Genomic DNA, 57,671 nt, shown 5'->3' on the forward strand with positions numbered 1-57,671 from the left:
GCGCTGCACCCGGTGCTGCGCCGCCGCCCGCTGTTCGCGATGCTCAAGGGCCGCTCCAACTACCTGTGCCTGCACCGGGCCAACGAGGGCACCCCGAGCGACGAGGGCGAGGGCCTGTTCGACGCGGCCGAGGCGCTCGGCGGGCCCGCCAGCAAGCTCGGGCAGGACGTGCTGCGGCTGCGCGAGTGGGCCGACGAGACCGACACCGGGGACCGGGACGACCTCAGCCCCGGCGTCTCCGACAAGGCCTGGGCCCAGCTGGCGGTCACCTCCAAGGAGTGCCTGGGCGCCACCCGCTGCGCGTACGGGCAGGAGTGCTTCGCCGAGAAGGCCCGGGAGCGGGCCAAGCTCGCCGACGTCGTGGTCACCAACCACGCGATGCTCGCGATCGACGCGATCGAGGGCGCGCCGGTGCTGCCCGAGCACGGGCTGCTGATCGTCGACGAGGCGCACGAGCTGGTCAACCGGGTCACCGGCGCGGCCACCGCCGAGCTGACCGTCGGCGCGGTCAACCGGGCGGTCAAGCGCGCCGCCCGGCTCGCCAACGAGAAGGCCGTGGACGCCTTGCAGGCCGCCGCCGAGAACTACCACGGCCTGATGGAGACCGCCCAGCCCGGCCGGGTCGAGGAACTGCCCGAGTACCTGGCGTACGCGGTCACCTCGATCCGGGACGCGGCCCGCCAGGTGATCAGCTCGCTCGGCGAGACCCGTGACAAGGGGCTCAGCGACGAGGACGCCGTCCGCAAGCAGGCGATGGCCTCCGCCGAGTCGCTGCACGAGACCGCCGAGCGGCTGCTGGAGGACTCCGAGTACGACGTGGTCTGGATCGAGCGCAGCGACCGCTTCGGCATGGGCACCGGCTCGCTGCGGGTCGCGCCGCTCAGCGTCTCCGGGCTGCTGCGCGAGGGCCTCTACAAGGAGCGCTCGGTGGTGCTCACCTCGGCCACCCTCAAGCTCGGCGGGGACTTCAACGGCGTCGCCGCCTCCGTCGGCCTGCCCTCGGACTCCCGGCTGCCGGACCAGCGCACCCCCGGGGACAATCCTTCGGCCGGTTCCGGTTCCGGTTCCGGTTCCGGTTCCGGGCTCGGCGAGGACGCGGTGCCGCACTGGCGCGGCATCGACGTCGGCTCGCCGTTCAAGTACCCCAAGCAGGGCATCCTGTACGTCGCCCGGCACCTCGCAGACCCCGGCCGCGATCCCGAACGGCCGGACATGCTGGACGAGTTGGCCGAGCTGATCGGCGCGGCCGGCGGGCGCACGCTGGGCCTGTTCTCCTCGATGCGCGGCGCCCAGACGGCCGCCGAGGCGCTGCGGGAGCGGCTGGACAACCGGATCCTGCTCCAGGGGGAGGACACCCTGGGCGAGTTGATCCGGGAGTTCGCCTCGGACGCGTCCACCTGTCTGTTCGGCACGCTCTCGCTCTGGCAGGGCGTGGACGTGCCCGGCTCGGCCTGCCAGCTGGTCGTGATGGACCGCATCCCGTTCCCCCGGCCGGACGACCCGCTGATGAGCGCCCGCCAGAAGGACGTCGAACAGCGCGGCGGGAACGGCTTCATGGCCGTCGCGGCGACGCACGCGGCGCTGCTGATGGCGCAGGGCGCCGGCCGGCTGGTGCGCGCGGCCGACGACCGGGGCGTGGTCGCGGTGCTCGACCCGCGGGTGGAGACCAAGCGGTACGGGAGCTTCTTCCGCTCCTCGATGCCGGAGTTCTGGTACACCACGGACCGCAACCAGGTGCGCCGCTCGCTGGCGGCGATCGACGCCTCGGCGCCGCCGGTCAAGCCGGTGGTGAAGCGGGGCTGAGCGGTGCGGTGATCCGGGGCTGGGTGGTGCCCCGGGGATCCGGGCTGAGCGGCGCCCCGGGGTTCCGTCCGGCCCGCCCCGCCCCGCCCCCGGGGCCGAGGCGGGGCCCGGAAGCCCCCGGAGACGCCGGAGGGGCTCCCCGCGACCGCGCGGTGGAGCCCCTTCCCGCCGGGTGCGCGCGAGGCGTCAGAGGCGGCGCAGGACCGCGACGACCTTGCCCAGGATGGTGGCGTTGTCGCCGTTGATCGGCTCGTACGCCGGGTTGTGCGGCATCAGCCAGATCCGGCCGTCCTCGCGCTTGAGCCGCTTGACCGTGGCCTCGCCGTCGATCATCGCGGCCACGATGTCGCCGTTCTCGGCGACCGGCTGCCGGCGCACGGTGACCCAGTCGCCGTCGCAGATGGCCGCCTCGATCATCGAGTCGCCGCGCACGGTGAGCGCGAACAGCTCGCCCTCGCCGACCAGCTGGCGGGGCAGCGGGAAGACGTCCTCGACCGTCTGCTCGGCCAGGATCGGGCCGCCGGCGGCGATCCGGCCGACCAGCGGCACGTACGAGGTGGACGGCCGGCCGGCCGTCTCGGCGGTGTTCGGGCGGGCCACCTCGACGCCGCGGACCTCGTAGGCGCGCGGGCGGTGCGGGTCGCGGCGCAGGAAGCCCTTGCGCTCCAGGGCCATCAGCTGGTGGGCGACCGAGGAGGTGCTGGACAGGCCGACGGCCTGGCCGATCTCGCGCATGGACGGCGGGTAGCCGCGGCGCTGGACGGAATCCCGGATGACCTCGATCACGCGGCGCTGGCGCTCGGTGAGACCGGCCTCGTCGGTGCGGATGCCGGGGGGGCGGCCGGGCAGCGCGCGGGTGGGCGCCTGGTGGGCGTCGTCGAGCGCGGGGGAGTGTTCGATCGGCTGGTCGGGAACGCGGCCCGTACTGGAAAGGGCCGGGCCGGAGAGGCGCTGGTCTTCGCTACGGTCCATGCTGATGTCCACGCTCTGCTGATTCGTGGTGCGCTGCCCCACCTTGAACTGGGAGTGTTCCTGCACCGGGATGGTGTTGCTTTCGATGGTGTTCACGGCGGCCCCTCTCGACGGCTGTCCTCTCCCCTTTTCCAGCCCAACGCCCCTCCTATCGAAAGGTTGCGCCAAACACACGTTCGAGTGAATTATTCGAGAGTTGGCTGACTCGATCAAGGCTTTGCTGTACATCGAGCTTGTGCATCGAGTAAATGTTCGAGCGGATCTCGACCTCGGCAGTCTAATCGGTGCCGACACGCCAGGGGTGTCGCTTCCCCCGGAGACCTACATCTAGTGGCTACAGTCCTCTCCGTGCCCAGTACTAGTGGTTACGGCGCATGATCAGCTTGCCGAGGCCGGGGTCGCATCGCATAGACTCAACAGGTCCGCACGTCCTGCCAGGGAGGGATCCTCAGGTGCACTGCCCCTTCTGCCGGCACTCCGACAGCCGTGTTGTCGACAGCCGGACCAATGAGGACGGCAGCTCGATCCGCCGTCGTCGGCAGTGCCCGGACTGCGGCCGCCGCTTCACCACCGTGGAGACGGCCGCACTGATGGTCATCAAGCGCAGCGGGGTCACCGAGCCCTTCTCCCGGGAGAAGGTCATCACCGGCGTCCGCAAGGCCTGTCAGGGCCGCCCGGTCACCGAGGACGCCCTCGCCCAGCTCGGCCAGCGGGTCGAGGAGTGCGTGCGCGCCACCGGCAACGCCGAGCTGACCACCCACGACGTCGGGCTGGCCATACTCGGCCCGCTCAAGGAACTCGACGTGGTCGCCTTCCTACGCTTCGCCAGCGTGTACCAGGCCTACGACGGACTGGAAGACTTCGAGGCCGCCATCGCGGAACTCCGCGCGGAACGGCCCGTCCCCGAGGCGGACGGCGCCTGCGTGCCCGTCGCCGCCGCCGCGCCCTAGGAGGCGCCGGCACCCGGCCCCCTGGCGGGCCTTGCTGCACCACGGGTCCCACGGGGCCCACGCCTGCCCGAAAAAAGGGCACAGAACACAACAAACCGTGCGCAAGCAGGCGAGGTCTCAGCCTGCCCGCACACCGGAAGAACGAACCAGCGGTGCCCGGACTTTTCAGGGCACTTCGGGCGTTTGCCCAGGAGGAGGAAGAAGTGACAGACACCACGAGCGGTTCCGCACGCGGGTCGAAGTCCGACAAGACCACGGCCAAGGGCGGCGGCAAGGCCCCCAAGGGCGGTCTGCCGATCGGGCGCATCTACACCACTCCTGGCGTGCACCCGTACGACGAGGTCCGCTGGGAGCGCCGCGACGTCGTCATGACCAACTGGCGCGACGGGTCCATCAACTTCGAGCAGCGCGGCGTCGAGTTCCCCGACTTCTGGTCGGTCAACGCCGTCAACATCGTCACGTCCAAGTACTTCCGCGGCGCCGTCGGCACTCCCCAGCGCGAGTGGAGCCTCAAGCAGATCATCGACCGCGTGGTGCTCACCTACCGCGCCGCCGGCGAGAAACACGGCTACTTCGCCACCAAGGACGACGCCGAGATCTTCGAGCACGAGCTGACGCACGCCCTCCTCCACCAGGTGTTCAGCTTCAACTCGCCGGTCTGGTTCAACGTCGGCACCAAGCAGCCCCAGCAGGTCAGCGCCTGCTTCATCCTGTCCGTCGACGACTCCATGGAGTCGATCCTCGACTGGTACAAGGAAGAGGGCATGATCTTCAAGGGCGGCTCCGGCGCCGGCCTCAACCTCTCCCGCATCCGCTCCTCGAAGGAACTGCTGTCCTCCGGCGGCAACGCCTCCGGCCCGGTCTCCTTCATGCGCGGCGCCGACGCCTCCGCCGGCACCATCAAGTCCGGTGGCGCCACCCGCCGCGCGGCGAAGATGGTCGTGCTCGACGTCGACCACCCCGACGTCGAGGCCTTCATCGAGACCAAGGTGAAGGAGGAGGAGAAGATCCGCGCCCTGCGCGACGCCGGCTTCGACATGGACCTCGGCGGCGACGACATCACCTCCGTCCAGTACCAGAACGCCAACAACTCCGTCCGCGTCTCCGACGAATTCATGACCGCCGTCGAGAACGGCACCGAATTCGGCCTGCGCGCCCGGATGACCGGCGAGGTCATCGAGACCGTCGACGCCAAGAAGCTGTTCCGCAAGATGGCCGAGGCCGCCTGGGCCTGCGCCGACCCCGGGATCCAGTACGACTCCACCATCAACCACTGGCACACCTGCCCGGAGTCCGGCCGCATCAACGCGTCCAACCCCTGCTCCGAGTACATGCACCTGGACAACTCCAGCTGCAACCTCGCCTCGCTGAACCTGATGAAGTTCCTGCGCGACGACGACTCCTTCGACGCGGAGACCTTCGCCAAGGTCGTCGAGCTGGTCATCACCGCGATGGACATCTCCATCTGCTTCGCCGACTTCCCCACCGAGAAGATCGGCGAGACCACCCGCGCCTACCGCCAGCTCGGCATCGGCTACGCCAACCTCGGCGCCCTGCTGATGGCCACCGGCCACGCCTACGACAGCGAGGGCGGCCGCGCCCTGGCCGGCGCCATCACCTCGCTGATGACCGGCACCGCCTACCGCCGCGGCGCCGAACTCGCCGGCGTCGTCGGCCCGTACGACGGCTACGCCCGCAACGCCGCCCCGCACCAGCTGGTCATGAAGCAGCACGCGGACGCCTCGCTCGCCGCCGTCTCGCGCGACGACCTGGACGCCCCGGTCTGGGCCGTGGCCAACGACACCTGGCAGGACGTCCTGCGGATCGGCGCGCAGAACGGTTTCCGCAACGCCCAGGCCTCGGTGCTCGCCCCCACCGGCACCATCGGCCTGATGATGGACTGCGACACCACCGGCGTCGAGCCGGACCTGGCGCTCGTCAAGTTCAAGAAGCTCGTCGGCGGCGGCTCGATGCAGATCGTCAACGGCACCGTCCCGCGCGCCCTCAAGCGCCTCGGCTACCAGGACGAGCAGATCGAGGCGGTCGTCGCCCACATCGCCGAGCACGGCAACGTGGTGGACGCCCCGGGCCTCAAGGCCGAGCACTACGAGGTCTTCGACTGCGCGATGGGCGAGCGGGTCATCTCGGCCATGGGCCACGTCCGGATGATGGCCGCGATCCAGCCCTGGATCTCCGGCGCGATCTCCAAGACCGTGAACATGCCCGAGTCCGCCACCGTCGAGGAGATCGAGGAGATCTACTTCGAGGCGTGGAAGATGGGCGTCAAGGCGCTCGCCATCTACCGCGACAACTGCAAGGTCGGCCAGCCGCTTTCGGCGAAGAAGAAGGACTCCGAGCCCAAGCTTGAGGTGGCCGCCCCGGCCGCCGCGGTCGAGAAGGTCGTCGAGTACCGCCCGGTCCGCAAGCGCCTGCCCAAGGGCCGTCCGGGCATCACCACCTCCTTCACGGTCGGTGGCGCCGAGGGCTACATGACCGCCAACTCCTACCCGGACGACGGCCTCGGCGAGGTCTTCCTCAAGATGTCCAAGCAGGGCTCGACCCTCGCGGGCATGATGGACGCCTTCTCCATCGCCGTCTCGGTCGGCCTGCAGTACGGCGTGCCGCTGGAGACCTACGTCTCGAAGTTCACCAACATGCGCTTCGAGCCGGCCGGTCTGACCGACGACCCGGACGTGCGGATGGCGCAGTCGATCGTCGACTACATCTTCCGCCGCCTGGCGCTCGACTTCCTGCCGTTCGAGACCCGCTCGGCGCTCGGAATCCACTCCGTCGAGGAGCGCCAGCGCCACCTGGACACGGGCTCCTACGAGCCGCTGGAGGCCGAGGAGCTCGACACCGAGTCGCTCGCCCAGTCCGCCCCGGTGGTCGCCACCCCGGCCCCCGCCGTCGAGGCGCCCAAGGCCCCCAAGGCCTCCCCGGCGCAGGCCCACAACTCCACGGAGCTGATCGAGATCCAGCTCGGCCTCAACGCCGACGCCCCGCTCTGCTTCTCCTGCGGCACCAAGATGCGCCGCGCCGGCAGCTGCTACCTCTGCGAGGGCTGCGGCTCCACCAGCGGCTGCAGCTGAAACTGGGCGGAATTGCATCGAGTGCAACACTCGGCAGTTCTGACCTGATAAACGAGTACTGAGGGAGGGGCGCAGGCTCCTGACCTGCGCCCCTCCCTCAGGGCGTCCTCGGAGGTCGTCCGTTCTCGCCAGCAACCTGGCGCCGTACAGCACAGTTCCGAAGATCTTCCGGTGGTGAGAGCTACTGGAAAGACGAACGCCCGGCCCACGTGTAGGGCCGGGCGCTCGGTGCAGTCAGGACGTGGTGTCCTGCTCGCGTCAGAACCTGCATCACACCACGTTCCGAGCTGCAGCGCAAAACAGCTCGGAGGGAGGTGAATCGTATGGCAACGAACCCGAAGCAGACCGGGAAGAAGGCGGCCTCGGCCGCTGGCAGGGTCCTGTCGGACCCCAAGGCGACGAAGGCCGAGAAGGCCGCTGCGGGCAGCGCCCTCTCGCAGGCGCCGTCCGGTAAGGGCAAGAAGAAGTAGCACCTCGCCGCCCTGGGCTTCGGCCCAGGGCGGCTTGCCCATGCTTGGCGACGCACGCAGTGCGTCGTGGTTCCGTAACCGATTCAACGATGTTGCGTTGGATACAACGTGACCAAAGCGGCTGAACTCGCCGGATCGGCGCGATTGATGCTCGTGGACGGCGTCAGGTTCCTTGACCCCGCTCCCGCAGTCTTCGAAGCGATGCTTGAGGGATGGACCACGCAGCAGCGGGCGCGGTTTCTCAAGGCGGACACGATCAGGGCGAGGATCGATCTGGTGCGCCGGTTCGCCGACTTCACCAACCAGTACCCCTGGCAGTGGCAGGCTGCAGAGGCCGAGGAGTTCATTACACACCTTCGATCGGGGCGTCGTCCGGTGATGGTCTCGACGGCGCGGGGTTACCAGAACGCACTGCGGCTGTTCATGGACTACGTGACGGATGCGCGCTATTCGTGGCCAGCGGTCTGCCACGAACGGTTCGGAGAGGCGCCGGCCCAGATCCTGCACGAGTGGAACACCGTGGCCCACACATCGGAGTACGAAGGGCGACCAGGCCGCAGGCCGCTGACGTATGACGAGGTGCAGTCGCTGCTCGACGCGGCTGACGGAATGGTCGAGGAGATCAGAGCGCGTCGCCGGAAGGGCGCTTCAGCTGCCTTCCGTGACGCAGTTCTGCTGAAGACGGTCTATGCATTCGGGCTCCGACGCAGGGAGGCGTGGGGGCTGGATGTCGTGGATCTGCGGAGGAACCCGCGGGCTGCCGACTACGGGAACTGCGGGGCCCTGTTCGTTCGATTCGGCAAGTCATCACGTGGCGGGCAGCCCAAGCGCAGAACGGTGCTGACCGTGCCAGAGATGGACTGGATCGTTCCGGTGATTCAGCAGTGGGTATCGGAGGTCCGACCGCTCTTTGGGGCTGGGAGCCATCCTGCGCTGTGGGTGACCGAACGCCTCGGCCGCCTGTCCTGGCGTGCTATCAACGAAGCCTTCGAGGAAGCTCGTAACGCTGCCGGACTGCCGGAAGAGCTGGATCTGCACTGTCTTCGGCACTCCTACGTGACGCACCTGGTCGAGTTCGGCTACCCAGAGAAGTTCGTCCAGGACCAGGTGGGTCACTCCTATGCCTCGACGACTGCCCTCTACACAGGAGTGTCGGACGAGTACCGCAATCGGCTGGTGCAACAGTCACTGCGTCAGCGACACGCAGATCTATGGGAGCCGCAGCAGTGATCAAGAAAATGGGGTATCACTGGCACCTGCGCCAAGTGATGGCTACGCGTGGGATGTTCCAGACCAGTGAGTTGGTGCCGCTGCTTGCCGACCGCGGGGTTCACCTGTCCCGAGAGCAGGTCTATCGCCTGGTCACGCAACCCCCGCAGCGAATGTCGATGGACACCCTTGCCGCGTTGTGCGACATCCTGGACTGTGGGGTCCAGGAGTTGATCGAAGTGTCCGTAGTTGAGCAGGCTGTTCGCAAGACCGCCACTGGATCAGCAGTCAATGCGGGAACGCCCCCACAGATCCGACGAGCCACGATCCGCTGGCCGGACCTCACGTGAAGCGTCCCCAGCGGCTCGCAGGGATCGTTGATCTTCTAGCGCCGCAGTTGCCTTCGATGCCTAGGGCAGACCTTCAGGACATCGTCGACCGAGCCGCGCCACAGAAGGCGCTCTATTGGTTGTGTGAGCACATGGAGAGCCATCCGGATGCCTTGACGAGTGGTAGTCCAGCTCTGCCCGCAGCCATGTTCCGGCTCCTCGAAGGGTTGGAGGCTGCTGGATGTACGCAGGTGACGGTGCCATCCTGTGGAGGCTGCGGGAAGCGTCGCTCCCTGCCACGCACCGATTCACGCGGTGCCCGCATCTGCCAGACGTGTGCAGCTTGGAGATCAGCTCGCCCCTGCTGTAGATGTCGTAAGACAGCACCAGTTGCTACTCAAGAAGCCGAGGGTGCGGTCTGCCGGGACTGCTATCGCGCTGACCCCGTTCGACACGAAGTCTGTGTTGTATGCGGCCAGCTCCGCCTTATTGCAACACGCGGACCGAACGGGGAGCCACAGTGCTCCAATTGCTACATCCGTCCGGCGAGGCGTTGTATCCGTTGCGGTGAGGTACGGCCGACCAAAGCAATGGCTGACGCTGGCCCTGTATGTGCGAGCTGTTACACGCACCCTAGGCGGGAGTGTGGTGCCTGCGGTCAAGTTCGCCGTATCAAGAGCCGTGCCCGAGATTCACAGCCGGATCTGTGCGCCAACTGCGACCCAGGGCCAGTGGCGACCTGCCGGCGCTGTGGACGCGAGCGGCCCTGCCTCCACGTCAAAGCGGGCGAACCAGTCTGCCGCACGTGTCGTGATCGCCCGGGTGTCATCTGTGTGCGATGTGAACGCTCGCGGAGAGTTACGGCGCGCTGGCCCATGGGACCGGTATGCGGGAGTTGCTACAAGTACGTCTGCGCTAACCCCGCCGAATGTGCGGCGTGTCAGAAGTGCCGCCCGCTGATTGGGAACGATGAGCGAGGACGGCGAATCTGCGGACCATGTGCCGGGGTTGACTTGATCTACGCTTGCTCCAGCTGTGGTGAAGCAGGTGACATCTACAGGTACGGTGAATGCTCTCGGTGTGTCCTGCAAGTCACGCTGAACGACCAGTTCGGTTCGTCGGAGGAGGGTTCGCCCCTGGCGCCTCTGATCGTCGCGCTGACTGCGGCCGCAACGCCCCGATCTGTGCTGCTGTGGATGCGCAAGGAGACCAGCGGGGCGGCGCTACTTCGAGATCTGATCGCGGCGGGCTACCCCATCACCCACGAACTTCTCGACACGTTCCCAGGCCGACAAGCAGCAGTCCATCTTCGACACTTGTTGGTTCACGTCGGAGTCCTGCCGAAGCGGGACGAGTACGTGGCAGGTTTGGAAGTCTGGCTGAGGCACTTTCTAATGAAGGTTCCAGCCCGGCATCGAACCGTCCTGCAACCGTATGCTCAGTGGGTAGTCCTCCGACGGGTGCGGTACCAAGCCCGTACGCGAGGGAATAGCAGATCTAGCATCAACTATGCCCGTGCGCAGGTATCGGTAACGCTCGACTTCCTGGAGTGGATCGCGGCCGAGCAACTCACGCTGGTGAGTGCTGCTCAGGCCGATGTGGACCGCTGGCTGGCTTCAGGGGCCACCACACGGCGGCGGCTGCGTGATTTCCTTCGGTGGGCTCGTCGTTGCCACCTCGTCGGGGACCTGCAGGTGCCTTGGCAGCCAGACGGCGAACCCGCCAACTTCCTTGATGAGGACGAGCACCTGTCCCTGCTGCACCGATGCATCAACGATCCCGCCCTACCACTGGATGTACGGGTGGCTGGTGCGCTGATCCTGCTCTACGGGATGCCTGCTACCAGGGTCGTGCGGCTTACCCACGAGGACATTTTGCCGCGCAAGGATTCGGTCTACATCCGGCTGGGTGATGACCCTGTTGTGATGCCTCCCGCCCTTGCCCAACTGTTGGAGCAGCAAACGCGGGTCGCCGTACCGTCTGTTGTCGAACGCGGGATGGGATGCCGAGAAAGTTGGCTGTTCCCGGGAAAACTGATGGGTCAGCCTCTGAGTGGGGCCAAGCTCTCCCAAAAACTGCTGAGGCACGGCGTCGATGTCCGCTCTGCCCGCAACTCTGCACTGATGGCGCTGGCCGCAGACCTACCTGCGTCGATCCTGAGCAAGGTTCTCGGAATCCACATCAACACCGCTGTGGACTGGGTCTCCTACGTCAAACGGGATTGGTCCTCCTACCTCGAAGCTCGGAGGGCTCCTGAGCTGAACCCGTGACAGTGAACTGAGTCCTCGCTGCCTATCGAGCTCCTTGACCGAGAGGACTGGCGTGAGACAGCCTGCCTTGGTCTCGCTGCGAAGGACGGCCGATTGCAATGGCTCGTTGGCTCAGGAACGCCCCTAACTGGGCCTGCAGGTGTTCGCAGGAAGCGTGGGGGTTGCCCCTGACCTTGTGGTGATCAATGAGATTCGGCCGACGGCCCCTCCTGAGGCTGCCGGCCGAGTGACAGGAGGTGGGTCGCTGCCGGCGACCCACCTCGCGACGGGATGGCGCTACCTGCTACTGGGCACGAGCGCCCGGACCAGAGCCAGCAGTTGCTTGCTGCTGTCTAGCGCAAACGTCCTGGTGGAGGTCGAGGGGATCAGCATCGCGAGGAAAAGCATGACGCCGACCACCAGCACCGCAATGGTCACCGGAATCGCGAGTGCGAGCCGCGCCCACACGCTGATGGGGACTGTCACCGGCGCCTCCTGGTGGGGGAGGCGCTTACGGATTGCTCTTTACCAGCAACCCAGTTGTGAGTTATCGTCAGGGCCAAGCGTACCTTCCCTAGTCATCGCGGGCGAAGGGCGAGACGGCTCCCGCTGGCACGGGGGCCGTCGGCATATTGGTCGACGGCCGGTCTGCCTCGGTGAGAACGAGGCTAGAGCACCCATGGTTGCCGTTCGCGCAAGGGGCCTTACGTGCAGCAGCCCGAATTTGACAACCCAATCACGAAGTTGGCGTGGTCTCGGTTTGGACGGCAGGGCATCGTCTGGCGTCAGAACGTCGCCTTGAGCTGCGGTGTCATACCCGGTGAGGGCGGCCCTGAGGCCCCGCGCGGCCAGTCTCCGCAGAGGGTCGGATGACTGGAACACCTCTGTCCGGCCACCAGAGTTGTCAGTTAGCGTTGACGGTTATGGGGGATCGAGACCGCTGGAGTGGCCCGTCGTACTTCGACGGCTGTACCGAGTCCTACGGTGACGGACTGGAGTTGGGGCCAGCTACTCGGGTGCTGCGCGAGGCGGTTCAGCGGCTGCGGGAGCTTGTCCCCCGGGATCGGGGGCGTCCGGTCGATGAAGTCTTGGACGCACTGGCGCGGCTGTCTGCGATTGAGCAGGCATTGACCGCGGAACGCACTCTCCTTCTGGCGGAGGCCAGCTACCTAGGTGCGACCTGGCAGCAGATGGCGAAGATCTGCGGGGTTACCAAGCAGTCTCTGCACAAGCGTTATGCGGACGCCGCGCGACGCGTCATGACGATCTGCTCCGATCCGCACCCGGAGAAGCCCCTTCGGTTGATCATGGAGCTTCATCAAGGCACGTTCCATCGTCTGCTGAGACTTGGCGTGCTGATCACTGAGCCAGCCCGTCACGGCGAACACTGGCGGCCTGGCTTCCGGCGCCATGTTCATGCTACTGCCCTCGCAGGTCAGCAGGCGGCCCGAGAAGCTGAGGTGGCACATTCATTGCCCGCCACCATCCCTGCTCAGAGGGCCCTGATGCCGGCTAAGCACTCCTCCGGACGTCCGCGCGCTGACTCCGGTGGCTAAGGAACGGCGGGATCTGGGAATCCGCGCTGACTCGGCGGTGCATGCTGCCTGTTCCTTAGATGGCACTGCCGACCTGCCGGTCGTCTCTGTGGCCCCTGCCTGAGAAATGCTTGGCTGGCCGGCTGGTCTTTGGTTTGTGTGTTGGTGACCGCTGTGACTGGGACTGCTGTCGGTGCGGTTGTATTGGCGCGCCCTGTTGTCGCGGGCTGGAGGGAGACTGGTCGCAAGTGAAGCAGACCGTCGCCCAGTTCACGCCTCGCCCGGATAGCATCTCGTGCCTGGGACCTTCATCTGACAAAGGGGAACGGTGGACCTTCGCGACAGGCTCACCAAAGCTAAAGACCTGCTGATAGCGGGAGAAGACGAATCAGAGGTGCCCGACGTCATCGGGTACCAGGACGTTCAGCACCAGTGGGAACGGGGCTATCGCGAGACGCTGGAACGGGCCGTCGAGAGCGGCGCCTGCGGCCCGGACAGCACCAGCATCATCGACTTCCCTAAGACCGATCTGACCGTTCGCCCGCTAGCCCGATTCTCCACCCGAGACCGACTTATCTACGATGCTCTTGTCTTCACCATCGCCGATCAGATCGACCGTCAGCTTCACCCTAGCGTCTCCAGCTATCGATGGAACCACTTCAAGGGCGAGCCCATCCGATGGTGGTCCAGCTGGACGTCCTATCGGCAAAAGTCTCTGAGGGCGATCCGGTCTGACGCTTCACTCAGAGTCGCCTACCTAGACATCGCGGCCTTCTACGAGCACATCGATGTGGCCATCCTCGGAGACGATTTGGAGGCCCTCGGTGGCGATCGCAGGCCTGCCGGCCACATCATCGATTTCCTCACCCGATTTCAGACCATCAACCACGCTTGGGGCCTGCCCCAAGGACCGGATGCTTCCGGCATACTTGCCAATCTCTACCTTGCCCCCGTCGATTCCTATCTGAACCAGAACGGCGCCCGCTTCCTGCGCTACTCCGATGACATCAAGGTCTTCCACCCCGACTGGAGCGAGCTGCGTGATCTCTTTCTTGGCGTGAACAGTCAACTGCGCTCTAGGAGGCTCGCTGTCTCCTCCAGTAAGACCGTCATCCTCGACCCTCAGGACGCCCGGGAGCGTGAAACCGACATCCGGCATGACTCGCTGGCTCGTGCCATCAGGTATGGGCGCCCACGGGCCCGGGAAGATCTCGTGGCCTACTTCGAGAAGATTGCCAAGGAGGGAGATTTCAACGGCAACCAGGTTCGCTTCGTCCTAGGCCAGCTCCGCAATATCAAAGATGATCGCGCCGTGGGCTGGTGCCTGGAGAATCTCACCCGTCTCCCGCACGCCATCACGAACGTGTTCAAGTATCTTGACGGGGCCAAGAGCAGAACCCCCGAGGTTGAAAGCTCCCTGATCCGGTTCCTGCAGTCCAGCCACAGCGCTTCTCACCCCCTGATAGAACAGCGTGTCCTGCGTTACTTCATTGCCATGGGCAGCAAGGATGAACGAGTTAAAGAAGCCGCATGGACCGTTCTCGGGGACCGCAACCGGGTCGACTACGCCCGCGAGTTCGCCGCTCGCTACATCGGACAGCACGCATCCGTTGCCGAGGCCCAGATGCTCCGCCACCGTTTCGAGGGAGAGACCAGCGCTGCCGCCCGGCGTGCCGTACTTGTCGCACTGTATGAGGCCGGCTACCTCACTACCCGCTACCGCAACGAAATCAAAGCCTCCGTCCCCGGCATGGAATGGATCTGCAACTTCCTTGCCGTTGAGCCTCGCATACGCCCACCCCGGATTGGACCCTATGTCTACTTCTGACACACAGTTCGAAAGTATCAAGTCGAAGCTAGAGCGCATCCAGAGCAACTGCCTCTATACCGCCCAGGGCTACTTTGAAGCGGCCAAGAGCGCCGAGAAGTGGGGGCGGCTGATGGTGTTCATCCCCGCCTGCGTGACCGCGATATCCGGCTTCCTGGTCGCGGTCAAGGTTGGTCCTGAAGCGTTCTTCAGTGGGCTCGGTGCCGTCGCCGGAGCCGTCGCGGCCACCGCGGCCTTCCTTGGCTCGCCGAAGGCGGCCGCTGACCATCTCGCGTCTGCTCGCGCCTACACCGCGCTCAAGCATCGGGCGGACGCTGAGATCAGCCTCATGACCGAAGCCTCCAACTTGGCGGCTCTCGAAGCGAGAACCCGGGAACTGAGCACCGACTACATACGCATCACGTCCACTGACACCCCAATGGCCAACAAGTTCTACGAGAAGGCCCGCCAGCGGATACAGCAGGGCTCGGTCGGGTAGCAGTGGTCGGGTCCGACCAAGCGGCAGGTAGTGGCGAGATTGATCTCGCCCGTGGAACCCGGCGCGGATTCGGCGCTGTGTCTTGGAGATCGGGTGCACCGTAGAACAGCAGGAGGTCCTTCGGGCGGCCTACCTCTCTGCGCTCGACCGCGAAGGTAGACCCGGGCTGGAGTCACCGGCCTTGCTACGGAGGACCACCGATGCGGTGACTCGCGGACTGCTGGGTGCTGAGCTGAGGCTGCATGCCTTCCCCGATCGAGCCCTTGATGCTGGGGAATAGCGCACGCCGAGAATAGGTACTCTCCGCCAGTACCGCCGGTACTGACCCCGCGCGGGTGAGCCACCGCTGAGGCGGGGCGAGGACTTCACGTCCTCGCCCCGCCTCTTCTCGTTGTTCCGGGCACTTCTCGGGTGTCGATGTCACGGATGGGGGCGGTGGGCGGTCGGTAGGGGTGACGGTGTTCGGCGGGAGGAGTGGTGTGGTGATGGGGACGGTGCTGGTGACCGGGGCGACGGGGGTCCTGGGGCGGGAGGTGGTGCGGCTGCTGGTCGCGCGCGGGGTGGCGGTGCGGGGGTTGAGCCGACGGGTGCGGAGCGGGGGCGCGGGGGTCGAGTGGGTGGTCGGGGACCTGCTGACCGGGGAGGGGATCGCCGGGGCGGTGGCGGGGGTCGAGGTGGTGGTGGACTGCGCGACCACGGTGGGGCGCAAGGACGTGGCCGCGGTCCGGACGCTGGTGGCGGAGGCAGGGAGGGCGGGGGTGCGGCACCTGCTGTACGTGTCGATCGTCGGGGTCGACCGGGTGCCGATCCCGTACTACCGGGCGAAGCTCGCCTGTGAGCGGGTGGTGCGGGAGTCGGGGCTGGGGTGGACGGTGCTGCGGGCGACGCAGTTCCACGACCTGTTGCTGAGGATCTTCGACGTGTCGGCGCGGCTGCCGGTGTTCCCGGTGCCGGGCGGGGCGCGGGTCCAGCCGGTGGACGTGCGGGAGGTGGCCGCGCGGGTGGCGGAGCTGGCGGGGGAGGGGCCGGCCGGGTACGCGCCGGAGGTGGGCGGGCCGCGGGTGCGGCCGTACCGGGAGCTGGCCGAGGCGTACCTGCGGGCGTCGGGTCGGCGGCGGGTGCTGCTGCCGGTGCGGGTGCCGGGGGCCTCGGGGCGGGCGCTGCGGGCGGGCGGGAACCTCACACCGGAGCGGGCGGTGGGCCGGGGGACCTTCGAGGAGGTGCTGGCGGAGCGGTTCGGCGACCGCTGATGTCAACCAGGGTTGACATCGCCGCAACTGTCAACCACAGTTGACAGCATGAGTGAGAGCGGAGAACTCGCGGCCGCGGCGAGCAGCCGTGACCCCGCGGTAGGGCTCCGGGCGGTCCGCGCGCTGCGCGACCTGGCGGACCGCCTGGAAGGCCTACAGGTGGGCAACGCCCGGTCGCAGGGCTGGTCCTGGCAGGACATCGCGGTTTGCCTCGGGGTCACCAGGCAGGCGGTGCACAAGAAGTACGCCCGGCGCGGGCCCGGCAAGGACCAGGACGGAGGCTGAACGATGTTCGAGCGTTTCACCGACCCGGCGCGGCAGGTGGTGGCCGGGGCCCAGCAGGAGGCCGGGGAGCTGCGGCACGGCCACATCGGGACGGAGCACCTGCTGCTGGCGATCCTGGCCCGGCCGGACGACCCGGCCGCCGGCGTCCTGATCGGGCTGGGGCTGGACCACGAGGCCGCCCGGCGGGCCGTGGTCCGGCTGCTCGGGCCGGGGGACGACGCGCAGGCGCTGGCCTCGATCGGGGTGGACCTGGAGGCCGTCCGGGCCGCGGTCGAATCGGCCTTCGGCGAGGGCGCGCTGGACGCGCCGGCCGAGGAGGAGCCGAAGCGGCGGGGCTGGTTCAGGCTGGATTCGAGGGCGGGCCGGAGTCCGTTCAGTGCCCGGGCGAAGAAGGCGCTGGAGCTCTCGCTGCGCGAATCGCTGCGGCTGAAGTCCGGTCAGATCGCGGTCGGGCACCTGCTGCTGGGGGTCCTCCGGGAGGGGGACGGCTTCGGCGCCCGGGTGATCGTCGATCACGGGCTGGATCCGCAGGCCGTCCGGCGGGCCGTCGAGGGGGTGCTGGCGTGAACCGGCGGGTTCGGCGGTGCGCCGGCCGGACGGCCGAGCGGCCGGGGGTGACCGGCCGGGGGTGACCGGGGCCGCCTGAGCTACTTGCTGCCGGGCGGAGGGTGGGCGGAGGTCGCGGTCGGGGTGTCGGCGGATGAAGGTCGACGTGGACCTTGGCGGCGGCTGGCGGCTGCGTTAACGTCATCGGATCGGTTCGTCCGTCGCCCGCTCGCGATCTCTGCACGCCCGTCTCCGGTACAGCGCGATGTCGTTCAGCCCACCGTCGGCAGCACGCCCTGGCGAGGAGGACCGCATTGACCCTCAACCCGACCGCGCCGTCCAGGAGTTCCGGTCACCGCGGTTCCGGCCGCCGCTTGGCCGTCGTACCCGCCCTGCTCGCGGCGCTGGCCCTGACCGCGGCCTGTTCCAACAGCTCCGGCGGTTCGGGCGGCGGGGGTGACGCGGCGGTCCCGTCGCTGTCCGGCGACTGCGCCAAGTACCAGCCGTACGCCGGGCATTCGGGCACCACGGTGACGATGTTCGCCTCGATCCTCAGCCCGGAGTCGGACAACCTGGAGAAGTCCTGGGCCGAGTTCGCCAAGTGCACCGGCATCAAGATCAGTTACGAGGGCTCGAACGACTTCGAGTCCCAGCTGCCGGTCCGGGTGGCCGGCGGCAACGCCCCGGACTTCGCGATCATCCCGCAGCCGGGCCTGCTGGCGCAGATGGTGAAGAGCGGCAAGGTGGTCAAGCCGCCCGCCCAGACGGTCACCAACGAGGACCGGTGGAGTCCGATCTGGAAGACCTACGGCTCGGTCAACGGCACCTTCTACGCGGCGCCGATGAGCGCCAACATGAAGTCGCTGGTCTGGTACTCGCCGAAGGCCTTCAAGGCGGGCGGCTACGAGGTGCCGAAGACCTGGGCGGACCTGATGGCGCTCAGCGACCGGATCGCCAAGTCCGGCGGCGCCAAGCCCTGGTGCGGCGGCATCGCCTCGGGCACGGCCACCGGCTGGCCGGCCACCGACTGGCTGGAGGAGGTGGTGCTCGGCACGTACGGCGGTGACGTGTACGACCAGTGGGTCGGCCACCAGGTGAAGTTCTCCGACGAGAAGATCACCACGGCGATGAAGACCGTCGCCGGCTGGATGCAGAACCCGGCCTGGGTCAACGGCGGTTACGGCGACGTCAAGTCGATCGCCACCACCACCTTCCAGGACGCGGGCGCGCCGGTCCTCACCGGCAAGTGCGCCATGCTCCAGCAGGCGTCGTTCTACGAGGCGCAGTGGCCCAAGGGCACCAAGGTCGGCCCGGACGGCGACGTGTTCGCCTTCCACCTGCCCGCGGTGAACCCGGCGATCCCCAACCCGGTCGAGGGCGGCGGCGAGTTCCTGGCCGCCTTCTCCGGCCGGCCCGAGGTGCAGGCGGTGCAGAACTACCTGTCCAGCTCGGACTGGGCGAGCAGCCGGGTGAAGACCGCGACGGGCTGGGTCTCGGCCAACCAGGGCGTGGACAAGAGCCTGTACACCGACCCGATCGACCGGCTGTCGGCGGACGCGCTGACCGACCCCGCGGCGACCTTCCGCTTCGACGGCTCCGACCTGATGCCGGCCGCCATCGGGTCCGGGCAGGAGTGGAAGTCGCTGACCGCCTGGTTCGCCGAGGGGCAGTCGATCCAGAAGACCGCCGCCGACATCGACGCCGCCTGGCCGCAGTAGGCGTACGCCCGCAGCGGGCGCCTGGCTGTAGCGGGCGCCCGGCCGCGGTAGGCGTACGCCCGCAGAGGGCGCCGAGCCGGACTCGTGCCGGGCCCGGCCGGGCGCCGTTCAGGACCACCTGTCGAGGGCGGTGCGGGGCCACCCACCCGCACCGCCCGCCCCTTCCCACCAGAACAGGAGGGACGCACCGTCATGTCCGTACCCGGAACGCCTTCACCGGTCACCGCGCTCGCCACCGGCTCCTGGGGTGACGCGGCGGTCAAGTTCGGCAACAGCCTCGGCGCCGTCGCGGGCTTCCTCGGCATCCTGCTGCTGGTCTTCTTCGCGGCGGGCCGGGCCCGGGGCCGGCTCTCCCGCCCGCTGTCGGTGGTGGTGTTCCTCGGCCCGGCCGCGGTGCTGCTGCTGGTGGGCCTGGTCGTGCCGCTGATCCGCACGGTCTATCTGAGCCTGCAGAACGCCGACGGCAGCGGGTTCGTCGGCGGCGAGAACTTCGGCTGGGCGTTCACCACCGACTCGGTGCAGAAGGTGCTGGTCAACACGCTGCTCTGGCTGGTGGTCGCGCCGTTGGCGGCGACCGGCCTGGGCCTGGTGCTGGCGCTGCTGGTGGACCGGATGCGCGGCCAGGCGGTGTACAAGTCGCTGATCTTCATGCCGATGGCGATCTCGCTGGTCGGCGCCTCGATCATCTTCAAGTTCGTCTACGAGTCGCGCGGACCGGGCCAGTCGCAGATCGGCCTGCTGAGCCAACTCGCCATCGCGGTGGGCTGGGACGACCCGCCGAACTGGATGCTCTCGCAGCCGCTGAACACCTTCCTGCTGATGGCGGTGATGGTCTGGGTGCAGACGGGCTTCGCGCTGGTGGTGCTGTCGGCGGCGATCAAGGCGATCCCCGACGAGGTGACCGAGGCGGCCCGGCTGGACGGCGCGCAGGGGGTGCGGTTGTTCTGGTACGTCACGGTGCCGATGATCCGCACCACGGTGGTGGTGGTGCTGACCACCATCATGATCATCACGCTGAAGGCCTTCGACATCGTCCGCACCATGACCGGCGGAAACTTCGGCACCCAGGTGCTGGCCAACGAGATGTACTCGCAGTCCTTCGTGCAGTTCGACACCGGGCGGGGCAGCGCCCTCGCGGTGATCCTCTTCCTCGCCGTGCTGCCGTTGGTGGCCTACAACATCGTCCAGCTGCGGAAGGAGCGTGGGGTCCGATGAGCGCACCGTACGACAGGCCGGCCCGCGCGATGAGCGCGCCGCACGGCAGCCCGGTCCGGAAGGCCTTCAGTAGCCCGCTGGCCTCGGTCTTCGTGATCGCGGTGACCGTCCTGTGGACGATCCCGACGGTGGGCCTGCTGGTGACCTCGCTGCGCCCCAAGCAGGACGTGACGGCGAACGGCTGGTGGAACGCCTTCCTCCACCCGGACCTGGGCCTGGGCAACTACCACACGGTGCTGTTCGAGGGCGGCTCCGGCGTCTCCACCGGGCTGATGCCGTTCCTGGTGAACTCGCTGGCGATCAGCGTCCCGGCCACCCTGTTCCCGCTGGTGCTGGCGGCGATGGCGGCGTACGGGCTGGCCTGGGTGCGGTTCCGGGGGAGCGACACGGTGTTCTTCGGGGTGTTCGCGCTCCAGGTGGTGCCGATCCAGATGGCGCTGATCCCGCTGCTGCGGCTCTTCTCCGGCGGCGCGCACCTGGGTTCGCTGGCGTTGATCCCGGCGGTGGACCTGAAGGGCAGCTACGCGCCGGTGTGGCTGGCGCACACCATGTTCGCGCTGCCGCTGGCGGTGTTCCTGCTGCACAACTTCATCGCCCAGCTGCCGCGGGACCTGATGGAGGCGGCGGTGGTGGACGGGGCCTCGCACTTCAAGATCTTCCGTTCGATCGTGCTGCCGCTGTGCACCCCGGCGCTGGCCTCGTTCGCGATCTTCCAGTTCCTGTGGGTCTGGAACGACCTGCTGGTCGCGCTGACCTTCGCGGGCGGCACGCCGGAGGTGGCGCCGATGACGGTCCGGCTGGCGCAGCTGTCCGGGTCCTTCGGCGGGCGGTGGGAGCTGCTGACGGCCGGGGCGTTCCTGTCGATCATCGTCCCGCTGATCGTCTTCTTCAGCTTGCAGCGGTACTTCGTCCGGGGCCTGCTGGCGGGGTCGGTGAAGGGGTAGCGGCGGGGTGGTGGAGGGGCCCGCAGGAGGGCTGTGGGAGGGCTTGTGGGAGGGCCGCGAGGGGGCCGCGGGAGCGGTGGCGGGAAGGCGGGCCGAGATTTCTGAACTTGTTCAGAACTGATTTTTGAACCTGTTCAGAATGGTCTACAGTCGGCTGCAGCCGCGGCGCCGAGCGCGCCCGACGGCGGACTGCCCCAAGGGCGGCTTCCGCATGCCCGCCGACCACCGAGGGGGACTCATGTCCGGCCCTTCCACGCCCGCCCCGGCCGACCTGCCACCCGAGCCCGCACCCGCGACCCCGCCCAGCCCCCCTTGGGGGTCCGGCGTGTCCGCGCCGCCGCACCACGGGTGGCTGCGCCCCAGCGCCCCCGAGCGCAGGGCGGCCGCCACGCCCCGGGTCCTCCTCCTGGCCCTGCTCACCGGCCTGCTGACGGCCTGGCTGCTGTTCGACGGCGTGGGCGTCAACCTGCTGATCTGCGCCGGGGCCACCGCTGCCGCGGCCGGTCTCGCCGCCCGGTCGGCGGGCCGCCGGATCCGGCCCTGGACGGTGGTGTGGAGCCTGCTCGCCGTCGCCCTGCTCGCCGTCCCGGCGCTCTGGGAGGCGGGCTGGCCGGTGACGCTGTCCATCGGGTGCGCGCTCGGCCTGGCCTCGCTCGCGCTGCACGGCGGCCGCCGCTGGGCGGGCGTCCTGCTCCCCCTGCCGGCCGTCCTCTGGCAGCTGCCGCCCGGCGCGCTCTGGCTGAGGGACGGGCTGCGCGGCCGGAGCCTGCCCCACCGGGGCCGGATCGTCCCGGTGCTCAAGGCGCTCGTGGTCGCCGCCGTCCTGCTGACCGTCTTCGGCCTGCTGTTCGCCGGTGCGGACGCCGCCATGGCGGACCTGCTGGGCAGCCTCAGCCCCAGCCTCGACCTCGGCGGGCTCCCGCTGCGCGCGGTGCTGTTCGTGCTGGGGGCGTCCACCGCTCTGGGCTTCGCCCACATCGCGGCCGGGCCCCGCCGCTGGGACCGTACGGTCGTCCGGCCGGGCCGCGCCCGCCGCCGGCTGGAGTGGGCGCTGCCGCTGGTCGCGCTCAACCTGATGTTCGGGGCCTTCGCGGTGATCCAGGCCCTGGTGGTGCTCGGTGGCGCCGACGCCGTCCTGCGCAACACCGGGATGAGCCGCTCCGAGTACGCCCGGCAGGGCTTCTGGCAGCTGAGCGTGATCACCGCGCTCACCCTGGTCGTGGTGGCGGTCGCCAAGCGCTGGGCCCCGCGCAGCACGCCCGCCGACCGCCGGGTGGCGCGGATCCTGCTCGGTGCGCTCTGCGTGCTCGCCCTGGTCGTGGTCGCCTCGGCGCTCGGCCGGATGTGGTTCTACGTCGACGCCTCCGGGCTGACCAGGCTGCGGCTCTGGGTGCTGGTGGTCGAGGGCTGGCTCGGCGTCGTCCTGCTGCTGCTGATCACCGCCGGGTTGACCCGCTCGGCGGGCTGGCTGCCCCGCGTCGTCGTCCTCAGCGGCATGCTCACGGCGGCGGTGTACGGGCTGATGGGCCCGGACGCGATCATCGCCGAGCAGAACGTGGCCCGCTTCGAGCGGACCTCCCGGATCGACCTGCGCAACGTCCGCGACCTCTCGCCGGACGCCGCCCCCGCCCTGGACCGGCTCCCCGCCGCCCAGCGGACCTGCGCGCTGCAGCTGATCCGCGCCGGGCTGGAGGAGCACCCCGGGCAGCCCTGGTACGCGACCAGTGCCTCCGCCGCCCGGGCCCGGGAGATCCTGGCGCAACGGCCGCTGGTGGACCAGTTGGAGGAGGGGCGCACCTCCTGCGAGCGGGCCGGGATGAGGTACCAGGACCTCTGGCCCTGACGCCCGGGCCTGTCCCGGGGGGCGTTCGTTCGGGACGGGGCCGGTGTGCGGCCGGGGAAACGCGGCAGGGAAACGCGGCAGGGAAATGCGGGAGGGAAATGCGGGAGGGAAGCGCGGCCGGGAAGTGCAGCCGGGAAAAGCGGCCGGGCCGGCCAGGAGCGTGTTGCTCCCGGCCGGCCCGGTGTGGTGCGGTGTGCGCCCTGGTCGGGCTCAGTGCATCGCGACGCCGGAGGCCCCGCTCGGCAGGTCGCTGGCCTTGGCCTTGATCACGAAGACCGAGACCACCAGCGCCAGCCCGGCGAGCGCGGCGCCCACGATGAAGCCGTGCGAAATCCCCTGGGTGAGGACCGAGTTGGCGGCGTCGGTGCCCTTCGGGAACTCGTGGTGCTGCTGGAGGTAGGCCAGCTGGTCCGGAGTGGCCGACTGGAGGAACTTCGGCTGCTGGAGCTTGCCCTCGGCGGTGGCGTAGTGCGCGAAGACCGTGGTCAGGATCGACAGGCCGAGCGAACCGCCGATCTGCTGCATGGAGTTCAGCAGGCCGGATGCGGCACCGGTCTCCTGGCCGGGGACGCCCGCGACCGCGAGCAGCATCACCGGGACGAAGATCAGGCCCATGCCGAAGCCGAAGATGACCGTGGGGCCGAGCACCCCGTCCAGGTAGCCGCTGTCCTTGCTCATCTGGGTCAGCCAGGTGAGGCCGACGGTGACCAGCAGGGCGCCGCCCGCCATGAACGGCTTCGGGCCGTACTTGGCCTGGAGGCTGGAGGCGAGCTGCGCGGCGATGATGATCGACACGCTGATCGGGAGGAAGGACACGCCGGCCTTCAGCGGGCTGTAGCCGAGCGGGCCCTGCACGAAGAGCGTGATGTAGAAGAAGATGCCGAACATGGCCGCGGCCAGGCAGAGCATCATCACCAGGCCGCCGGTGCGGTTGCGGTTGGCGAGCAGGTGCAGCGGGGTGATCGGCTGGTCGGTGCGGTTCTCGATCACGACGAACGCGGCGAGCAGCAGCACGCCGCCCGCGAAGGAACCGAGCGTGATGCTGTCCGACCAGCCGTCCGAGGCGGCCCGGATGAACCCGTAGACCAGGCCGACCAGGCCGAGCGTCGAGGTGAGTGCGCCCGGCAGGTCGAAGCGGCCCGGGTGGCGCTCGGACTCGGCGATGTAGCGCGGTGCGGCGAGCGCGATCAGCGCCGCGATCGGCACGTTGACGAAGAAGACCCAGCGCCAGTCCAGGTACTCGGTGAGCAGACCGCCGGCCAGTAGGCCGATCGCGGCACCGGACCCGGCCACCGCCGAGAAGACGCCGAACGCCTTGTTGCGTTCCGGCCCTTCCTCGAAGTTGGTGGCGATCAGGGCGAATGCCGTCGGTGAGCAGATCGCGCCGCCGATGCCCTGCAGCGCGCGGGCGGCCAGCAGCATCCCGCCGTCCTGGGCGAATCCGCCCAGCAGGGAGGCGAATCCGAACAGCAGGGTTCCGAAGATGAACACCCGGCGGCGGCCGAGGATGTCGCCCGCGCGCCCGCCGAGCAGCAGCAGCCCGCCGAAGGTCAGCGTGTAGGCGTTGATGACCCACGACAGGTTGGTGGTCGAGAAGTTCAGCGCGTCCCTGATCTGCGGCAACGCGATGTTCACGATGGTGGCGTCGAGCACCACCATCAACTGCGTGGCCGCGATGACGGTCAGGGTGATGCCCTTGCCCCGGCCCTGACCACTGCTCTGTGGTGGTGAGTTCTTGCTGATCGTGTCGGAGATAGCCACGATTGTGCCCCCTGCTGGCTATGTGCCTGGCTGCGTGCTTCGTACGCTGCGGACCGACTGGTCCGGCGTGAGCCCACGGTCTGGCGCGGGCTAGGAAGGAACGGGATCGTTCACTAATGTGGACGATATCCTGGGCCTGATTGTGAACGCAAGCGTTCCCTAAGGATGGTGGCGATGGATCGGTTGGTGCGGCGCCTGACGGCGGACCGGGCGACCGGTCGGGCGGGCGCCCGACCGCTTGAGACGGCGGACGCGCCCCCGTCACCCGCGGCGCGACCGGGGGCGGTGCCCGAGCCAGCGGCTCACTGTGCGATGCGGGTCGCCCGCGAGGCCCTCACGCGGCCGGTGCGGCGCCGGGGGAAGGAGTTGGAGAACGCGATCTTCGAGGCCACGATCGACCAGCTCACCTCCGGCGGATACGCGCGGCTGACGATGGAAGGCGTCGCGGGCGCGGCGCGGACCGGGAAGGCCGCGCTCTACCGGCGCTGGGCGTCCAAGGACGAACTGGTCATCGACGCCCTGGACGCCACTCTCCCACGCCCCTACGACACCCCCGACCTCGGGTCCGCGGATCTCGAATTGCGGCAGCTCATCGAGCTGTTCATGGGTGCGATGAACTCCCCGACGGGCGCCGCGATCCAGGCGTTGATGGGCGAGATCGACCATGAACGGGCCGAGGTGTTCAAGGACTTCATCGGCCAGCGGGTGATCGAGCCGACCAAGGAGACCATCCTGGCCATCCTGCGCCGCGGCGCCGACCGCGGCGACGTCCGGCCCGGCGCGGCCACCGCGCTGGTCGCGGACGTCGTCCCGGCGATGCTGCTCTACCAGGTGAAGATCTGCGGCCGGGAGAACATGGGGCCGGACTTCGGGGCCCGGCTGCTGGACGAGGTGCTGCGTCCGCTGATCCGCGCCTGAGGGCGTCCGTGGCTGTGGCTGTGGCTCCGGCTGCGGCTCCGGCTGTGGCCGCGGCTTCGCGGGCGGGGCTGTCGGCGGCCGGCCCGGGCGGCCGAGCGGCGGGGCTTAGGCTGGATGCTGCCCAGCTGAACGGGCTGCCCCTCCGCCGAACGGAACTCGCGATGCCCATCGTCCCGCCGACGCACTCCGTCGAGCGCTCGCTCCGCCGGGCCGGCGCCAAGATCGTCGTCGGCCTGGACGAGGTCGGGCGCGGCGCCTGGGCCGGCCCGGTCACCGTGGGCGCGGCCGTCACCGGTCTGCGCAAGGCCCCGGAGGGGCTGACCGACTCCAAGCTGCTCACCGAACTGCGCCGCCGCGCGCTCGCCCCGGTCCTCGCCGACTGGGTCACCGCCTACGCGCTCGGCCATGCCTCGCCGCAGGAGTGCGACGAACTCGGCATGACGGCGGCGCTGCGGCTGGCCGCCGTCCGCGCGCTGGAGGCGCTGCCGGTCGAGCCCGACGCGGTGATCCTGGACGGCAAGCACGACTACCTGGGCGGCCCCTGGCGGGTGCGCACGGTGATCAAGGGCGACCAGTCCTGCATCTGCGTCTCCGCCGCCTCGGTGCTCGCCAAGGTCCACCGCGACGGGCTGATGGCCGAACTGGGCGAGGAATGCCCGGAATACGGCTTCGCGGACAACGCCGGTTACCCGTCCCCGGTGCACCGCGCCGCGCTGGAGGAGTTCGGCCCCACCGGGCATCACCGACTCTCCTGGGCATACCTGGACGCGCTGCCGAAGTGGCGGCACCTGAAGCGCGTCCGGGACGTCGCGGGTGCGGCCGAAGGCTCCGCCGACGAACAGTTGACGCTCGGTTTCTGACGGTCCGTCTGGAATTGCCTGGGTGGAGCGGTGGGTGTGCGGTGCCCAATGGGTGGGGTGCGCGTGCGTGTTCGAGCGGCATTTGATAGATATCCGGGTATGCCTGTCTTCCCCGAGGAGTCGGAGATTCACGAGAGCCTCCCGGGCCCCGGCGTTCCCTTCCCCCGCGAGTCGGACGCACAAGCCCTCCGCGCGCCTGCCAACGGCGGCGCTTCTTCCACCGCACCCACCACCGTCGCCGCCGTTCCGGTGCCCGGCCCCCGTCCGGGACCGCCGCGCCCGGCGCCCCCGCGCGCCGACCGCTCCGGTCCGCCGCGACTGATCCCCAAGCCCTCGTCGGCGCAGCGCCGTTCGGGCGGCACCGAACCGCAGGTCGAGATCCAGCGCGTCGCCGCCACCCCGGCGCAGGCGCTGGAACGCGCGGACGGCGCGGTCGACCGACTGCTGGACGCCGGCCGCAATCCGGGCGACATCCTGGTGCTGACGGTCGGCGAGGCGCACCCCTGGCAGCAGCACGAACTCTCCTTCGGCGAGGAGCGCTACTGGGCGCAGCTCGCCGAGGGCGGGGACGTGTTCTACGCGGACGTCGCGCTGACCCGCCCGGTGCGCCGGGAGGTGGTCGTCCTGGTGGTCAACGGCGGGACGGCCGTCCGGGCCGCCGAGGCCCACGCCAAGGCGATCGGCCACACGACCGCGCTGCTCGTGGTCTGCGGTGACGCCGGCCCGGTCGCCGCCGGGGCGGCCGGAACCGCGCCCGGTCGTTCGACCGGCGCCTGACCACGACCGAGCCACCCCGGGCCCGGTGCCGTACGGTGCCGGGCCCGGGTCCGTCGTGCCCCGGTGGCGGCGAGGGCGTACGTACGGTCCGGGTCCGGGGCGCGGGCCGATCCGTGGCTGGTCCTGGTGCCTGGTCCGGGTGTCGGCTGTCGGGCCTTCGGGTCGGCCCCGGCCGTGGCGTCGTCCGTGACCGTCGTCTGTGGCCGTGGCCCGTGGGTGTCGGTGGGACCAGCGGGGTCAGCGGGTGCCGGTGCGCCGGGCGGGCTGGACGGCGGCGACCCGCGCCGGGGGCCACGGGTGCTCGGACTGCCGGGCGTGCTGGGCCCGTTCGGCCGCCTGCTGCCGGGCGCGTTGGCCGCGCGGGGCGTCCAGCGCCGAGCGCGGCGGCAGTTCCGTGACGGTGTGCACCACCCTGTCCGCCCACGAGCCCGCGTGCGGATCGCGTCCGCTCCGGCCGTCCCCGAGGACGTGCCAGCCCGCCGGGGTGAGCCCGATGTACGAGCCGCAGCGCAGGCCGTGCAGGCCGGCCGCGTCCCGCAGCGCCCACATCCAGGCGCCGTCCTGCTCCGTCCAGCCGGGCGCGCCCTCGCGGCAGCGCAACACCACGGCCGTACGGGTCGGTTCGGCCAGCCGCAGGTCGTGCGGGGTGATCTGGCGCAGGTGCGTGAGCAGGGCGTTGCGGTGCTGCCAGCCGTCGGTGTCGTGTGGCCAGGGCGTGAACGAGGCCGAGGCGGACACGTGGTGCAGCGCGTTGAGGACGGCGATCACGACCGTGCCCGGCTGGGGCAGGTGGCGCTGGTGCAGTTCCACGACGAACTCGCGCGGGTCGCGCAGCAACGGGATCCCCGAGGCGGTCCAGGTCTCCAGGTCCAGCAGCCGTCTGGGCGCCGAACTCCGGGCGAGGGGATGCTGACCTCGGCCGATACCGTTGATCACGATCCTCCTTCCTGACCCACTGGCACGCGGGTACGTGGGTACGCCGAAGGCCGGGTCCAGCGGACAGGGTTTCGGGTACGCGCCAATTCTCGCGGTATCCGGGGTGGAGCGGCAACGATGAAACGATGAACGCCACCCGAAAGCCCACGTTCCGCCGGATATGTTCCACCGCGTTCCGAGCGTTGTTCGGGCGGCGTCGGACCTTGATCCAGACCGTGTGCGGGGTCCGGTGAACGGCTCTCGGCACGGTGACCACTCCTTTCCCCGCTCCGGCGTCCCGCGTGTTCGCGCGTGGGCTGCTTTCTCCCTTCGTTAGGCCATTCGAGTGATTGGTGGAGTGGCGGCCCGCTGCCGCCCGGTCACCCCTGCACGGCCAGCACCAGGGGCAACACCGCGCTCGCCCCGGCACGGCGCAGCAGCCTGGCGGCGACGGTGACCGTCCAGCCCGAGTCGACGAGGTCGTCCACCAGCAGCACCGGGCCGCCGGCCTCGGCCACCGCCTGCGCCACCTCCGGCGGCAGCGTCAGCGCGCCGGCCAGCGAGTGCAGTCGCTGGGCGCTGTTGCTGCGCGCGCCGTGCGGGGGGCGACCGTCGGCGTACTCGATTCGGCCGAGCAGCGGCAGTCGGCCGATCTCGGCGATCCGTGCACCGAGGCTGCCCACCAGCTGGGGGCGGGTGGAGGAGGCCATGACCACCACGCCGACCGGCCGCTCCAGCCGGGCGCCGTCCGCCGTCGCGGGCCCGGCCCAGCCGCCGGGGCCGCGGGCCCAGTCGGCGAGCACCGCGACCAGCGCGTCCACGGCCTCGCCTGGGACCGGTACGTCCGGGGCCTGGTCGGCCAGCAGGGTGCGCAGCCGGGTGCCCCAGCCGATGTCGGACAGTCGGCCGAGCGCCCGCCCGTTCTCGGCCTGCTCGCCCGCCGGGATCCGGCCCTTGAGGGGCACGCCGAGGGAGTCCATCCCGGTGGGCCAGAGCCGGCGCGGCTCGAAGCTGATGCCCGGGCGGCCGAGGGCGGCCCGGGCCGCGTCCAGCGCCTCGGCGGAGACCTCGGCGGTGTGCAGCGGCCCCGCGCAGTTGTCGCACCGGCCGCACGGACGGGCCTGCTCGTCGTCCAGCTGGCGGCGCAGGAACTCCATCCGGCAGCCGGTGGTCGCCGCGTACTCGCGCATCGCCCGCTGTTCGGCCTCGCGGGAGGCCGCGACCTTGGCGTACCGGGCGGTGTCGTACGCCCAGCTCTGCCCGGTGGCCGTCCAGCCGCCCTTGACCCGGCGGACGGCGCCGTCCACGTCGAGCACCTTGAGCATGGTCTCCAGCCGGGTGCGGCGCAGGTCCACCCGCGGCTCCAGTGCGGCGGTGGACAGCGGCCGGCCGGCCTCGGCCAGCGCGTCGATGGTGCGGCGCACCTGTTCCTCCGGCGGGAAGGCCAGCGAGGCGAAGTAGCGCCAGATCGCCTCGTCCTCGCGCCCGGGCAGCAGCAGCACCTCGGCCCGGTCGACGCCGCGCCCGGCCCGGCCGACCTGCTGGTAGTAGGCGATCGGCGAGCTGGGCGAGCCGAGGTGCACCACGAAGCCCAGGTCGGGCTTGTCGAAGCCCATGCCCAGCGCGGAGGTGGCGACCAGTGCCTTGACCCGGTTGGCCAGCAGGTCGGCCTCGGCGGTGCGGCGCTCGGCGTCCTCGGTGCGGCCGGAGTAGGAGGCCACCGGGAAGCCCCGCTCGCGCAGGAAGGCCGTCACCTCCTCGGTGGCGGCCACCGTCAGGGTGTAGACGATGCCCGAGCCCGGCAGCCGGTCGAGGTGGTCGGCGAGCCAGGCCAGGCGGTGCGCCGGGTCGGGCAGGGGCAGCACGCCCAGGGTGAGGCTCTCCCGGTCGAGGGGCCCGCGCAGCACCAGGGCGTGCTCGTCGGTGCTGCCGGTGCCGAGCTGCTCGGCGACGTCCGCGGTGACCCGGGCGTTGGCGGTGGCGGTGGTGGCCAGCACCGGGACGCCGGGCGGGAGCTCGGCGAGCATCGTGCGCAGTCGGCGGTAGTCGGGGCGGAAGTCGTGGCCCCAGTCCGAGATGCAGTGGGCCTCGTCGACCACGAGGAGGCCGGTGGAGGCGGCGAGCTTGGGCAGCACCTGGTCGCGGAAGTCGGGGTTGTTCAGCCGCTCGGGGCTGACCAGCAGGACGTCGACCTTCCCGGCGGAGACCTCGGCCTGGATCTCGTCCCACTCGTCGGTGTTGGCCGAGTTGATGGTCCGGGCGTGGATGCCGGCCCGGGCCGCCGACTCGACCTGGTTGCGCATCAGGGCGAGCAGCGGGGAGACGATCACCGTCGGCCCGGCGCCCCGGGCCCGGAGCAGGGCGGTGGAGATGAAGTAGACCGCGGACTTCCCCCAGCCGGTGCGCTGCACGACCAGGGCGCGGCGGTGGTCGACCACGAGGGCCTCGATGGCCGTCCACTGGTCCTCGCGCAGGGCGGCCCCGGGCCCGGCGAGCTCGCGCAGGACGGCCTCGGCCCGCGCCCGGACCTCGGCGCGGTCGGCGGTGGCGGTGGTGTGGTTCTCGGACTGCTGCATGGCGTCCATGTAACCCCGAGCCGCTGACATGGGGCGAATGCCGGGGCTGCGGAGAGGTGGAGGCCGGATGTATTTCATCAGCTCCTCAGCTGAACGGCCGCCGACTAATCACCCGGGGGAGTGGGCTCGGTGTGCTCCGAATGAGGGAAGCGGAAAACGAGGGCCGAGTTATCCACAGGAAAAGAGAAAAATCCGGTGCGTCTCTCGGATTGCGTCACGCTTCCGGTCATGAACGCCGCGAACAACCGGAGCGTCATGAACAACGGGAGCGTCATGAACAACGAGCGCGTCACCCTGTCCCTCGGCCCGTCCTCCGGCCACCGTCCGGTCACCATGCACGGCCCGGCCGACATGGCCGAGCTGCTGCCCTACCTCCTGGGGTTCTACCCCGACGACAGCATCGTCGCGGTCGGCCTCCAGGGCCCCGACCTGCACCAGGGCGGAGTGATCCGGGCGGACGTCCCGGAGTCGCCCGAGCAGTGGCCGGCTGCGGCGGAGGAGACGGCCGCCCTGCTGGTCGCGCTCTCCGAGCGGCACGGCGAGCGGCCGGTCCAGGTGCTCCTCTACCTCTGCCAGGATCCGATCACGGCGCACGCCCCTCCGGTGGTGGACGGCCTGCGGCCCCTGGCGGGCGACCTCCGCGCGGCCTTCGGACGCAGGGGGGTGGCCGTCAAGGAGTCGCTCTGCGTCTCGGACGGCCGCTGGTGGTCCTTCCTCTGCCGCCGCGTCGGGTGCTGCGATCCGGCGGGCAACCCGATCCGCCGTGCCCCCGGCCCGGGCCCGGCGGCCGCCGCCGCGGCGTTCGCCGGCCTCGCGCCGCGCGGTAGCCGGAAGGCGATCATCGGCGGGCTGGCCCCGATCGGCCCGCCGGGGGCGGACGCCCAGCGCGCGGCGCTCGCCCGGGCCGAGGCGGCCGAGGCGGCCGAGGCCGCCAACGGTGCTGACGGCGATGGGGGCTCCGGGGGTGCGTCCGTCCAGGAGCAGGGCGCCTGCCTGCTCGACCAGGCCTTCGCCGAGTTCGCGGCCGGGGCCCGGGAGCTCGACGAGGAGCGGGCGGCCCGGCTGCTGGTCGCCCTGCGGGACCGCCTCACCCGGGATCGCGGAGTCGAGTACACCCGGCCCGCCGAGCTCGCGCCCGCCGAGCGGCTCTGGCGCTTCCTCGCCCGGCGCGCCGTGCCGCCCTACGAGGGCTGCGCGGTGGCCCCGCTCACCCTGCTGGCCTGGGCCTCCTGGGTGGCGGGGGACACCGCGACGGCCCGCGTCGTGCTGGGCCACGTCCTCCGCCTCGACCCGTCCTACCTGCTGGCCGAGCTGCTGTACGAGTCGTTGAACGACGGTATGACGCCCGACGCGCTGCTCGCGGCGGTCGAGGCGCAGCGTCGGCGGCGCGAGGCGGCTGGGCCCGTGTCGGTGCCCGGCGGTGAACCGGGGTCGGCGCCCACCGAGGGCCCGGGTGGTGACCAGGCGGGCCGCGGTGGGCCGTCGGGGCTGCCCGGGCCGGCGGGGGCCTCACGCCGCCGGCGGCCCGCTCGCCGGAAGACCTCGAAGGCGGCTCAGGCCACAGCGGCGGCGGCCGAGCACGGCCCCGTCGGCCCGGTCGGCCCCGCCGAGCCGACGCCGCGTCCGGACGGTCCGGGCCCGCTCGCCCTGCTGCCGGTGCCCGGGTGCGCTCCGGTGCCCCGGCAGCGGTCCGCCCGGGGCCTGCGGCTCGGCCGGGCAGCGGTGTCCCGGGCCGCCGCCGCACCGTCGGCCGCCGGGCGCCACCGGTGCCGGGGCGTCCGTCGGGCGGCGAGGGGAGCCCACCATGCGCGCTGACCTCGCCGGGCGTCCGCCAGGGGCCGTCCGGAACCTCGCCGCCCGGCCCGGGCGGGCTTCGCTAGGCCTCGCCGTGCGCCAGCTTGATCAGACGGTCGAGCACCTTGCCACCGCTCGCCCGAAGGCCGTCGTGCTCCCACTCGTTGGTGATCCAGGTCCGCAGACCGCGCACCGCGCGGGCGGTCGCCAGCGAGTCGGCGGTGTCCACGTACATGTCGTCGTGGTAGACCGCCGCCACGACGGGGACGGTGTTGGCGGCCAGCCGCGCCGGGTCGTACAGGTCGGGCCAGTCGGTGCGGGCGGCCAGCAGGTCCGCGGTCTCCTTCAGCGGGCGCAGCGCCGGGTCGGTGTCGAACATCCAGGGGTAGATCATCTCCCCGGTGAACAGCACCGGTGCGCCGGAGTCCAGCGCCGCCCGGGCGTCGAACTGCGGGAACTCCTTGCGGACCCGCTCGGCCGACCAGGCGGTGCCGCCCTGGTCCACCGAGCGCTGGCCGTAGATCGACTCGTGCAGCACGGCGTACAGCGGGCCCTCCGCGAAGGAGAGCTTGGCCTGGACACCGGCCAGGAAGGTGTCGGACAGCTCGGGGCCGGCCGCGCCGTCCACCCAGGCCTCCTCCAGCAGGTAGTGCAGGGTGCCGTAGCCGCTGCCGCCGCCGAGCATCAGCCCGAGGGCCTGGAACGCCTCGACGGTCAGCAGGCCGCCGTCGGGCAGCGTCGCGGGGGCGGCGGCGAGGTGCGCGGCGATCCGCCGTACCGCCTCGACGTCCTGCGGGAACCTGGCGTAGTGGTCCTCGTTCTTGTGGACCACCCGCGGGTAGGCGGCGCGGTAGACGTCGTCCGCCGAACTGCCGAGGCCGGACAGACCGCCGGTGATGAAGGCCTCGGCCAGGCCCTCGGGGGCGAAGGAGAGGTAGGTGAGGGTGCAGAAGCCGCCGAAGCTCTGGCCGAGCACGCTCCAGCGCCGGTCCGCGCCGAGCAGCTGGTGGCGGATCAGCTCGGCGTCCCGCACGATCGAGTCCGCGCGGAAGTGCGCCAGGTAGTCCGCCTGCTCCTGGGCACCGCCGCGCCGGGCGAGGGTCTGCCGGGTCGCGGGCGAGGAGCGACCGGTGCCGCGCTGGTCGAGCAGGAGCACCCGGTAGTCGTCGAGGGCGCGTTCCAGCCAGGCGTCGCGGCCGAGCGGGCGGGCGGCCTTGCCGCCGGGCCCGCCTTGGAGGAAGACCAGCCAGGGCAGGTCGGCCTGCTCGCGGCCGGCGGCCACCACCTCGCGGGCGTACACCTCGATCTGCTCGCCCTGCGGGTCGGCGTGGTCGAGGGGGGCCTGGAAGACGTGGTCGGTCGTAACAATCCCGGGCAGCCGGCTGACGGTGGACATGCAACTCCTCGGTCTCTGCTGGTCACAGCGGTCAGGTCGCGGCTCACGGGGTCACCGGGTGCGGGTGCCGCGACCCCCGCACCGTATCCTGACCGCGGTCGGGCACCGGTTCGACGGCCACCGCCCACTCGGCCAGGCATACGATGCCGGGCCGGGGCGGGTTGCACGGCAGGCCGCGGACCCGGGCGCAGCCGCTACCACCCGACGGCGAGACCGCGCCGCCCTGGTGGCAGCCCGGTGGCGGCCCGACCGTGACGGCTCGACGGCTGCGGCACGACCGCCCGGCGGGCCGGGCTCGACGGGCCGCACCCGTCGCCGGGCGTGACCTGGAGGCGGTGCGCGGCGTTCACCCCGGGGGCCCGGCGACCGGCTGACGGCCGTCCGGCGGCAGGTCCCGGGCGGACCGCCCGCCGAGCGGGGCGGCCACGGCGCCGGGGTGCCGGAGCGTGCGGGGCCCGCTCGGGTCACCTGGCCCGGCCGCCGCCGCGGCCCACGGGCCGGGCGCCACCGGCGGTCCGGGCCGCCGGACCTGACGACGTACCGGGCACCGCGGCGGGCCCGAGGCGAAGGCGCGGAGCGCCGGTACCGGCCCGGTACCGCGCACCGCATGGCACGGCCCGGCACCGGGTACGGCCAGACACGGCACACCCGCCGGCGGGGCACCCCGCCGGCCCGGCACCATCAGCACGCGATCGCGCGTGCTCGCGGCCCACCGGCCTGACCAGGCCACCGGACCGCCGAGGGGAGGAGAGTCCGGTGACCGCCATGAGGCCACCACAGGCCATGCCGGCCGAAAGCGTGGTCGGCGCGCCGAGACCGGTCGGCCGTCCCGACCAGGTCCAGACGGCCGGACCGGCGGGGGCACCCGTCGGTCCGAGTCGGCTCGCGGCCCCGCCAAGGCCACAGCCCCCCGCCGTCCACCACGCGGTGCTCTGCGTCAACGCCCCCGCGATGGCCGCCTCCGGACCGGACGGCCAGCTGCGCGGCCACGGCCTGCACGGCTTCTACCGCAACGGCGTCCGGGTGCTCGCCCGGATGGAGCTGCGTCTGGGCGGCATGGAGCCGCTGCCGCTCCAGGGCGCCCTGACCAGCACCGCGCAGGCCCGCTTCCTCGGCGCCGTCCGGCTCCCCGGCGACCTCGACCCGGACCCGGCGCTCACCGTCGAGCGGCTGCGCCACGCGGACGGAGTGGAGACCGTCATCGTGCGCAACACCGGCGGCCGTCCCGCCCGGCTCCCGATGGAGATCGCCCTCGGCACCGACCTCGGCCCGGTCGCCGAGATCGCCGCCGGGCACCGCCCGGCCGACCTGCCGGGCCAGGTGCAGTCCGCCGGGCTGCGCTGGGCCGGTCCGGCGCACAGCGCGGTGGTCAGCGCCAAGCCCTCCCCGCACGCGGTGCTGGCCGGGGCCGGGGTGCTCCGGTGGGACTTGGAGGTGCAACCCGGCGCCCGCTGGTCGGTCGAGCTGCGCGCCGAACTGGAGAGCACCGCCCCCGGCCCGCGGCCGCCCGGCGGGCGGGGCACGGGCGTGCCGCTGCCCTGGGCCGAACCGGAGGTCCGCAGCGACGACGCCCGCGCCGCCCTGCTGGTCACCCGCTCCCTGGACGCCCTCGGCGGGCTGCTGTTCGCCGACCCTGACCGGCCCACCGACCTCTACCCGGCCTCCGGCGCGCCCTGGCGCTTCGGCCTCGCCCCGGCCGACGCGCTCTGGGCCGCCCGGCTGACCCTGCCGCTCGGCACCCGGCTCGCCGCCGGCACCCTCCGGGCGCTGGCCCGCCGTCAGCAGCCCGCCGCCGCCCCGGGCCGCACCGAAGGCCTGCTGCCCGGCGCCCTCCGGCACGGCGGCCCCGAGCTGCCGCCCACCTGCACCGCCACCGAGGCCACCCTGCTGTTCGTCACCGTGCTGGCCGAGGCCTGGCGCTGGGGCCTGCCCCGTGCGGAGACCGCCGACCTGCTCCCGGCCGCCGAGCGGGCCCTGGCCGCCCTCCGCGAGGACCTGGTCGACGGCTTCGTCACCGACCTCAGCCGCCCGGCGGAGGACCGCGCCGCCCACCCGGTGGCCGCCCGGGCCGAGGTCCAGGCGCAGGCCCACCGCGCCGCCCTGCACGGCGCCGAACTGCTGGAGGCCTTCGGCCGCCCCGGCGCCGAGGAGTGGCGTCGCTGGGCCGCCGAACTGCGCGGGCGCTTCCGCGAGCGGTTCTGGATCGACGACCTCTCCGGCGGCCGCCCCGCCGCCGCGCTGGCGCCGGGCGGCCAGCCGCTGCCGGCCGTCGCCTCCTGCCTGGTGCACCTGCTGGACACCGGGCTCGCCGCCGACGGCGGCCGGCACGAGAGCCTGCTGGACCGGGAACAGACCCGACTGCTGGCCCAGCGCCTGGCCGCGCCGGAGCTGGACAGCGGCTGGGGCCTGCGCACGCTCAGCGCCAAGTCCCCCCGCTTCAACCCGCTGGGCCACCGCGGCGGCGCGGTGCGGGTCCACGAAACCGCGCTGGCGATCGCCGGGCTGGCCGAAGCCGGCCACGAGAACGAGGCCGGCGCCCTGCTGGAGGGCCTGCTCGCCGCGGCCGCACACTACGAGGGGCGGCTGCCCGAGATGTACGCGGGGGAGCAGCGCATCCCCGGCTGCCCGCCGGTGCCGCACCCGGCCGCCTGCCGCCCGGCGGCGGTCTCGGCGGCCGGCGCCGCGCACGCGGTGTTCGCGCTCGCCGGAGTCCGCCCCGACGTGCCGGGCGGCCGGGTCCTGGTCCGCCCGGCCAGCACCGCTCCGCTCGGCGAGCTGGAGTTGACCGGCCTGCGGGTCGCCGGCGAGCCCTTCTCGGTCCGGGTGAGCCGGATCGGCGTGGCGATGGTCGAGGAGGCCTCCGCGGAGCTGCAACTGGTCGCCCGCTGACACCCCTGCCCGGGCCCGCCCGGCTCCGGCGACACCTCAGACGGGCCGGGCGCGGTCCGTGTACGGGCCTGTGCTTATCGTCAGAGAGACGACTATGATCGTCGCCATGTCGCGCTACGATCCGTCGGCCTTCCCCCCGTTCGCTGTCACGGTTGACCTGGTGGTGCTGACGGTGCGCGACCACGCGCTCTGCGCCCTGCTGGTCAGACGCGGCGAGCCGCCGTTCCAGGGGTACTGGGCACTGCCCGGCGGCTTCGTCCGCCCGGACGAGGGCCTGGCCGAGGCCGCCTCCCGGGAGCTGGCCGAGGAGACCGGCCTGCGCGCACACTCCGCCCCCGGCCACGAGGCGGTCGGCCCCGGCGCGGCCGGTGCCCACCTGGAGCAGCTCGCCACCTACGGTCACCCGCAGCGCGACCCCCGGATGCGGGTGGTCAGCGTCGCCTACCTGGTCCTCGCCCCCGACCTGCCGACCCCCCGGGCCGGCGGCGACGCCAGCAGCGCCCGCTGGGCCCCGGTCGGCGAACTGCTCGGCCGGAGCCCGGTCGACGGCGTCCCGCTCGCCTTCGACCACGGGCTGATCCTCGCCGACGGCGTGGAACGCGCCCGCTCCAAGATCGAGTACTCCTCCCTCGCCACCGCCTTCTGCCCCACCGAGTTCACCGTCGGCGAGCTGCGCCGGGTCTACGAAGCGGTCTGGGGCGTGGTCCTGGACCCGCGGAACTTCCACCGCAAGGTCACCGGCACCCCCGGCTTCCTGCTGCCCTCCGGCGGCACGACGACCCGTCAGGGCGGCCGCCCCGCCCAGCTGTTCACTGCGGGCGGCGCGACCGTCCTCAACCCGCCCATGCTGCGCCCGGAGTCCTGACCCGGCCCAAGCCCGCCGCCGACTCCCCCCGACCCGGGAATCGCAGGATCGGATTGTCCCCTGATCGGGTGAGGTGGGTGGCCGACGGGCCCGCGCCGCTCCCGTAATGCCCGGAATCTCCGCCACCGGCCCCTAATGTGCTGGCGCGGGGCCGTGCTGGCACGCGCCAACACACCAGGGGGCGCCCCGCGTCGGGCAGGTCGGCCGAGGGCATGGGAGCAGGCAGCGATGATCCAGATCACCGGACTGACCAAGGTCTACCGCAAGGGCGCGCCGCCCGCGGTGCTCGATCTGACCTTCGACGCCCGGCCCGGCATGGTGACCGCGCTGCTCGGCGCCGAGGGCGCGGGCAAGTCCACCGCGCTGCGGCTGATGCTCGAACTCGAACGTGGCCAGGGCATCACGCTCTTCGCCGGCCGCACCTACCGCCGGCTGCGCCGCCCCGAGCGCGAGGTCGGCGTGCTGCTGCCCGGCCCCGGGCCGGGCGCGGACGCCGTGGCGGGCCACCCGGGCCGCAAGGCGCACGGCCACCTGCGGATGCTGGCCGCGGCGGTCGGCGCCCCCGCACGGCGGGCCGACGAACTGCTGGAGCAGACCCGGCTGGCCGCCGTCGCAGGGCAGCGGCTGCGCAGCTTCTCGCCCGGCATGCACCGCCGGCTGGCCCTCGCCGCGGCCCTGCTCGGCGACCCCGGCACGCTGCTGCTGGACGCGCCGACCGAGGGCCTGTCCCCGCGCAACGTCGAGTGGTTCCACTCCTTCCTGCACTCGTTCGGCGTCGCCGGCGGGACGGTCCTGGTGACCACCCGCACCCCGCAGGAGGCCGCGCAGCTCGCCGACCGGGTCATCACGCTGGACCGCGGCCGGCTGGTGGCGGACCAGCCGGTGGCGGAGTTCCGCCGGACCAGGCTCAGCCCCGAAGTGGCCGTCCGCGGGCCACAGATGGCGCGGCTGGCCGACCTGCTGGTCAGTCAGGGCGCCGAGGTGCGGCGGGACGGCGGCGCGGGCCTCGCGGTGGCGGGCGTCGACCGTACCGAGATCGGTGAACTCGCCTATCGCCACGGCATCCTGCTGCACGAGCTGGCCGACCGGGTGGTCGAGCAGCCGGCGCCCCGGGTCGCCCTGCCGGCCGCATCGGGCCGCTCCGGCCACCTCCGTGTCCAGCCGGGCCCCACCGCTGCCGAGCCGGGCCCCGAACCCGGCCCTGAAATCGGCCCTGAGCCCGCTCAGGAACCGGCCTCCGCCGTCCCGGCCGTCACCGTCCCTCGCCACCGGGGCGCCCGCCGCCCGGAGGCCCGTCCGGCGGACGCCCACCACCGGGACGAGGCGGCGCTGCCCACCCGCGCCCTGCCAGCCGCCTCAGCCGCGACCGCCCTCTCCGCCCTGGGCGTCACCCCCCGCCAGGCCGAGCCCGCCGAGCCCACCCCGACGGTCGTCGTGGAGCGGCTGTTCCGTGACGGCCCCGGCGCCCTGGCCGGATCCGCGTCGGCCCTCGCTCCGACCCCCGACCCCGACCCCTTCCCCGCCCCCGCTGTCGGCGACGGGAGGCCCGCGCCCGACCCGACCAGGGGCCGCCGCGAGAGCGCCGCCGACCTGCTGACCGACGACACCGTCCGGCTCGGCCGCCCGGCCGGGGCCCAGGTTCCGGCTGCGCCCCCGGCCCCCGGCGGTCCCGTCGGCCCCGCCACCCCCGACGACCACCGGAGCGAGTGAACCGTGCGTGACCTGGCCTACGAGCTGCGCCGCCTGCGCGGCCTGCGTTCCACCTGGCTGCTGCTCGCCGCCGTGCTGCTGTGCGATGCCGTCACGGCCGCCGTCCTGGCGAGCCAGGCCCCGGCCGGCCGGCTGGCCGTCCCGGCCGGGGTGCGGCTGCTGACCGCCGCCGTGCCGCTGATCCCGCTGCCGTTCGCCGCGTTGGGGGCCGGCGTGCTGGGCGCGCTCTCGTACGGGCACGAGGTGCGACACCAGGGGCTGCCGGCCTCCCAGGTGTCGTACCCGCGGCGGGTGCGGCTGCTGCTGGCCAAGCTGCTGGTGGTCGGTCCCGTCGCGGGGCTGTTGGCGCTGGCGACCCTGCTCCTCGACGCGGTGGCGGTGCAGTTGGCGCTGCCGGGCGGGGTGACGGTGGCCGCCTGGGCGGAGCCCTCGGCCTTGTCGGACCAGGTGTCGCGGGCGCTGGCCGCCACCGGGCTGTCCGGCCTGGCCGACCTGCCGGGCCTGACCGCCCTGCCGGGCGTGTTCGCCCCTGTGGCGCTGGCCGCCGGCCACGGGGCGCCGGCGGCCCTGCTGGCCTTCGTCCTGCTGACCGTCGTGGCGGGCTGGACCGGGGTGCTGACGGCGTCCCTGACCCGCAGCGCCGCGGTCGGGGTGCTGCTGTTGTGCGCGCTGCCGCCGCTGCTGGAGTCCGGTGTGGCACTGCTGCTGCGGGAGACCGGCAGGCCGTGGCCGACCCGTGCGGCCGAGCTGCTGCCGTTCCAGTCCGGCGTCGAATGGGCCTACGGCTGGGTTTACCGCGGGGGGCACGAGGCGGCGGCCGGGAGTGCGGCGCTGGCGGATCCGGCTCTGCTCGCAGCGGTGGCGGCGCCCGCGGCCGTCCTGCTGCTCGCGGCGCTCCTGGTGCAGGTCCGGCGGCGCGCGCTCTGACGCCGGGCGCGGAGGGGGTGGCCGCACCGAAGAATCAAGATCGACCAGCAGTGACCGTAATGCGCGGTTCTTCCTGATAAGAAGTCAATTATCCAGTCGCGGTCGATCACCCTTTCGTGTGCTTTTCACGAGAATTCTCAAGCTGCGCCTGCCGATCGCCGACAAAGGAGCTGTGAGTACCCTTGCGCACCCCACCATGACCCCCGCCCGTTCCGCCGACGGACCCATCCACGGCCCCGGCGATCTGGACCGCTTCTCGTACGCCGACCGGCCGACTCCGCCGGCGCCCCGCTGGGAGGGCGCCGAGTCCGATCTCGCCCGGGTCGGCCGCAAGACCACCAGCAGCCGCGGCCGCGGTCTGCACGGCCAGCTGGTCCAGCAGCTCGGCCAGATGATCGTCTCCGGCGACCTGGGCGCCGACCGCCCGCTCGTGCCCGAGGAGATCGGCCAGCGGTTCGAGGTGTCCCGCACAGTCGTCCGCGAGTCGCTGCGCGTCCTGGAGGCCAAGGGCCTGGTCAGCGCCCGGCCGAACGTCGGCACCCGGGTCCGCCCGGTCGCCGACTGGAACCTGCTGGACCCGGACATCATCGAGTGGCGCGCCTTCGGCCCGCAGCGGGACGAGCAGCGCCGGGAGCTGTTCGAGCTCCGCTGGGCGATCGAGCCGCTGGCCGCCCGGCTCGCCGCCGGCCACGGCCGGGAGGACGTCCAGCAGCGGCTGGTCGAGCTGGTCGAGATCATGGGCCACGCCGCCGCCCAGGCCGACCTCTCCACCTACGCCCGGGCCGACGCCGAGCTGCACGGCCTGATCCTCCAGATGGCCGGCAACCGGATGCTGGAGCACCTGTCCGGGATCGTCGCTGGCGCACTGCAGGTGTCGGGCGGCCCGGCGATCTCCTGCGAGCGCGCCTCCGAGTCCTCGGTCAGCCTGCACGCCCGGCTGGTGGACGCGCTGGGCACCGGCGACGGCACCGCGGGGGAGGCCGCGATGCGGGCGCTGCTCACGGTCCACCCCGAGATCGAGCCGTCCGTCCCCGCCCCTCGGGAGCACTGAGCGGGCCGTTCCGGTGAGCGGGCGCCCGTCCGTCCTCCGTTCCTCCAGGGCCCTCCGGCCGCACCCGTGCGGCGCAGCCGGAGGGCTTCTGCACGTCGGCGGTCCGACCCGGACATGTGATGCCCCGTCCATGACAACAGGTTTCGGCGCGAGTGCGCGATGATGGATTCCGGCCCCGTGGCCGCGGGCGCCGAGTGGTGTGACCCGCGACACGAAGGCCATGCGTAACACTTGACGAGTAGCAGCGATGTCTCCTGAGCGGGAGCAGCTCCGGAATACTTCAACATGTCACAATGCTGTGTTGGTCCGCGGCGCTGCTGCCGTCCTGCAAACCCAGTCCTCAAGCCCGAGTCGGTCGGAATCGACACCGCGCGCCCGACGCGCGATTTCCTTCCCCGCCCGCTCGGGCGGCCGGTACGGGTTCGAGTCCACTCATCGTCCGAGAGGTTGTTCGTGTCGGCCAGCACATCCCGTTCGCTTCCCCCCGAGATCGCCGAGTCCGCAGCTCTGCTGGCGCTCATCGAGCGGGGCAAGGCCCAGGGGCAGATCGCCGGTGACGACGTGCGCCAGGCGTTCGAGGCGGACCAGATCCCGGTCACCAAGTGGAAGAACGTCATGCGCAGCCTCAACCAGGTGTTGATTGAGGAGGGGGTGGATCTCATGGTCAGCGCGGCCGAACCGGCCGGCGCCAAGCGCAAGAGCGTTGCTGCCAAGAGCCCCACCAAGCGCACCGCCACCAAGGCTGTCACCACCCGGAGCCCGGCCGCCCCCACGGCCCCGACCAAGCCGCCCGTGCGGATCGCGCCCGGTGCGCCCGTCGCGGCCCCGGCCGTGGCGGCCGCCACGGCGTCCGCCCCCACGGTGTCCGCCGAGATCACCTCGGAGACGACCGGGGTCGCCGCCGAGCTGAAGGCGGCCGTGGCGAAGAAGGCCGCCCCGGCCAAGAAGGCCGCGGCCAAGAAGACCGCCGCGCCGGCCAAGAAGACCGCCGCCAAGAAGACCGCCGCCAAGGCGGGCAAGGGCGACGAGGAGCTCGTCGGCGAGGAGGAGCTGCTCGAGGACGTCGCGCTGCCCGGCGACAAGGCGGGCGAGGAGGCGGAGCCCGAGGAGGAGTCGCAGGGCTTCGTGCTCTCCGACGACGACGAGGACGACGCGCCGGCCCAGCAGGTCGCCGTCGCCGGCGCCACCGCCGACCCGGTCAAGGACTACCTGAAGCAGATCGGCAAGGTCCCGCTGCTCAACGCCGAGCAGGAGGTCGAGCTCGCCAAGCGCATCGAGGCCGGCCTGTTCGCCGAGGACAAGCTCTCGGCCGCCGACAAGCTCGCCCCCAAGCTCAAGCGCGAGCTGGAGATCATCGCCGAGGACGGCCGCCGCGCCAAGAACCACCTGCTGGAGGCCAACCTCCGCCTGGTGGTCTCGCTGGCCAAGCGCTACACCGGCCGCGGCATGCTCTTCCTGGACCTGATCCAGGAGGGCAACCTCGGTCTGATCCGTGCGGTCGAGAAGTTCGACTACACCAAGGGCTACAAGTTCTCCACCTACGCCACCTGGTGGATCCGCCAGGCGATCACCCGCGCCATGGCCGACCAGGCCCGCACCATCCGCATCCCGGTGCACATGGTCGAGGTCATCAACAAGCTGGCCCGCGTCCAGCGCCAGATGCTCCAGGACCTGGGCCGCGAGCCCACCCCGGAGGAGCTGGCCAAGGAACTCGACATGACCCCCGAGAAGGTCATCGAGGTCCAGAAGTACGGCCGTGAGCCGATCTCGCTGCACACCCCGCTCGGCGAGGACGGCGACAGCGAGTTCGGTGACCTGATCGAGGACTCCGAGGCGGTCGTCCCGGCCGACGCGGTCTCCTTCACCCTGCTCCAGGAGCAGCTGCACTCGGTGCTGGACACCCTCTCCGAGCGCGAGGCCGGCGTGGTCTCGATGCGCTTCGGCCTGACGGACGGTCAGCCGAAGACGCTCGACGAGATCGGCAAGGTGTACGGGGTCACCCGTGAGCGCATCCGCCAGATCGAGTCGAAGACCATGTCGAAGCTGCGCCACCCGTCGCGTTCCCAGGTGCTGCGCGACTACCTGGACTGATCCGGCCGGTACGGCCGCGAGCGTGTGACGAAGGTCCGGAGCCCCACGGCTCCGGGCCTTCGCCGCTGTCCGGGCCCGGGCGGGTCAGCGTCCGGGTGGCCGTTGTCCCTCGTCCGGGTGGCGTGCGGCGGGAAGCGGTCGCACCGCGTAGTCGATCACCTACGCTGTGGCGGTTGCCTGCTGCCGAGCCGACTGGAGTCACGGTGCTGCCCAACCCGGACCGAGCTGCCCTGCCGACCCCCGCCCCGCCCCCGGCGAGCCCGGCGGCCGCCCGTGCGGGCCGCCGCCGACGGGCCGCCGTGCTGGCGCTGCTGGCCGCCGTCCCCGTCCCGCTGGTCGCGCTCGGTGCGGCCGGTCCGGCCGGGGCGCAGCGCCGGGTGGTCGGCGGCACCGCCGAGACCACCGTCGACCACCCGTGGGTGGTGGCGCTGTCCAGCCGCCAGCAGTTCGGCAGCGGCCGCTCCGGCCAGTTCTGCGGGGGCGCGCTGGTCACGCCGACCAAGGTGGTGACGGCCGCGCACTGCTTCTACGACGAGTCCAGGGGTGCCAAGGTGGACCGGCCGGGCCTCAAGGCCGTCATCGGCCGGGACGACATGCGCAGCTCGGCCGGCCGCGAGGTGCCCGTCCGGTCGGTCTGGATCCACCCCGACTACTCCTTCACCGCCAACCTGAACGACGTCGCCGTGCTCACCCTCGCCGACCCCCAGGACTCCCGGCCGGTGATCGACCTGGTCGGCCAGGGCGAGACCGAGCCGTACGCGGCCGGGACCGCCGCGCGGGTCTACGGCTGGGGCGACACCACCGGGCGCGGTGACTACTCGCCCACGCTGCGCGGGGTGGATGTGCCGATCATCGCGGACCAGACCTGTGCGCAGGCCTACCCGGGCGGGCAGGACGGCAAGTTCGACGCCCGGGGCATGGTGTGCGCGGGCGAGGAGAAGGGCGGCAAGGACGCCTGCCAGGGCGACAGCGGCGGCCCGCTGGTCGTCGGCGGCCGACTGGTCGGCCTGGTCTCCTGGGGGACGGGTTGCGCCGAGGCGGCCCACCCGGGCGTCTACACCAGGGTGGCGTCCGTCGCGGACGCGGTGCGTTCGGTGCTGTGAGGGCCGCCAGGGCCGCTGCCGGTGACCAACTGGTCACGTTCTGAGGCAACATCGCTGCGGAGCGTGCCGGTCTCCGGGAACAGCAGAGCCGGGCGACCGGCCCCCGAGGGGACCTGTCGCCCGGCTCGCCGGTCGCACGGAGTGCGCGACCGGACACACAGCTCGACGCCGACTGCTGGTGTGGCGCCTTGGATCAGCGCTCTTCTTCGGCGGCCGGGGCGTTGGTGGTGCCGCTGAGACGGCCGCTCTCGTCCTGTATCTCCACGGCGATCTTCTTGAGCTCGGGCTCGAACTTCCGGCCGTGGTGGGCACAGAAGAGCAGCTCTCCGCCGCTGGCGAGTACGACGCGCAGGTAGGCCTGGGCGCCGCAGCGGTCGCAGCGGTCAGCCGCGGTGAGCGGGCTCGCAGGTGTCAGAACAGTAGTCACGTCGCCTCTTCTCTAGCTCGACGAGCTGTCGTACCAGGGTCAACATCCAACCAGGCCGAAAACGTTCCCGCTCGTGGCTTTTCTTCTCTGAGGATTCTGCTGTGTTGATGAGGACGTGCCCCGGGGGCCGGTGGTTCATGCGTACCGAATCCCAGGATCCGCCCGTCCCTCGAACGCCCGATCGGGACCGGGTTCGAGGTCCGCGTAGCATAATCCTCTGCCGGGTTGGAGCATAAGCCCCGCCCCGGGCCCCGGTAGCCTGCATAACGGCAGTTCCGGAGCCTGTGCCAGGCCCCACGATCCGCCAGGACCGGTGGTACCGGGAGGAGATGGCGCCCCGGGGTCCGGACACCGGAGCGGTCCTTGTTCGCGCAGCGCGTACAAGCTGCGCGGGAGCGGCCCGCCGTGCTGTGCACCCAGCGGAGGGGTGCGAGCACACCGGGCGACGGCTGTCGGTGCGGCGTGCTGCACTGGCGGATGGTCCGGATGCGTCCGGATGTGACCGATGAGACAGAACTTCACCGAGGAGAGTGCCGCGTGAGTGCCGAAACGACCGTGCCGTCCGCACTGCTGGCCGGCGACGACGGTTCCAACTACACCGCTCGGCACCTGCTCGTCCTGGAGGGCCTGGAGGCGGTCCGCAAGCGCCCCGGCATGTACATCGGCTCGACGGACAGTCGCGGCCTGATGCACTGCCTCTGGGAGATCATCGACAACTCCGTCGACGAGGCGCTGGGCGGTTACTGCGACCGCATCGAGGTCCTGCTGCACCCGGACTCCTCGGTCGAGGTCCGTGACAACGGGCGCGGCATCCCGGTCGACGTGGAGCCCAAGACCGGGCTGTCCGGCGTCGAGGTCGTGATGACCAAGCTGCACGCCGGCGGCAAGTTCGGCGGCGGCTCCTACGCGGCCTCCGGCGGCCTGCACGGCGTCGGCGCCTCGGTGGTCAACGCCCTCTCCGCCCGGCTGGACGTCGAGGTCGACCGCAGCGGACACACCCACGCGATCAGCTTCCGCCGCGGCACCCCCGGCATCTTCACCGAGGCCAGCCCGGACGCGCCCTTCGAGCCCGCCAACGGCCTGACCAAGGCCCGCAAGGTGCCCAAGGCCCGCACCGGCACCAGGATCCGCTACTGGGCCGACCGGCAGATCTTCCTCAAGGACGCCCGGCTCTCCCTGGAGCACCTGCACAGCCGCGCCCGGCAGACCGCCTTCCTCGTCCCCGGCCTGACCATCGTGGTGCGTGACGAGCGGCTCACCGAGAGCGAGCAGGTCGAGGAGTCGGTCTTCCGCTTCGACGGCGGCATCGCCGAGTTCTGCGAGTTCCTGGCGCCCGACAAGCCGGTCTGCGACGTGCTGCGGCTGCGCGGCGAGGGCACCTTCAAGGAGACCGTGCCCGTCCTGGACGAGCTCGGCCACATGACCCCCACCGAGGTCACCCGGCAGCTCGGCGTGGACATCGCGCTGCGCTGGGGCGCCGGTTACGACACCACCCTGCGCTCCTTCGTCAACATCATCGCCACCCCCAAGGGCGGCACCCACATGACCGGCTTCGAGCGTTCGCTGGCCAAGACCGTCAACGAGGCGCTGCGCGCGGCCAAGCTGCTGCGCGTCGCCGAGGACGACATCACCAAGGACGACGCCACCGAGGGCCTCACCGCGGTGGTCACCGTCCGGCTCGCCGAGCCGCAGTTCGAGGGCCAGACCAAGGAGGTGCTCGGCACCTCGGCGGCCAACCGGATCGTCGCCGCCGTCGTCGCCAAGGAGCTCAAGGCCTTCCTCACCTCGGCCAAGAAGGACCAGAAGCTCCAGGCCCGGGCCGTGCTGGACAAGGTCGTCGCGGCCGCCCGCACCCGGGTCGCGGCCCGCCAGCACAAGGAGGCCCAGCGCCGCAAGACCGCGCTGGAGACCAGTTCGCTGCCGGCCAAGCTGGCCGACTGCCGCAGTGACGACGTCGACCGCAGCGAGCTCTTCATCGTCGAGGGCGACTCCGCGCTCGGCACCGCCAAGCTCGCCCGCAACTCCGAGTTCCAGGCGCTGCTGCCGATCCGCGGCAAGATCCTCAACGTGCAGAAGGCCTCGGTGAGCGACATGCTCAAGAACACCGAGTGCGCCGCGATCATCCAGGTGATAGGGGCCGGTTCGGGCCGCACCTTCGACATCGACCAGGCCCGCTACGGCCGGGTCATCTTCATGGCCGACGCCGACGTCGACGGCTCGCACATCCGCACCCTGCTGCTGACGCTGTTCCACCGCTACATGCGGCCGATGGTCGAGCAGGGCCGGGTCTTCGCCGCTGTGCCGCCGCTGCACCGGATCGAGCTCACCAGCCCCAAGCGCGGCCAGGAGAAGTACCACTACACCTACTCCGACGCCGAACTGCGCTCCACCCTGCTGGAGTTCCAGCGCAAGGGGCAGCGCTGGAAGGAGCCGGTGCAGCGGTACAAGGGCCTGGGCGAGATGGACGCCGACCAGCTGGCCGAGACCACCATGGACCCGCGCCACCGCACGCTGCGCCGGATCAACCTGGGCGACCTGGAGCAGGCCGAGCGGATCTTCGACCTGCTGATGGGCAACGACGTCGCCCCGCGCAAGGAGTTCATCGTGGACTCGGCGGCCACCCTGGACCGCTCCCGCATCGACGCCTGAGGCCTTCGGACCCCTCCGGCACGAGGGCCCTCCACCCACGGGTGGAGGGCCCTCGTGCTGCCGGTTCCACCTGTGGTCCACCCCGGCGCCGATCAACCGGGGGCGCCGGATCCGTAGCGTCGGAGAGGTCAGTACAAGCCTCCTGTCGGGACGGAGAAGTCCGATGACCGCCCTCGTCAACATCGTCGTGATCATCGCGGTGATGGTCCTCGTGGTCCAGCGCCAGATGCGCGCCCAGCGCCTGGACACCGAGCGCCGCTTCTGGCTGCTGCCGCTGATCCTCGGCGTGCTCGCGCTGCGCGACCCGCAGCTCATCGACCACCAGCACACCGCGCTGTCCGCCACCCTGGTCGGGTGCGGCCTGGCGGCGGTGGTCGCGATGGGCTCCGTCTGGGGCTGGACCGTGCGGCTGTGGCGGGGCGGGGACGGCTCGGTCTGGGCCAAGGGCACCAAGGCCACGGTGGCCGCCTGGGTCGGCATGCTCGCCATCCGGCTCGCCCTGTACGGCATCGGCGCGGCACTGCACGTCCACCAGGCGGGCAGCGCGCTGCTGCTGGGACTGGCGGTCCTGCTGCTGACCCGCTCGTTCGTGGTGAACTGGCGGGCACGGGCCCTGGACCTGCCGCAACAGGCCGCCGTACCGCGCTGACCGCCCTGCCGGGGCCTGCCGGGCCCGCTGTCCGAGAACGTCGAGGAGGCTCCTGTGGCCGAGTGGTACTGGACCCGCTGGCCGTCCCGCGAGGGGCTGGCGCGTGAGGTCGGGAGATGGCCGCGGCGAGTCCTCTCCCTGCTCGGCCGCACCGTCCTGCTGGTCGTCGTCTGCTGGGGGACGTTCTCCGGCGGAAAGTACGCGGGCTGGGCGGTGGTGGTCGTGGCGGCCGGACTGCTCGGGGTCGCCGCCCTGGCCACCGGCTACTTCCGCGCCACCCGGGAACAGCGTCTGGCGCTCTCGCTGGGCCTGGCCGCCGCCCTGCTCGGCAGCGCCTGGCTGGCCAACTGGGGGCAGGCCTACCTGCTGGCCGACTTCGTCTGGTGCGGGCTGGCCGTGGTCGGGATGGTCCGGCTGCCGCCCGCGCCCGGTCTGCTCACCGCGGCGGCCGCGCTGGGCTCGTACACCGCCGCCAGCTGGGCGAGCTGGGTGAGCATCTTCGCCACCATCGGCGGGCTCGGCCTGCTCGGCTACCTGCTGCGGCTGGACGTCGAGGCCCGCGGCACCGCCCGCCAGCTGCTCATGCAGGAGCGCGCCGCCCGGGCCGCCGAGGCGGAGAGCGCGGCGCTCGCCGAACGGGCCAGGATCGCCCGGGAGATCCACGACGTGCTCGCGCACAGCCTCTCCGCGCAGCTCGTCCATCTGGAGGCGGCCCGGCTGATGCTGGACGCCGGCACCGACCGCGGGCAGATCCGCGAGCGGGTCGTCGCCGCCCGGCGGATGGCCCAGGACGGGCTGGTCGAGACCCGGCAGGCGCTGTCCGCGCTGCGCGGCGAGCTCACCCCGGTCGGCGAGTTCCTGGTGGAGCTGACCGGGCGGGAGCGGGCCTCGCTCACCGTCACCGGCACACCCCGACCGCTTCCGGCCGAGGCCGCCCTCGCGGTGCGGCGCACCGCGCAGGAGGCGGTGACCAACGTCCGCAAGCACGCGCCCGGCGCCCGGTGCACCGTCGAACTGCGCTACCTGGCGGAGGCGGTGGAACTGGAGGTGCGCAACTCCCGCCCTCCGCGCGGCGAACCCTCCGGTGAGCTGGCGGCCAGCGGCAGCGGGTACGGTCTGCTGGGGATGCGCGAACGCGCGGAACTGCTCGGCGGCACCCTGCTGGCGGGCCCCGAGGACGGAGGGTGGCGCGTGCTGCTGCAGGTGCCGGCATGAGCGAGCGCGGCGAGCTCATCATCAGCAGGTGCGGATCTCGCGGAGCGGCTGCCGAGCGAAGCGGGGCGGGCGCATGAGCGAGGCGGAAGTCACCAGGGTGCTGGTGGTGGACGACCAGACGGTGGTGCGCGAGGGCATCGTGATGCTGCTGGGGCTGCTGCCCGGCATCGAGGTGGTCGGCGCGGCGGCGGACGGGGAGGAGGCCGTCGCCCTGGTGGAGCGGCATCACCCGGACGTGGTGCTGATGGATCTGCGGATGCCGCGCGTCGACGGCGTCGAGGCGACCCGGCGGATCCGGGCCGCGCACCCGCAGACCGAGGTCGTGGTGCTCACCACCTACGCCGACGACGACTCGCTGTTCCCCGCCCTGCAGGCCGGGGCGCGCGGCTACCTCACCAAGGACGCCGGCGGCGAGGAGATCGCCCGGGCGATCGCGGACGTCCGCGCGGGGGCGGCCGGGCTCTCGCCGCAGATCCAACTCCGTTTGCTGGAAAGGCTTTCAGGGCCTGCGGCCGGACCCGCTCCGGGGGCCGGGAAGCCGGCCGGGCGGCCGGGGGAGCTCCCGGACGGGCTGACCGCCCGGGAGGCGGAGGTGCTGGCGCTGATCGCCGAGGGGCTCTCCAACGCCGAGATCGCCCAGCGGCTGTTCGTCAGCCAGGCCACCGTGAAGACGCACATCAACAACCTGTTCGCCAAGACCGCGGTACGGGACCGGGCGCAGGCGGTCTCGTACGCCTTTCGACACGGCATCACCGGTACGCAGCAGTAGTCGGATGAGTGTCTGTCGGATGATCGATCACCTCATCGAGTGAAGGTATCGGCAATGGTCAGAGGGGCTGTCCGGCGGCCGCCATCATGGTTGGGGTCAGAGTGCCCGCCGGTCCAGGAGCAGTTGTGCCACAGCAGCAGACGAGCAGTCCCGGACAGGGGCAGCGATTTGACTGGTGGGCCGCTCCGGCCGCCACCGCCGCCGACCGGCCGGACGTGCCAGGCCAACCGGCGGTACCGGCCCAGTCGGCCCCCGCCCGCGCGGTCCAGCCGGTACCGGCCGAGCGGGTGCCCGTCCGGCCCGCCGCCGCCCCCGCCGCCCAGCCCGCCGTCGAACCGGCGGCCGCCCCCCGGGCCCTGGTGCCCGCCACCGACAGCACCGAGGTGTACCGGGCCGTCCAGCGCAGCGACGCCTTCCAGGACATCCGCCGCAGCTACCGGTCGTTCGTCTTCCCGGTCAGCGGAGCCTTCCTCGGCTGGTTCCTGATGTACGTCGCCGCGCAGGCCGCCGCCCCCGGCCTGATGCGCAGCCAGGTGGCCGGCCCGCTCAACGTGGCCTGGCTGCTCGGCCTGCTGCAGTTCGCCTCCACCTTCCTGCTCACCTGGCTCTACGCCCGCAACGCCCGGACCAAGCGCGACCGCGCCGCCCTGGGCCTGCGCTGGGACACCCAGGACCAGCTGCGATGACGACCACGATCACGACCGTGGTGACGACCACGATGACGACCGCCACCCCGCCCCCCGTCGCCCCCACCGGCGACCACCACGACCTCGCGATCGCGCTGTTCGCCGTCGTCGTCCTGGTCACCCTGGCGATCACCCTCTGGGTCGGCCGCCGGGGCAGCGCCACCGAGGACTTCTACGCCGGCGGCCGCGACTTCACCCCGCTGCAGAACGGCTTCGCGCTCTCCGGCGACTACCTCTCCGCCGCCTCCTTCCTCGGCGTCGCCGGGCTGATCGCGCTGTACGGCTACGACGGGGTGCTCTACAGCATCGGCTTCCTGGTCGCCTGGCTGGTGGTGCTGATGCTGGTCGCCGAACTGGTCCGCAACGCCGGCCGGTACACCCTCGCCGACGTGCTCGCCCTGCGGCTGCGCCGCCGCAAGGTCCGGGCCGCGGCCGGTGGCGCCAGCGTCGTCGTCACCCTGCTCTACCTGGTCGCCCAGATGGTCGGCGCGGGCTCGCTGGTCGCCCTGCTGCTCGGCACCAACAGCGCCCAGGCCCGGACCTGGACCATCGTCGCCGTCGGCGGACTGATGATCGTCTACGTCACGATCGGCGGGATGCGGGCCACCACCTGGATCCAGATCGTCAAGGCCTTCCTGCTGATCGCCGGCTCGGTGCTGCTCACCGTGCTGCTGATGGTCCGTTTCCACGGCGACGTCGGCGAGCTGATGCGCCAGGCCGCCCAGCACAGCGGCGCCGGGCGGCGCTACCTCGAACCCGGCCTCAAGTACGGCGCCACCTTCACCAGCCGGCTCGACTTCTTCAGCCTGGGCCTCGCCCTGGTGCTCGGCACCGCCGGACTGCCGCACATCCTGTCCCGCTTCTACACCGTGCCCACCGCGCGGGCCGCCCGCCGCTCCACGATGTGGGCGATCGGCCTGGTCGGCGGCTTCTATCTGATGGCCATCGCGCTCGGCCTGGGCGCGACCGCGCTGGTCGGCTCGGCGGAGGTCCGGCACGCCAACTCGGCCGGGAACACCGCCGTCCCGCTGCTCGCCCTGGTGCTCGGCGGCGGCAACGGCAGCACCGGCGGGGTGGTGCTGTTCGCGCTGATCTCGGCGATCGCCTTCGCCACCATCCTCGCCGTGGTCGCCGGGCTCACCCTGGCCTCCTCGGCGGCCTTCGCCCACGACATCTGGGCCGGTGCCTGGCGCGGCCGGCCGCGCCGGCGCCCCTTCCGGCGGCGCGCCGCCGTCCCGGCCTCCCGGCCGGGGGAGGCGGGGGAGACGGGGGACGCGGCGGAGGCCGAGCCGACCGGCGAGGCCAGCGAGCGCCAGGAGGTCTGGGTGGCACGGTTCGCGGCCGTCGGGATCGGCGCGGCCGCGATCGCGATCAGCCTCTACGCCCAGCAGCTGAACGTCGCCTTCCTGGTCGGCCTGGCCTTCGCGGTGGCCGCCTCCAGCAACCTGCCCGTCCTGCTGTACAGCCTGTTCTGGTCGCGGTTCACCACCCGCGGCGCGGTCTGGTCGGTGTACGGCGGGCTGGTCCCGGCGATCGTGCTGGTCGTCTTCTCCCCGGTGGTCTCCGGCACCAAGGTGGCGCTCTTCCCCGGCGTCGACTTCCACTGGTTCCCGCTGGAGAACCCCGGCATCATCTCCATCCCGCTCGGCTTCCTGGCCGGCTGGATCGGGACGATCACCTCGCCCGAGCCGGCCGACGCGGACCGCTTCGCCGAGCTGGAGGTGCGCGCCCTCACCGGTGCGGGCGCGGCCTGAGCGCCGCGCCCCGGGGAACCCCGGCGGGCCTGGGGCCGCCGGGGTTCCCCCACGTCCGGGCGCGGTGTCAGGCCCGGACCGCCAGGCCGTAGCGGTGCTCGGGGCGGCCGGTGTCGCCGTAGCGCAGGGTCAGCCGCAGCCGGCTGTCCCGCTCCAACTGCTTGAGGTAGCGCTGCGCCGTCGAGCGGCTGAGCCCGGTGGCGTCCGCGACCTCCTGTGCGGACAGCGGGCGGCCCGCCTGGCGCAGCACCCCCAGCACCAGGTCGGTGGTGGGCGCCGAGTGCCCCTTCGGCAGCGGGCCGGCCGGGGCGGCGGCGCTGCGCAGGGTGGCGAACAGCCGGTCCACCTCGTCCTGGCCGGCCTCCCGGGCCGCCGGGCCGGCCAGCGCGTGCCGCAGCTGCGCGTACGCGACCAGCTTGTCCCGCAGGCCGGCGAAGGTGAACGGCTTGACCAGGTACTGCAGCGCGCCGTGCTGCATCGCGGCGTGCACCGTCGACACGTCCCGGGCGGCCGTCACCATCATCACGTCGCAGGCCACCTGCCGCTCCCGCAGCCGGCGCACCAGCGCCAGGCCGGTCTCGTCCGGCAGGTGGTGGTCGAGCAGCAGCAGGTCCACCGGGCGGCGCTCCAGCGCGGCCAGCGCCTCCCCGGCCGAGTGCGCGGTGCCGGTCACCCGGAAGCCCGGCACCTTGGCCACGTACGCGGCGTGCACGTCCGCGACCCGGAAGTCGTCGTCCACCACGAGTACGTCGATCATCAGGCCTCCACGAGCTGAGGGGTGAGCAGGGCCTCGGGCAGCTCGACCGTGAACCGGGCGCCGCCGAGCGGTCCCGCGTCGAGCACGATCCGGCCGCCGGTCCGTTCGACCAGCCGCCGCACCATCGCCAGCCCCAGCCCGCGCGGACGGTGCGCGGGCGCGTCCTTGCTGGTCCACCCCTCCTCGAAGACCTGCTCGCGCAGCTCCTCCGGCACGCCCGGGCCGCTGTCCGCGACCTGCAGCAGCAGCGTGGAGCCGGCCGCCGCCAGCGTCACCTCCAGCTGGCCGCCCCCACCCGCCGCGAGCGCGTCCACCGCGTTGTCGATCAGATTGCCGAGCACCGTCACCAGCGCCCGCGCGTCCACCACCGCGTCCGGCAGGTGCGCCGCCGGGGCCAGCGCCAGCCGCACCCCGCGTTCGCCCGCCACCGCCGTCTTGCCCGCCAGCAGCGCCGCGACGTGCGGATCCTGCACCTGCTCGGCGATCCGCGCCGCGACCACCGCGTGCGAACCGGACTGTTCCGAGATGAACGCCACCGCCTGCTCGTGGCGGCCCAGCTCCAGCAGGCCCAGCAGGGTGTGCATCCGGTTGGCGTGCTCGTGGTCCTGGGCGCGCAGGGCCTCGGTCAGGCTGCGGGTGGTGTCCAACTCGCGGACCAGCGACTCCAGTTCGGTCCGGTCGCGGAGTGTCACGACCGCGCCGCCCTCGGCCGTGCTCATCCGGTTGACCACCAGCACCCGGTCGTCCCGGACCGCCGGCAGGTCGGCGCCGGTGATCCGCCCGGTCAGCACGTCCGCCAGCCGGCCAGGCGGCAGCACCGCGTGGATCGGCCGCCCGGTGCAGTCCTCCGGCAGGCCGAGCAGCCGCACCGCCTCGTCGTTGGCCAGCCGGATCCGGCCGTGCTCGTCCAGCGCCACCATGCCCTCGCGGATGCCGTGCAGCATCGCCTCCCGCTCCACCAGCAGCGCCGAGATGTCGGCCAGCGCGATGTTGTGGGTGCGGCGCTTCAGCCGCCGGGCCAGCGCCAGCGTGGCGACCGTCCCCGCGGCCAGGCCCGCGCCCGCGCACAGCAGGATCCCGGTGAGCATCTTCAGCAGCCGGCGGCGGATCGAGTCGTCGCTGATGCCGACCGACACCTCGCCGACGATCCGGCCGTCCGCGACCCGCAGCGGCACCTTGCCGCGCGCGGTGCGGCCCAGCGTGCCCTGCTGCATCGCGGTGACGCTCAGCCCGCTGAGCGCCGGCTCCGGATCGGTGCTGACCCGGTGGCCGATCCGCTCCGGGTCGGTGTGCGAGAGCCGGATCCCGTCGAGGTCGGTGACCACCACGAAGCTCGCGCCGGTGGCCAGCCGGATCTGCTCGGCGTTGCGCTGCGCGGTCGCCGAGTCCCGGGCGTCGGCCGCTCGGGCGATCGCCTCGTCGGCGGCGGTGGCCTGGGCGATCGACAGCGCCCGCTGCATCGCGTCGTGGTCCAGTTCGCTGCTGACCGGGGCCAGGAACAGGCCGGCGGTCACGGTGGTGACACCGACGGTGACGACGGTCTGGCTCAGCAGCAGTTGCGCGAAGACCCGGCGGGGCCAGCGGGGCAGCTTCATCCGGGCCTCCTCTCGGCGGCTGTGGGGGCGGGTACGTCAGGGTCGGGACACCCTACGTTTCCGGCGTGTTTCTGTCAGCCGCGTCCCCGCAGTTGTAGCGGAAGCAAAAGGAGCAGAACACCCCTCAATGCGGAGAAACCGCAGTACGCCGAGAAGGCTCCCGCCCGGGCCCGGCCCGCTCCTACCTTTCCGGGGCAAGCACAGACCCGGGAGGATCGAATGAGCACAACCCCGGCGATCGAGCTGACTGGCGCGACGAAACGGTTCCGCACCCCGTCCGGGGCCCTGCACACCGCCGTCCGTGATCTCGATCTGACCGTCGCCCAAGGCGAGTTCGTCGCCGTCGTCGGGCCCACCGGCTGCGGCAAGTCCACCACGCTGACCCTGGTCAGCGGTCTGGAGGAGCCCACCGAGGGCGAGGTCCGGGTGGACGGCGAGCCCGTCCGCGGGATCCACCCCAAGGTCGGTTTCGTCTTCCAGCAGGACGCCGTCTTCCCCTGGCGCACCGTCCTGTCCAACGTGATGGCCGGGCCGCGCTTCCGCGGCGTGCCCACCGCCGAGGCCAGGGAACGGGCCCGGGACTGGCTGGGCCGCGTCGGCCTCGCCGCCTTCGAGGACCGCTACCCGCACCAGCTGTCCGGCGGCATGCGCAAGCGCGTCGCGCTCGCCCAGACCTTCGTCAACGACCCGGACATCCTGCTGATGGACGAGCCGTTCTCGGCGCTGGACGTGCAGACCCGCGCCCTGATGTCCGACCAGCTGCTGGAGCTGTGGGCCGGGACCAGGGCCTCCGGGAACGCCGCGTCGGTCGTCTTCGTCACCCACGACCTGGACGAGGCCATCGCCCTCGCCGACCGGGTCGTCGTCATGACGGCCGGACCGGCCACCGTCAAGGAGATCTTCACCGTCGACCTGCCACGACCGCGCACCGTGGAAGCCGTACGGCTGGAACCGAGGTTCGTCGAGCTGTACCGCGAGATCTGGGCCTCGCTCGGCGAAGAGGTACGCATCACCCGGGAGAGAGGAGCGGGTCGTGCCGCTTGAGACCGCGTCGGCCGTCACCGACAAGCCCCCGGCGGCCGCCCCCGCCAGCCGTACCGAGGCCCGCGAACGAGCCGCCCGCAACCGGAGGCTGACCGTCTACGGGGCCCGGGTCGCCGTCCTGGTCGCCTTCCTCGGACTGTGGGAGGTCTGCGCCCGCACCGACGTCATCGACCCGTTCAACTTCTCGCAGCCGTCGAGGATCTGGGACCAGATCTGGCAGTGGATCACCCACGGCACCGCGCAGGGCTCGCTCGGCGAACAGATCGGCTACACCCTCTACGAGGCCCTCACCGGCTGGGTGATCGGCGTCATCTGCGGTGTGCTGCTCGGCATCGCGCTCGGCCGGGTCCGCTTCCTGGCCGACGTGTTCGGGCCCTACATCAAGGTGCTCAACGCCATCCCGCGGATCGTGCTCGCCCCGATCTTCCTGATCTGGTTCGGCCTCGGCCCGGCCTCCAAGGTCGCCTCCGCCGTCGTCCTGGTGTTCTTCCCGGTGTTCTTCAACGCCTTCCAGGGCGCCCGCGAGGTGGACCGCAACCTCGTCTCCAACGCCCGCATCCTCGGCGCCGACGGCCGCAAGGTCACCCTCCAGGTGGTCATCCCCGCCGCCACCACCTGGATCTTCACCAGCCTGCACGTCAGCTTCGGCTTCGCCCTGATCGGGGCCATCGTCGGCGAGTACATCGGCGCCACCAAGGGCCTCGGCCTGCTCGTCGCCGCCGCCCAGGGCACCTTCAACGCGGCCGGCGTGTACGCCGCCATGACCATCCTCGCCGTCGTGGCGCTGCTCACCGAGGGGCTGCTGACCTTCGCCGAGACGAAGCTGTTCCGCTGGAAGCCCGCAGACACGGGCGACGGCCGCTGAACCCCCCTGCGTCGCTGCCCCTTGGCCGCTGAACCCCACCCCCTGCGTCGCGAACCCCCTGCGTCGCGAACCCCCCGCTTCGCTGACCCCCCTGCGCCGCTGATCCCCCTCGCAGAGAGAGGCACCCCCACCCATGCGCCCGAACCCGATCGGCAGACCCGCCGCGGCCGCCCTCGCCGCCGTCCTGCTCCTCCCGCTCTCCGCCTGCGCCAACGACGCCGCCACGACCACCCACGGCGCCGCCGCCCCGGCCGGCCGGCAGGTCGACGGACCCAAGGTCAAGATCATGGTCGGTGGCCTGGACAAGGTCATCTACCTGCCCGCGATGCTCACCCAGCGGCTCGGCTTCTTCGCCGACGCCGGCGTCAACGTCGAGCTGATGAGCGAGCCCGCCGGCGTCAACGCCACCACCGCGCTGCTCGCCGGCGACGTCCAGGGCGCCGTCGGCTTCTACGACCACACCATCGACCTCCAGGCCAAGGGCAAGATCGTCGAGTCCGTGGTGCAGTTCTCCCAGGCCCCCGGCGAGGTCGAACTCGTCTCCACCAAGCAGGCCGACGCCATCAAGTCCGGTGCCGACTTCAAGGGCAAGAAGCTCGGCGTCACCAGCATCGGTTCCTCCACCGACTTCCTCACCAAGTACCTCGCCGTCAAGAACGGCACGGCCGTCAGCGAGTTCAGCCCGATCGCGGTCGGCGCCGGCCAGACCTTCATCGCCGCGCTCCAACAGGGCAGCATCGACGGCGGGATGACCACCGACCCGACCGTCGCCAACGTCCTCGACAAGGGCCTCGGCAAGATCCTCTACGACATGCGCACCCCCGAGGGCTCCCGCGACGCCCTCGGCGGCCTCTACCCGTCGTCCTCGCTCTACATGAACACCGACTGGGTGGAGAAGAACAAGGACACCACCCA

The 57,671-nt window shown here is 71.7% G+C and carries 45 protein-coding genes (2 of these 45 running past the window's edge); 36 read left to right on the forward strand and 9 right to left on the reverse strand.

Annotated elements, in window-relative coordinates:
* Positions 1-1,803 carry the 3' portion of an ATP-dependent DNA helicase gene (locus ACFVTF_RS27865; protein WP_387817173.1) on the forward strand. 363 nt of this gene lie to the left of the window's left edge, so 1,803 of the gene's 2,166 nt are visible here — the last part of the coding sequence; its start codon lies off the left edge, out of view; its stop codon occupies positions 1,801-1,803.
* Between the two features lie 186 nt (positions 1,804-1,989).
* On the opposite strand, the gene lexA is transcribed toward ACFVTF_RS27865, so the two are convergent.
* Positions 1,990-2,775, reverse strand: coding sequence for a transcriptional repressor LexA (gene lexA, locus ACFVTF_RS27870; protein WP_371522837.1), 786 nt, complete (start codon positions 2,773-2,775; stop codon positions 1,990-1,992).
* A gap of 452 nt (positions 2,776-3,227) precedes the next feature.
* On the opposite strand from lexA, the gene nrdR reads away from it, so the two are divergent.
* The 6 genes from nrdR to ACFVTF_RS27900 all read left to right on the forward strand — a co-directional run bounded on the left by nrdR (position 3,228) and on the right by ACFVTF_RS27900 (position 11,092).
* Entirely contained in the window at positions 3,228-3,725 is a 498-nt protein-coding gene (gene nrdR, locus ACFVTF_RS27875) for a transcriptional regulator NrdR (protein ID WP_371519000.1), read from the forward strand.
* Between the two features lie 203 nt (positions 3,726-3,928).
* Positions 3,929-6,814 carry a vitamin B12-dependent ribonucleotide reductase gene (locus ACFVTF_RS27880; protein ID WP_387817174.1) on the forward strand — a complete coding sequence of 962 codons (2,886 nt, stop codon included), beginning with the start codon at positions 3,929-3,931 and terminating at the stop codon, positions 6,812-6,814.
* Between the two features lie 323 nt (positions 6,815-7,137).
* On the forward strand, positions 7,138-7,284 hold the full coding sequence (locus tag ACFVTF_RS27885) for a hypothetical protein (RefSeq protein ID WP_387817175.1): 147 nt from the start codon (positions 7,138-7,140) through the stop codon (positions 7,282-7,284).
* Between the two features lie 147 nt (positions 7,285-7,431).
* On the forward strand, positions 7,432-8,514 hold the full coding sequence (locus ACFVTF_RS27890) for a tyrosine-type recombinase/integrase (RefSeq protein WP_387817206.1): 1,083 nt from the start codon (positions 7,432-7,434) through the stop codon (positions 8,512-8,514).
* Complete coding sequence (locus ACFVTF_RS27895; protein ID WP_387817176.1) at positions 8,511-8,843, forward strand: helix-turn-helix domain-containing protein; 333 nt, start codon at positions 8,511-8,513, stop codon at positions 8,841-8,843. The genes ACFVTF_RS27890 and ACFVTF_RS27895 overlap by 4 nt, the downstream gene beginning before the upstream one ends.
* 1,175 nt (positions 8,844-10,018) lie before the next feature.
* Positions 10,019-11,092: a hypothetical protein gene (locus tag ACFVTF_RS27900; RefSeq protein WP_387817177.1), complete on the forward strand. Its 1,074-nt coding sequence runs from the start codon at positions 10,019-10,021 to the stop codon at positions 11,090-11,092.
* 276 nt (positions 11,093-11,368) lie between these two features.
* Here ACFVTF_RS27900 and ACFVTF_RS27905 read toward each other — a convergent pair whose 3' ends face one another.
* Complete coding sequence (locus tag ACFVTF_RS27905) at positions 11,369-11,557, reverse strand: hypothetical protein (protein WP_387736132.1); 189 nt, start codon at positions 11,555-11,557, stop codon at positions 11,369-11,371.
* A gap of 1,377 nt (positions 11,558-12,934) precedes the next feature.
* On the opposite strand from ACFVTF_RS27905, the gene ACFVTF_RS27910 reads away from it, so the two are divergent.
* From ACFVTF_RS27910 to ACFVTF_RS27950, 9 genes are all read left to right on the forward strand, one after another.
* Positions 12,935-14,434 (forward strand): RNA-directed DNA polymerase, encoded by a 1,500-nt coding sequence (locus tag ACFVTF_RS27910; protein WP_387817178.1) that lies wholly within the window; start codon positions 12,935-12,937, stop codon positions 14,432-14,434.
* The gene (locus tag ACFVTF_RS27915) at positions 14,421-14,912 is read left to right on the forward strand and encodes an SLATT domain-containing protein (protein WP_387817179.1); all 492 of its coding nucleotides are present in this window, start codon (positions 14,421-14,423) and stop codon (positions 14,910-14,912) included. Before ACFVTF_RS27910 ends, ACFVTF_RS27915 begins: the two co-directional genes overlap by 14 nt.
* 485 nt (positions 14,913-15,397) lie before the next feature.
* Positions 15,398-16,162 carry an SDR family oxidoreductase gene (locus ACFVTF_RS27920; protein ID WP_387817180.1) on the forward strand — a complete coding sequence of 255 codons (765 nt, stop codon included), beginning with the start codon at positions 15,398-15,400 and terminating at the stop codon, positions 16,160-16,162.
* Between the two features lie 48 nt (positions 16,163-16,210).
* Positions 16,211-16,447: an RNA polymerase subunit sigma-70 gene (locus ACFVTF_RS27925; RefSeq protein WP_350880139.1), complete on the forward strand. Its 237-nt coding sequence runs from the start codon at positions 16,211-16,213 to the stop codon at positions 16,445-16,447.
* Positions 16,448-16,450: 3 nt separating this feature from the next.
* Positions 16,451-17,014: a Clp protease N-terminal domain-containing protein gene (locus tag ACFVTF_RS27930; RefSeq protein WP_371519007.1), complete on the forward strand. Its 564-nt coding sequence runs from the start codon at positions 16,451-16,453 to the stop codon at positions 17,012-17,014.
* A 293-nt stretch (positions 17,015-17,307) separates the two neighbouring features.
* A complete protein-coding gene (locus ACFVTF_RS27935; RefSeq protein ID WP_363623216.1) occupies positions 17,308-18,711 on the forward strand; it encodes an ABC transporter substrate-binding protein in 1,404 nt (467 codons plus the stop codon).
* A 192-nt stretch (positions 18,712-18,903) separates the two neighbouring features.
* Positions 18,904-19,926, forward strand: coding sequence for a sugar ABC transporter permease (locus ACFVTF_RS27940; protein WP_363623218.1), 1,023 nt, complete (start codon positions 18,904-18,906; stop codon positions 19,924-19,926).
* Positions 19,923-20,870, forward strand: a complete 948-nt coding sequence (locus tag ACFVTF_RS27945) for a carbohydrate ABC transporter permease (protein WP_387817181.1) — start codon at positions 19,923-19,925, stop codon at positions 20,868-20,870. The genes ACFVTF_RS27940 and ACFVTF_RS27945 overlap by 4 nt, the downstream gene beginning before the upstream one ends.
* 238 nt (positions 20,871-21,108) lie before the next feature.
* Positions 21,109-22,713 (forward strand): DUF4153 domain-containing protein, encoded by a 1,605-nt coding sequence (locus ACFVTF_RS27950; RefSeq protein WP_387817182.1) that lies wholly within the window; start codon positions 21,109-21,111, stop codon positions 22,711-22,713.
* A gap of 210 nt (positions 22,714-22,923) precedes the next feature.
* Here the strand turns inward: ACFVTF_RS27950 and ACFVTF_RS27955 are convergent, their stop codons facing one another.
* On the reverse strand, positions 22,924-24,474 hold the full coding sequence (locus ACFVTF_RS27955; RefSeq protein WP_371519016.1) for an MFS transporter: 1,551 nt from the start codon (positions 24,472-24,474) through the stop codon (positions 22,924-22,926).
* 366 nt (positions 24,475-24,840) lie between these two features.
* Between ACFVTF_RS27955 and ACFVTF_RS27960 the strand changes: the two genes are divergently transcribed.
* The 3 genes from ACFVTF_RS27960 to ACFVTF_RS27970 all read left to right on the forward strand — a co-directional run bounded on the left by ACFVTF_RS27960 (position 24,841) and on the right by ACFVTF_RS27970 (position 27,029).
* The gene (locus ACFVTF_RS27960) at positions 24,841-25,392 is read left to right on the forward strand and encodes a TetR/AcrR family transcriptional regulator (RefSeq protein WP_387817183.1); all 552 of its coding nucleotides are present in this window, start codon (positions 24,841-24,843) and stop codon (positions 25,390-25,392) included.
* Positions 25,393-25,553: 161 nt separating this feature from the next.
* Positions 25,554-26,252 (forward strand): ribonuclease HII, encoded by a 699-nt coding sequence (locus ACFVTF_RS27965; RefSeq protein WP_387817184.1) that lies wholly within the window; start codon positions 25,554-25,556, stop codon positions 26,250-26,252.
* Between the two features lie 99 nt (positions 26,253-26,351).
* Positions 26,352-27,029, forward strand: coding sequence for a hypothetical protein (locus tag ACFVTF_RS27970; protein WP_387817185.1), 678 nt, complete (start codon positions 26,352-26,354; stop codon positions 27,027-27,029).
* Between the two features lie 237 nt (positions 27,030-27,266).
* Here the strand turns inward: ACFVTF_RS27970 and ACFVTF_RS27975 are convergent, their stop codons facing one another.
* Both ACFVTF_RS27975 and ACFVTF_RS27980 read right to left on the reverse strand, forming a co-directional pair.
* Positions 27,267-27,905: a hypothetical protein gene (locus tag ACFVTF_RS27975; RefSeq protein ID WP_387817207.1), complete on the reverse strand. Its 639-nt coding sequence runs from the start codon at positions 27,903-27,905 to the stop codon at positions 27,267-27,269.
* A 419-nt stretch (positions 27,906-28,324) separates the two neighbouring features.
* Complete coding sequence (locus ACFVTF_RS27980; RefSeq protein WP_387817186.1) at positions 28,325-30,520, reverse strand: RecQ family ATP-dependent DNA helicase; 2,196 nt, start codon at positions 30,518-30,520, stop codon at positions 28,325-28,327.
* 228 nt (positions 30,521-30,748) lie between these two features.
* Here ACFVTF_RS27980 and ACFVTF_RS27985 point away from each other — a divergent pair, with 228 nt between their 5' ends.
* Positions 30,749-32,335 (forward strand): DUF4192 family protein, encoded by a 1,587-nt coding sequence (locus ACFVTF_RS27985; protein ID WP_387817187.1) that lies wholly within the window; start codon positions 30,749-30,751, stop codon positions 32,333-32,335.
* Positions 32,336-32,396: 61 nt separating this feature from the next.
* Here the strand turns inward: ACFVTF_RS27985 and ACFVTF_RS27990 are convergent, their stop codons facing one another.
* Positions 32,397-33,710: an alpha/beta fold hydrolase gene (locus tag ACFVTF_RS27990; protein ID WP_387817188.1), complete on the reverse strand. Its 1,314-nt coding sequence runs from the start codon at positions 33,708-33,710 to the stop codon at positions 32,397-32,399.
* A 765-nt stretch (positions 33,711-34,475) separates the two neighbouring features.
* Between ACFVTF_RS27990 and ACFVTF_RS27995 the strand changes: the two genes are divergently transcribed.
* From ACFVTF_RS27995 to ACFVTF_RS28025, 7 genes are all read left to right on the forward strand, one after another.
* Complete coding sequence (locus ACFVTF_RS27995) at positions 34,476-36,599, forward strand: glycogen debranching N-terminal domain-containing protein (RefSeq protein WP_387817208.1); 2,124 nt, start codon at positions 34,476-34,478, stop codon at positions 36,597-36,599.
* 106 nt (positions 36,600-36,705) lie between these two features.
* Entirely contained in the window at positions 36,706-37,464 is a 759-nt protein-coding gene (locus ACFVTF_RS28000) for an NUDIX domain-containing protein (protein WP_350880113.1), read from the forward strand.
* Between the two features lie 228 nt (positions 37,465-37,692).
* Positions 37,693-39,174, forward strand: a complete 1,482-nt coding sequence (locus ACFVTF_RS28005) for an ATP-binding cassette domain-containing protein (protein WP_387817189.1) — start codon at positions 37,693-37,695, stop codon at positions 39,172-39,174.
* Positions 39,175-39,177: 3 nt separating this feature from the next.
* Positions 39,178-40,101, forward strand: coding sequence for a hypothetical protein (locus ACFVTF_RS28010; protein WP_387817190.1), 924 nt, complete (start codon positions 39,178-39,180; stop codon positions 40,099-40,101).
* A 118-nt stretch (positions 40,102-40,219) separates the two neighbouring features.
* Complete coding sequence (locus tag ACFVTF_RS28015) at positions 40,220-41,152, forward strand: FadR/GntR family transcriptional regulator (RefSeq protein ID WP_063349357.1); 933 nt, start codon at positions 40,220-40,222, stop codon at positions 41,150-41,152.
* 453 nt (positions 41,153-41,605) lie between these two features.
* Complete coding sequence (locus ACFVTF_RS28020) at positions 41,606-43,243, forward strand: RNA polymerase sigma factor (RefSeq protein ID WP_387817191.1); 1,638 nt, start codon at positions 41,606-41,608, stop codon at positions 43,241-43,243.
* A 299-nt stretch (positions 43,244-43,542) separates the two neighbouring features.
* Positions 43,543-44,346 carry a trypsin-like serine protease gene (locus ACFVTF_RS28025; protein ID WP_371522843.1) on the forward strand — a complete coding sequence of 268 codons (804 nt, stop codon included), beginning with the start codon at positions 43,543-43,545 and terminating at the stop codon, positions 44,344-44,346.
* 193 nt (positions 44,347-44,539) lie between these two features.
* On the opposite strand, the gene ACFVTF_RS28030 is transcribed toward ACFVTF_RS28025, so the two are convergent.
* Positions 44,540-44,773: a hypothetical protein gene (locus tag ACFVTF_RS28030; protein ID WP_363374291.1), complete on the reverse strand. Its 234-nt coding sequence runs from the start codon at positions 44,771-44,773 to the stop codon at positions 44,540-44,542.
* 537 nt (positions 44,774-45,310) lie between these two features.
* Here ACFVTF_RS28030 and ACFVTF_RS28035 point away from each other — a divergent pair.
* From ACFVTF_RS28035 to ACFVTF_RS28060, 6 genes are all read left to right on the forward strand, one after another.
* Positions 45,311-47,422: a type IIA DNA topoisomerase subunit B gene (locus ACFVTF_RS28035; protein WP_371519038.1), complete on the forward strand. Its 2,112-nt coding sequence runs from the start codon at positions 45,311-45,313 to the stop codon at positions 47,420-47,422.
* A 163-nt stretch (positions 47,423-47,585) separates the two neighbouring features.
* Entirely contained in the window at positions 47,586-48,071 is a 486-nt protein-coding gene (locus tag ACFVTF_RS28040) for a CcdC protein domain-containing protein (RefSeq protein WP_387817192.1), read from the forward strand.
* 54 nt (positions 48,072-48,125) lie between these two features.
* Positions 48,126-49,286, forward strand: coding sequence for a sensor histidine kinase (locus tag ACFVTF_RS28045; protein ID WP_387817193.1), 1,161 nt, complete (start codon positions 48,126-48,128; stop codon positions 49,284-49,286).
* A 73-nt stretch (positions 49,287-49,359) separates the two neighbouring features.
* On the forward strand, positions 49,360-50,055 hold the full coding sequence (locus ACFVTF_RS28050) for a response regulator (protein ID WP_387817194.1): 696 nt from the start codon (positions 49,360-49,362) through the stop codon (positions 50,053-50,055).
* A 125-nt stretch (positions 50,056-50,180) separates the two neighbouring features.
* Positions 50,181-50,741 (forward strand): DUF485 domain-containing protein, encoded by a 561-nt coding sequence (locus ACFVTF_RS28055; protein WP_387817195.1) that lies wholly within the window; start codon positions 50,181-50,183, stop codon positions 50,739-50,741.
* 32 nt (positions 50,742-50,773) lie between these two features.
* The gene (locus ACFVTF_RS28060) at positions 50,774-52,495 is read left to right on the forward strand and encodes a cation acetate symporter (RefSeq protein WP_387817209.1); all 1,722 of its coding nucleotides are present in this window, start codon (positions 50,774-50,776) and stop codon (positions 52,493-52,495) included.
* Positions 52,496-52,562: 67 nt separating this feature from the next.
* Here the strand turns inward: ACFVTF_RS28060 and ACFVTF_RS28065 are convergent, their stop codons facing one another.
* Both ACFVTF_RS28065 and ACFVTF_RS28070 read right to left on the reverse strand, forming a co-directional pair.
* Complete coding sequence (locus ACFVTF_RS28065; protein ID WP_063349364.1) at positions 52,563-53,252, reverse strand: response regulator; 690 nt, start codon at positions 53,250-53,252, stop codon at positions 52,563-52,565.
* On the reverse strand, positions 53,252-54,847 hold the full coding sequence (locus ACFVTF_RS28070) for an ATP-binding protein (protein ID WP_387817197.1): 1,596 nt from the start codon (positions 54,845-54,847) through the stop codon (positions 53,252-53,254). The genes ACFVTF_RS28065 and ACFVTF_RS28070 overlap by 1 nt, the downstream gene beginning before the upstream one ends.
* A gap of 219 nt (positions 54,848-55,066) precedes the next feature.
* Between ACFVTF_RS28070 and ACFVTF_RS28075 the strand changes: the two genes are divergently transcribed.
* The 3 genes from ACFVTF_RS28075 to ACFVTF_RS28085 all read left to right on the forward strand — a co-directional run.
* Positions 55,067-55,891, forward strand: a complete 825-nt coding sequence (locus ACFVTF_RS28075; protein ID WP_387817198.1) for an ABC transporter ATP-binding protein — start codon at positions 55,067-55,069, stop codon at positions 55,889-55,891.
* A complete protein-coding gene (locus tag ACFVTF_RS28080) occupies positions 55,881-56,756 on the forward strand; it encodes an ABC transporter permease (RefSeq protein WP_371519052.1) in 876 nt (291 codons plus the stop codon). Before ACFVTF_RS28075 ends, ACFVTF_RS28080 begins: the two co-directional genes overlap by 11 nt.
* Before the next feature lie 133 nt (positions 56,757-56,889).
* A protein-coding gene (locus tag ACFVTF_RS28085) for an ABC transporter substrate-binding protein (RefSeq protein ID WP_371519053.1) crosses the window boundary here: on the forward strand, positions 56,890-57,671 show its 5' portion. 295 nt of this gene lie beyond the right edge of the window; the window shows 782 of its 1,077 coding nt (coding positions 1-782); its start codon is at positions 56,890-56,892; the stop codon falls past the right edge of the window.

Source organism: Kitasatospora sp. NPDC057940 (assembly GCF_042887425.1).
GTDB lineage: Bacteria > Actinomycetota > Actinomycetes > Streptomycetales > Streptomycetaceae > Kitasatospora.

Excerpts from the sequence above, each read along its gene's own strand:
- ACFVTF_RS27970 (WP_387817185.1), top strand. The coding sequence starts at position 26,352 with ATGCCTGTCTTCCCCGAGGAGTCGGAGATTCACGAGAGCCTCCCGGGC.
- ACFVTF_RS28065 (WP_063349364.1), bottom strand. The coding sequence starts at position 53,252 with ATGATCGACGTACTCGTGGTGGACGACGACTTCCGGGTCGCGGACGTG.
- ACFVTF_RS28005 (WP_387817189.1), top strand. The coding sequence starts at position 37,693 with ATGATCCAGATCACCGGACTGACCAAGGTCTACCGCAAGGGCGCGCCG.
- ACFVTF_RS28000 (WP_350880113.1), top strand. The coding sequence starts at position 36,706 with ATGTCGCGCTACGATCCGTCGGCCTTCCCCCCGTTCGCTGTCACGGTT.
- ACFVTF_RS27995 (WP_387817208.1), top strand. The coding sequence starts at position 34,476 with ATGAGGCCACCACAGGCCATGCCGGCCGAAAGCGTGGTCGGCGCGCCG.
- ACFVTF_RS27985 (WP_387817187.1), top strand. The coding sequence starts at position 30,749 with ATGAACGCCGCGAACAACCGGAGCGTCATGAACAACGGGAGCGTCATG.
- ACFVTF_RS27890 (WP_387817206.1), top strand. The coding sequence starts at position 7,432 with ATGCTCGTGGACGGCGTCAGGTTCCTTGACCCCGCTCCCGCAGTCTTC.
- ACFVTF_RS28060 (WP_387817209.1), top strand. The coding sequence starts at position 50,774 with ATGACGACCGCCACCCCGCCCCCCGTCGCCCCCACCGGCGACCACCAC.
- ACFVTF_RS27965 (WP_387817184.1), top strand. The coding sequence starts at position 25,554 with ATGCCCATCGTCCCGCCGACGCACTCCGTCGAGCGCTCGCTCCGCCGG.
- ACFVTF_RS27980 (WP_387817186.1), bottom strand. The coding sequence starts at position 30,520 with ATGCAGCAGTCCGAGAACCACACCACCGCCACCGCCGACCGCGCCGAG.
- ACFVTF_RS27945 (WP_387817181.1), top strand. The coding sequence starts at position 19,923 with ATGAGCGCACCGTACGACAGGCCGGCCCGCGCGATGAGCGCGCCGCAC.
- ACFVTF_RS27950 (WP_387817182.1), top strand. The coding sequence starts at position 21,109 with ATGTCCGGCCCTTCCACGCCCGCCCCGGCCGACCTGCCACCCGAGCCC.
- ACFVTF_RS27990 (WP_387817188.1), bottom strand. The coding sequence starts at position 33,710 with ATGTCCACCGTCAGCCGGCTGCCCGGGATTGTTACGACCGACCACGTC.
- ACFVTF_RS27900 (WP_387817177.1), top strand. The coding sequence starts at position 10,019 with ATGCGCAAGGAGACCAGCGGGGCGGCGCTACTTCGAGATCTGATCGCG.
- ACFVTF_RS28070 (WP_387817197.1), bottom strand. The coding sequence starts at position 54,847 with ATGAAGCTGCCCCGCTGGCCCCGCCGGGTCTTCGCGCAACTGCTGCTG.
- ACFVTF_RS27925 (WP_350880139.1), top strand. The coding sequence starts at position 16,211 with ATGAGTGAGAGCGGAGAACTCGCGGCCGCGGCGAGCAGCCGTGACCCC.
- ACFVTF_RS27920 (WP_387817180.1), top strand. The coding sequence starts at position 15,398 with ATGGGGACGGTGCTGGTGACCGGGGCGACGGGGGTCCTGGGGCGGGAG.
- ACFVTF_RS28050 (WP_387817194.1), top strand. The coding sequence starts at position 49,360 with ATGAGCGAGGCGGAAGTCACCAGGGTGCTGGTGGTGGACGACCAGACG.
- ACFVTF_RS27930 (WP_371519007.1), top strand. The coding sequence starts at position 16,451 with ATGTTCGAGCGTTTCACCGACCCGGCGCGGCAGGTGGTGGCCGGGGCC.
- ACFVTF_RS28075 (WP_387817198.1), top strand. The coding sequence starts at position 55,067 with ATGAGCACAACCCCGGCGATCGAGCTGACTGGCGCGACGAAACGGTTC.
- ACFVTF_RS28040 (WP_387817192.1), top strand. The coding sequence starts at position 47,586 with ATGACCGCCCTCGTCAACATCGTCGTGATCATCGCGGTGATGGTCCTC.
- lexA (WP_371522837.1), bottom strand. The coding sequence starts at position 2,775 with ATGGACCGTAGCGAAGACCAGCGCCTCTCCGGCCCGGCCCTTTCCAGT.
- ACFVTF_RS27940 (WP_363623218.1), top strand. The coding sequence starts at position 18,904 with ATGTCCGTACCCGGAACGCCTTCACCGGTCACCGCGCTCGCCACCGGC.
- ACFVTF_RS27915 (WP_387817179.1), top strand. The coding sequence starts at position 14,421 with ATGTCTACTTCTGACACACAGTTCGAAAGTATCAAGTCGAAGCTAGAG.
- ACFVTF_RS27885 (WP_387817175.1), top strand. The coding sequence starts at position 7,138 with ATGGCAACGAACCCGAAGCAGACCGGGAAGAAGGCGGCCTCGGCCGCT.